The organism is Actinacidiphila sp. bgisy167 (assembly GCF_057707665.1).
Window position 1 is genome coordinate 1 of the sequence record NZ_JBYIQP010000045.1, and the last position, 51,178, is coordinate 51,178.

At 72.1% G+C, this 51,178-nt stretch carries 40 protein-coding genes and 1 riboswitch; of the genes, 18 read left to right on the plus strand and 22 right to left on the minus strand.

Features of this window, described 5'->3' with window-relative positions; genetic code table 11:
• Positions 1-32: 32 nt before the first annotated feature.
• Positions 33-1,805 carry an ABC transporter substrate-binding protein gene (locus tag AC3ET4_RS18215; protein ID WP_488175944.1) on the minus strand — a complete coding sequence of 591 codons (1,773 nt, stop codon included), beginning with the start codon at positions 1,803-1,805 and terminating at the stop codon, positions 33-35.
• A gap of 104 nt (positions 1,806-1,909) precedes the next feature.
• Positions 1,910-2,902, minus strand: coding sequence for an ABC transporter permease (locus AC3ET4_RS18220; protein WP_431950571.1), 993 nt, complete (start codon positions 2,900-2,902; stop codon positions 1,910-1,912).
• Between the two features lie 322 nt (positions 2,903-3,224).
• Here AC3ET4_RS18220 and AC3ET4_RS18225 point away from each other — a divergent pair, with 322 nt between their 5' ends.
• Positions 3,225-4,736, plus strand: coding sequence for a DUF885 family protein (locus AC3ET4_RS18225; protein WP_431950573.1), 1,512 nt, complete (start codon positions 3,225-3,227; stop codon positions 4,734-4,736).
• Positions 4,737-5,070: 334 nt separating this feature from the next.
• Here AC3ET4_RS18225 and AC3ET4_RS18230 read toward each other — a convergent pair whose 3' ends face one another.
• Together AC3ET4_RS18230 and AC3ET4_RS18235 are read right to left on the minus strand one after the other, a co-directional pair.
• Positions 5,071-5,871 carry an enhanced serine sensitivity protein SseB C-terminal domain-containing protein gene (locus AC3ET4_RS18230; RefSeq protein WP_431950575.1) on the minus strand — a complete coding sequence of 267 codons (801 nt, stop codon included), beginning with the start codon at positions 5,869-5,871 and terminating at the stop codon, positions 5,071-5,073.
• Positions 5,872-5,959: 88 nt separating this feature from the next.
• Positions 5,960-6,742, minus strand: coding sequence for an enhanced serine sensitivity protein SseB (locus tag AC3ET4_RS18235; protein ID WP_431950577.1), 783 nt, complete (start codon positions 6,740-6,742; stop codon positions 5,960-5,962).
• 181 nt (positions 6,743-6,923) lie between these two features.
• Between AC3ET4_RS18235 and AC3ET4_RS18240 the strand changes: the two genes are divergently transcribed.
• A complete protein-coding gene (locus AC3ET4_RS18240) occupies positions 6,924-7,679 on the plus strand; it encodes a hypothetical protein (protein WP_431950579.1) in 756 nt (251 codons plus the stop codon).
• Between the two features lie 46 nt (positions 7,680-7,725).
• On the opposite strand, the gene AC3ET4_RS18245 is transcribed toward AC3ET4_RS18240, so the two are convergent.
• The gene (locus AC3ET4_RS18245; RefSeq protein WP_431950581.1) at positions 7,726-8,403 is read right to left on the minus strand and encodes an AAA family ATPase; all 678 of its coding nucleotides are present in this window, start codon (positions 8,401-8,403) and stop codon (positions 7,726-7,728) included.
• Positions 8,404-8,574: 171 nt separating this feature from the next.
• Positions 8,575-8,675, plus strand: a riboswitch (glycine riboswitch).
• Between the two features lie 176 nt (positions 8,676-8,851).
• Here AC3ET4_RS18245 and gcvT point away from each other — a divergent pair.
• The 5 genes from gcvT to AC3ET4_RS18270 all read left to right on the plus strand — a co-directional run bounded on the left by gcvT (position 8,852) and on the right by AC3ET4_RS18270 (position 13,559).
• Complete coding sequence (gene gcvT / locus AC3ET4_RS18250) at positions 8,852-9,964, plus strand: glycine cleavage system aminomethyltransferase GcvT (RefSeq protein WP_431950583.1); 1,113 nt, start codon at positions 8,852-8,854, stop codon at positions 9,962-9,964.
• A gap of 84 nt (positions 9,965-10,048) precedes the next feature.
• Positions 10,049-10,429: a glycine cleavage system protein GcvH gene (gene gcvH / locus AC3ET4_RS18255; RefSeq protein ID WP_431950585.1), complete on the plus strand. Its 381-nt coding sequence runs from the start codon at positions 10,049-10,051 to the stop codon at positions 10,427-10,429.
• A gap of 61 nt (positions 10,430-10,490) precedes the next feature.
• Positions 10,491-11,762 carry a serine hydroxymethyltransferase gene (glyA, locus tag AC3ET4_RS18260; RefSeq protein ID WP_431950587.1) on the plus strand — a complete coding sequence of 424 codons (1,272 nt, stop codon included), beginning with the start codon at positions 10,491-10,493 and terminating at the stop codon, positions 11,760-11,762.
• A gap of 158 nt (positions 11,763-11,920) precedes the next feature.
• Positions 11,921-13,303 (plus strand): L-serine ammonia-lyase, encoded by a 1,383-nt coding sequence (locus AC3ET4_RS18265; RefSeq protein WP_431950589.1) that lies wholly within the window; start codon positions 11,921-11,923, stop codon positions 13,301-13,303.
• Positions 13,304-13,388: 85 nt separating this feature from the next.
• Entirely contained in the window at positions 13,389-13,559 is a 171-nt protein-coding gene (locus AC3ET4_RS18270; RefSeq protein ID WP_488175945.1) for a TetR family transcriptional regulator, read from the plus strand.
• Here the strand turns inward: AC3ET4_RS18270 and AC3ET4_RS18275 are convergent.
• Positions 13,553-13,918, minus strand: coding sequence for a hypothetical protein (locus tag AC3ET4_RS18275; protein ID WP_431950591.1), 366 nt, complete (start codon positions 13,916-13,918; stop codon positions 13,553-13,555). The two genes, AC3ET4_RS18270 and AC3ET4_RS18275, sit on opposite strands and share 7 nt — an antisense overlap.
• A 62-nt stretch (positions 13,919-13,980) precedes the next feature.
• On the opposite strand from AC3ET4_RS18275, the gene AC3ET4_RS18280 reads away from it, so the two are divergent.
• The 3 genes from AC3ET4_RS18280 (at position 13,981) to AC3ET4_RS18290 (ending at position 17,319) form a co-directional block, all read left to right on the plus strand.
• Positions 13,981-14,475: an SMI1/KNR4 family protein gene (locus tag AC3ET4_RS18280; protein WP_431950593.1), complete on the plus strand. Its 495-nt coding sequence runs from the start codon at positions 13,981-13,983 to the stop codon at positions 14,473-14,475.
• Between the two features lie 1,042 nt (positions 14,476-15,517).
• Complete coding sequence (locus AC3ET4_RS18285; protein WP_431950595.1) at positions 15,518-16,246, plus strand: hypothetical protein; 729 nt, start codon at positions 15,518-15,520, stop codon at positions 16,244-16,246.
• Complete coding sequence (locus tag AC3ET4_RS18290) at positions 16,243-17,319, plus strand: methyltransferase (protein ID WP_431950597.1); 1,077 nt, start codon at positions 16,243-16,245, stop codon at positions 17,317-17,319. The genes AC3ET4_RS18285 and AC3ET4_RS18290 overlap by 4 nt, the downstream gene beginning before the upstream one ends.
• An 11-nt stretch (positions 17,320-17,330) precedes the next feature.
• On the opposite strand, the gene AC3ET4_RS18295 is transcribed toward AC3ET4_RS18290, so the two are convergent.
• The 10 genes from AC3ET4_RS18295 to AC3ET4_RS18340 all read right to left on the minus strand — a co-directional run bounded on the left by AC3ET4_RS18295 (position 17,331) and on the right by AC3ET4_RS18340 (position 26,273).
• Positions 17,331-18,692, minus strand: coding sequence for an acetyl-CoA carboxylase biotin carboxylase subunit (locus AC3ET4_RS18295; protein WP_431950599.1), 1,362 nt, complete (start codon positions 18,690-18,692; stop codon positions 17,331-17,333).
• Positions 18,693-18,698: 6 nt separating this feature from the next.
• On the minus strand, positions 18,699-19,376 hold the full coding sequence (locus AC3ET4_RS18300; RefSeq protein WP_431950601.1) for an acetyl-CoA carboxylase biotin carboxyl carrier protein: 678 nt from the start codon (positions 19,374-19,376) through the stop codon (positions 18,699-18,701).
• Positions 19,373-21,103 carry an acetyl-CoA carboxylase, carboxyltransferase subunit beta gene (gene accD, locus AC3ET4_RS18305; protein ID WP_431950603.1) on the minus strand — a complete coding sequence of 577 codons (1,731 nt, stop codon included), beginning with the start codon at positions 21,101-21,103 and terminating at the stop codon, positions 19,373-19,375. Before accD ends, AC3ET4_RS18300 begins: the two co-directional genes overlap by 4 nt.
• Positions 21,096-21,425: a TcmI family type II polyketide cyclase gene (locus tag AC3ET4_RS18310; protein ID WP_431950605.1), complete on the minus strand. Its 330-nt coding sequence runs from the start codon at positions 21,423-21,425 to the stop codon at positions 21,096-21,098. Before AC3ET4_RS18310 ends, accD begins: the two co-directional genes overlap by 8 nt.
• Positions 21,422-21,883 (minus strand): SRPBCC family protein, encoded by a 462-nt coding sequence (locus tag AC3ET4_RS18315; protein ID WP_431950607.1) that lies wholly within the window; start codon positions 21,881-21,883, stop codon positions 21,422-21,424. The genes AC3ET4_RS18310 and AC3ET4_RS18315 overlap by 4 nt, the downstream gene beginning before the upstream one ends.
• 2 nt (positions 21,884-21,885) lie before the next feature.
• On the minus strand, positions 21,886-22,143 hold the full coding sequence (locus tag AC3ET4_RS18320) for an acyl carrier protein (RefSeq protein ID WP_431950609.1): 258 nt from the start codon (positions 22,141-22,143) through the stop codon (positions 21,886-21,888).
• 28 nt (positions 22,144-22,171) lie between these two features.
• Entirely contained in the window at positions 22,172-23,392 is a 1,221-nt protein-coding gene (locus AC3ET4_RS18325) for a ketosynthase chain-length factor (RefSeq protein WP_431950611.1), read from the minus strand.
• Positions 23,389-24,657 carry a beta-ketoacyl-[acyl-carrier-protein] synthase family protein gene (locus AC3ET4_RS18330; RefSeq protein ID WP_431950613.1) on the minus strand — a complete coding sequence of 423 codons (1,269 nt, stop codon included), beginning with the start codon at positions 24,655-24,657 and terminating at the stop codon, positions 23,389-23,391. Before AC3ET4_RS18330 ends, AC3ET4_RS18325 begins: the two co-directional genes overlap by 4 nt.
• Entirely contained in the window at positions 24,654-25,091 is a 438-nt protein-coding gene (locus AC3ET4_RS18335) for a cupin domain-containing protein (protein ID WP_431950615.1), read from the minus strand. The genes AC3ET4_RS18330 and AC3ET4_RS18335 overlap by 4 nt, the downstream gene beginning before the upstream one ends.
• An 81-nt stretch (positions 25,092-25,172) precedes the next feature.
• Positions 25,173-26,273: a SchA/CurD-like domain-containing protein gene (locus AC3ET4_RS18340; protein WP_431950617.1), complete on the minus strand. Its 1,101-nt coding sequence runs from the start codon at positions 26,271-26,273 to the stop codon at positions 25,173-25,175.
• 141 nt (positions 26,274-26,414) lie between these two features.
• Between AC3ET4_RS18340 and AC3ET4_RS18345 the strand changes: the two genes are divergently transcribed.
• Positions 26,415-28,052 carry an FAD-dependent oxidoreductase gene (locus tag AC3ET4_RS18345; protein ID WP_431950619.1) on the plus strand — a complete coding sequence of 546 codons (1,638 nt, stop codon included), beginning with the start codon at positions 26,415-26,417 and terminating at the stop codon, positions 28,050-28,052.
• A 144-nt stretch (positions 28,053-28,196) separates the two neighbouring features.
• On the opposite strand, the gene AC3ET4_RS18350 is transcribed toward AC3ET4_RS18345, so the two are convergent.
• The 5 genes from AC3ET4_RS18350 to AC3ET4_RS18370 all read right to left on the minus strand — a co-directional run bounded on the left by AC3ET4_RS18350 (position 28,197) and on the right by AC3ET4_RS18370 (position 33,578).
• Complete coding sequence (locus AC3ET4_RS18350) at positions 28,197-29,183, minus strand: scabin-related ADP-ribosyltransferase (protein ID WP_431950621.1); 987 nt, start codon at positions 29,181-29,183, stop codon at positions 28,197-28,199.
• 289 nt (positions 29,184-29,472) lie between these two features.
• Entirely contained in the window at positions 29,473-30,075 is a 603-nt protein-coding gene (locus AC3ET4_RS18355) for an ATP-binding protein (protein ID WP_431950623.1), read from the minus strand.
• A gap of 148 nt (positions 30,076-30,223) precedes the next feature.
• Positions 30,224-30,991 carry an enoyl-CoA hydratase/isomerase family protein gene (locus tag AC3ET4_RS18360; protein ID WP_431950625.1) on the minus strand — a complete coding sequence of 256 codons (768 nt, stop codon included), beginning with the start codon at positions 30,989-30,991 and terminating at the stop codon, positions 30,224-30,226.
• Positions 30,992-31,049: 58 nt separating this feature from the next.
• Positions 31,050-32,228: a L,D-transpeptidase gene (locus AC3ET4_RS18365; RefSeq protein WP_431950641.1), complete on the minus strand. Its 1,179-nt coding sequence runs from the start codon at positions 32,226-32,228 to the stop codon at positions 31,050-31,052.
• Between the two features lie 213 nt (positions 32,229-32,441).
• Entirely contained in the window at positions 32,442-33,578 is a 1,137-nt protein-coding gene (locus AC3ET4_RS18370) for a L,D-transpeptidase (RefSeq protein WP_431950643.1), read from the minus strand.
• A gap of 642 nt (positions 33,579-34,220) precedes the next feature.
• Between AC3ET4_RS18370 and glgX the strand changes: the two genes are divergently transcribed.
• The 5 genes from glgX (at position 34,221) to AC3ET4_RS18395 (ending at position 44,147) form a co-directional block, all read left to right on the plus strand.
• The gene (gene glgX / locus AC3ET4_RS18375; protein WP_431950645.1) at positions 34,221-36,359 is read left to right on the plus strand and encodes a glycogen debranching protein GlgX; all 2,139 of its coding nucleotides are present in this window, start codon (positions 34,221-34,223) and stop codon (positions 36,357-36,359) included.
• Positions 36,360-36,422: 63 nt separating this feature from the next.
• On the plus strand, positions 36,423-37,694 hold the full coding sequence (locus tag AC3ET4_RS18380) for an MFS transporter (protein WP_431950627.1): 1,272 nt from the start codon (positions 36,423-36,425) through the stop codon (positions 37,692-37,694).
• Between the two features lie 34 nt (positions 37,695-37,728).
• Positions 37,729-39,579 carry an ABC transporter ATP-binding protein gene (locus AC3ET4_RS18385; protein ID WP_431950629.1) on the plus strand — a complete coding sequence of 617 codons (1,851 nt, stop codon included), beginning with the start codon at positions 37,729-37,731 and terminating at the stop codon, positions 39,577-39,579.
• Complete coding sequence (locus tag AC3ET4_RS18390; RefSeq protein ID WP_431950631.1) at positions 39,576-41,462, plus strand: ABC transporter ATP-binding protein; 1,887 nt, start codon at positions 39,576-39,578, stop codon at positions 41,460-41,462. The genes AC3ET4_RS18385 and AC3ET4_RS18390 overlap by 4 nt, the downstream gene beginning before the upstream one ends.
• A gap of 309 nt (positions 41,463-41,771) precedes the next feature.
• Complete coding sequence (locus tag AC3ET4_RS18395) at positions 41,772-44,147, plus strand: M4 family metallopeptidase (protein WP_431950633.1); 2,376 nt, start codon at positions 41,772-41,774, stop codon at positions 44,145-44,147.
• Between the two features lie 83 nt (positions 44,148-44,230).
• Here the strand turns inward: AC3ET4_RS18395 and glgP are convergent, their stop codons facing one another.
• The gene (glgP, locus tag AC3ET4_RS18400; protein WP_431950647.1) at positions 44,231-46,867 is read right to left on the minus strand and encodes an alpha-glucan family phosphorylase; all 2,637 of its coding nucleotides are present in this window, start codon (positions 46,865-46,867) and stop codon (positions 44,231-44,233) included.
• 606 nt (positions 46,868-47,473) lie between these two features.
• Here glgP and AC3ET4_RS18405 point away from each other — a divergent pair.
• Together AC3ET4_RS18405 and treS are read left to right on the plus strand one after the other, a co-directional pair.
• Positions 47,474-49,471 (plus strand): alpha-1,4-glucan--maltose-1-phosphate maltosyltransferase, encoded by a 1,998-nt coding sequence (locus tag AC3ET4_RS18405; RefSeq protein WP_431950635.1) that lies wholly within the window; start codon positions 47,474-47,476, stop codon positions 49,469-49,471.
• Positions 49,468-51,178, plus strand: a 1,711-nt coding sequence (treS, locus tag AC3ET4_RS18410) for a maltose alpha-D-glucosyltransferase (protein ID WP_431950637.1), incomplete at its 3' end; no start/stop codon positions are given. The genes AC3ET4_RS18405 and treS, both read left to right, overlap by 4 nt.

Genomic DNA, 51,178 nt, shown 5'->3' on the forward strand with positions numbered 1-51,178 from the left:
GCGGGTGTGGCACTCGATCGATTCGAGGGTTGTTACTGCACGCCCAGCGAGGCGTAGTCGTAGCGGCCGTTGTACGCGTCGGCCGTGTAGACGTTGGTCAGGCGCGAGCTGCGCCAGATGATGTTCTTCTCGAAGGTGAAGGGCAGGTAGTACGCGCCCTCGGAGACCTTCTGGTTGATCTGCTTGTAGACCTCGGCCGCGGCGTTCGCGTCGGTCTGCTGCAGCGCCTGGTCGAACAGGCCGTCGATCGACTTGTCCTTGATCTCGGCGAAGTTGTTGTTGCCGCTCTCGAGGATGAACCGGCTGTCGACCAGCGGCTGCAGGAAGCCCTGGCCCGACGGGAAGTCGGCGCCCCAGCCCATGATGATGATGCCGTAGCCCTTGGACTTGACCGTCTTCGGGGCACCGATGATGCCGGAGGTCTGCGCACCGTCGAACTCGTCGAGCTCGGTGGTGATGCCGACCTTCTTCAGCGACTCCTGCAGCGACTCGGCCGTGGCGATCTCGATCGGCTTGTTGTTGCGGACCGCGATCGTGGTCTTGAAGCCGTTGGGCTGGCCGCAGGCCTTGAGTTCCTTCTTGGCCTCTTCGACGTTGCCCGTGGTGTCCTTCAGGACGTTGTACGGGTCGTACTTGCCGTCGGCGCCCTTGATGCCCAGCGGGAGCATGTTCGGGGCGATCGCGCCACCGGCCTGCGGGCCGCCGCGGGCGGTCTGCAGCGACTTGTGGTCGGCGGCGAGGATGACCGCCTTGCGGCAGTGGATGTTGTCCATCGGCTTGACCGTGGTCGGGAAGACCGCGTAGCGGATGAAGCCGGTGTCCGGGTTGTCGGCGTTGGCCTTGTTCTTGCCGAGCACCTCGGCGCGCGCGGCCTGGCCGACACCGGTGGCGTTGAGGTCCAGGTCGTAGTCGCCGTTGATCAGGCGCTTGTCCATGTCGTCGGCGTTGGTGGTCAGGGTGACCGTGATCTTGTCCGGCAGCGCCTTGCGGAGGTCGTCGGTGGACGCGCTCCAGTTGGTGTTGCGGACCAGGACCATCGACTTGTTCGGCGTGTACGACTGGAACTTGTACGGACCGCTGGAGAACGGCTTGAGGCCGTACTTCGCGCCGGTGTCCTTGTCGGCCTTGACCGGCGAGCCGGAGGGCATGGCCAGCATCTGCTCGAAGTCGCTGTTGGGCTTCGGCAGCTTGAAGATGATGGTCTTGTCGTCCGGCGTCTCGATGGCCTTCAGGCCGAGCTTGTCGGGCGACGTGTCCTTGTAGGGGCCCTTGTACTCACCCTTGGGGTCGAGCACCTGCTGCAGGTAGATCGGACCGCCGGAGATGACGTCCTGAGCCCAGATGCGCTCGATGCCGTACTTGACGTCCTTGGAGGTCAGCGGCGAGCCGTCCTCCCACTTCAGGCCGTCCTTCAGTGTGTACGTGTAGGTCTTGCCGTCGTCGCTGATCTTCGCGTTGGAGGTCGCGAGGTCCGGCTTCAGCGTGGTGCTGGCCAGACCCGGCTCCGGGCTGAAGGAGACCAGCTGGCGGGTGTAGTACCGGGCGAAGTCCCACATGAAGCCGTAGTAACCGCGCTGCGGGTCCCAAGAGTCGGCGTCCTGCGTCCCGATGAACTTGAGCGTGCCGCCCTTCTTGTCGGACGCGTTCGCCACCTTGTTGATGGCGGCGTTGAATCCGGGGGCCTTGGCGTTGCCTTCGGACTTGCCACCGCCGCCTCCGCCGCAAGCGGCGGTGGACAGCAGCGTGGCGACCACGACGGCCGTCCCTGCGGCCAGCCTGCGCCTCGATGAGCGTGGGGATGTCACTTTTCCGTAACCTCCGTGATTCGCGGTCCGCGGCCTTCGGCGGACCTGCGGTCCTTCTCGGTGAGAAGCCACCTGACGGGAATGGCAGGGGCGGTATGCGTGGGCTAGCGGGAGCCCTTCGGGTCCAGCGCATCCCGTACGCCGTCACCGAAGAGGTTGAAGGCGAGCACGGTGATGAAGATCGCGAGGCCCGGGATCAGCATGAAGATCGGGTCCGTCTCATAGAAGGACAGCGCCTTGAAGAGCATCTGCCCCCACGAGGAGGTGGGCGGCTTCACACCGACCCCGAGGAAGCTCAGGGCGGCCTCGGTGAGGATGTTCGTCGGGATCATCAGCGTCGCGTAGACGGTGATCGGGGCGACGAGGTTGGGCAGCAGTTCCCGGAAGAGGATGTAACTACGGCCGGCGCCGAGGCTGCGTGCCGCGTCGACATATTCGCGTTCCCTCAGGCTCAGGGTCTGGCCGCGGACGATGCGGCCGACGTACGGCCAGCCGAAGAAGCCGATCACCACCACCAGGACGCCCATGCGCACGCCGGTACCGCTGAAGCCCAGCAGCGAGTTCGGCATGACCGAGACCAAGGACATGATGAAGAGCAGCTGGGGGAAGGCCAGGAGGACGTCCATCACGCGGCCGATGGCAGCGTCGACCCAACCGCCGAAGTAGCCGGCCATGATGCCGAAGAAGGTACCGAGGACCACGGCGACGACCGCCGACAGGAAGGCCACCAGCAGGGAGATGCGCGTGCCGTAGACGATGCGGCTGAAGACGTCGCGGCCGTTGACCGGCTCCACGCCGAAGAGGTAATCCCCGCTGACGCCGCCCCACTTGCCGGTGGGGGTGCCGAAGAGGGGGTCGATCTTGTCCTCGTGGAAGTCGTTCGGCGGGTGTCCGAGGGCGCTGACGATGAGGGGGGCGAAGACCGCGACCAGGATGAGGAAGACGACGATCACGCCGCCTGCCAGCGCCACCTTGTCGCGCTTGAGGCGCATCCATGCGATACGCCCGGGTGAACGGCCCTCGATCGCCTTCGCGGGTGTGTCGGCGGCGAGGTCGGCGACGGTCGTCTCGGCGGTGTCGTGCAGCGGTGCTGTCATGTCTCCTCGTGCATCCCCCTGCCGGCGGTGGCCGACTTCGCCTGGCCGTCCGCCCGGGTCGACGGAGCGGACCACCATGTCGGGCGCAGCTCTTGTGGTGGTGCGGTGGCGCTGGGCTGTGGTTTCGTGGTTTTGACGAACGGTTGGACGACGCGCTGGCCGCCTTGGTGCGCGAGTCTTCATGGGGGCGCCGATCACGCGCCAGACCCCGCGGGGAAAGGATGCGCAACCGTGATGTGATGACTGTTCGTCCGCTATTACCGCAGTGTTACGCGCGTTGACACATCGCCGCGGCACATGGGGAGTCGCTACCGTCGATGCCATGAATGATCGGCTTCGCTCGGTGTGCGACCTGATGGTCCCCGTGGTCAGGGAGATGGCGGGACTCCACGAGTACGACGGCCAGGTGCAGGATCTGTCGCCCGACGGCGTCCGCCGGGGACTGTCCTCGCTCGCCCACGCCCGGCTGCGCGAACCGGCCCTCGCCGACCCCCATGACGAGCGGCACCTCTCGGTCTTCGAGGACACCCTCAAGGTCCAGTACGGCGAACTGGAACTGCACCGTCGCGACCCTTATCCGCATGTGTCCAATCTGGAACTCACTGCCTACGACCGCGAGTACGCGCCCAGGCAGGAGCTGGCCGAGGCCCGCAGACGCCACCTGCAGCAGTGGCCGGACGCCGTGGACGCGGCCATCGCGTCGCTCGACCGGGTGAGCGCGCCGGTCGCCGGGGCACTCCTCGGGGCGGTTCGCGGCCTGGCCGCCGACCTCGACCCGGACGCCGAGCCGGAGGCCGGCCCCGCACTCGCCGCGCACTCCCGGCTGGTCGACCACATCGCACGCGCCGCCGAGACGGGCGATCCCGACCCGCGACTGGGCGGGCAGGCGCTGTCCTTGCTGATGGGCAGTCAGGAAGGTTTGCGGGTCGACCTGTCGGCCCTGGCCGACGAGGCCGAGCGCGAGCGGGACCGGCTCACCGCACTCCTCACGGACTCCTGCGCACGGCTGGACCCGAAGGCCGGCGTGGCGGAGCTCATCCCGCGACTGCTGGCCGACCATCCGGAGGCGGACGAGGTCATCCCCGAGGCCGCCCGGCTCACCGACGAGGTCATCGACTTCACCCGCCGGCGGGGTCTCGTGCCCTGGCTGGACGGCGACTGTCTCGTCGGGCCGGCGCCGCCCTCGCGCCGCTGGTCCATGGCAATGATGAGCTGGGCCGCGCCGGAGGAGGCCGACTCCGCCTCCTGGTACCACGTCACCCCTCCGGAGCCGGACTGGCCGGAGGAGGAACGCGAGGAGTGGCTCTCGGTCTTCAGCCGCACGAGCCTGCCGGCGATCACCGTCCACGAGGTGGCGCCCGGTCATTTCGCCCACGGACGGGCATTGCGGCACGCACCGACGCAGGTGCAGCGTGTCCTGCACTCGTTGTCCTTCTGCGAGGGCTGGGCGCATTACGTCGAGGAGGTCTGCCTCGAGGAGGGCTTCCGTGCCCGCGACCCCCGCTTCGCGATCGGCGTGGCCCTGGAGGCGCTCGTACGCGTCACCCGGCTCGCGTGCGCCATCGGGCTGCACACGGGGGCCATGACGCTGGAGGAGGCCACGCAGCGCTTCATGCGCGACGCCCACCTCGCACGGGCCGGCGCGGCCTCCGAGGCGCGGCGCGGCACCTTCGACGCGGCGTACGGGCGTTACACCTGGGGCAAGCTGGAGATCATGCGGTTGCGGGAGCGGGCCCGGCGCGCCTGGGGGCCGGAGTTCTCACTGCAGCGGTTCCACGGTGCCCTGCTGGAGCTGGGCAGCCCGCCGCTGGGGCTTCTCGACGCGATCCTCTGAGGCGCCGCCCTCAATGCGCCGTGCAGGCGTTCGGGGGCGGTCGGGCGTGGCGGGCCGTCTCCCGCCCGCCCGTCGCCGTCGACGCTCGCGTGCACGCCGAGCGGGCGGAGCGCGCCGCCCGCAAGCCGCCGGCGGACAGGCGGCGCCCACAGGGGCGCCTCGCTCCACCCGCGGCACCGCACGGGCGGCGGCGGAAAGGCCCGCCGCGGTCAACGGACCGCGACCGCCGACGGCCCGGCGGCAGCCGCGAGGTCCACCACCGCACACGACCGCGACACCGTGCCGCCGCAGGGTGGCCGACGGCACCGCTGCCGCGGGCGTGCCGACGGATGCCTCAGTAGGACCGCGGGGGCCAGCCGTACGCGGCCCCGGGCGCACTCGGAGCACCCGGCGCACCGGGGACGCCCGGCGCGCCGTGGGCGTCGCGGGAGTAGAAGGGCTGCGCCGAGGCCCGCATCCACAGGCCGACCGGGTCGTACTCGTCGGTGAGCGCGACCGTGGCGACGGGCAGTCCCGGCGGCACCGCCCCGAGGGCGGACTGCATCATCAGCCGCACGGAGTCCGCCGCCTGCGGCCCGGCGTCGTAGAGGTCGACGCCGATCGCCAGATACGGCTCGCCCAGCACGGGCTGCACCCAGGCGCGCCGCAACGACCTGACGGCCGGGGTGCGATGGGCCTGCTGGGACAACAGGGCGTAGTAGTGGGGGATCTGGAGCGCGGGCTCGCCGATCCTCAGCGGTCCGGCCGGGGAGCGGTCGAGGCCGAGGCAGACGCGCCGCAGGTCGGGCCAGGGGATGCCGACGCCGCCGCCCGGGGCGTGCGGGTTGAGCCACAGCCCCCAGCGGTCGGGGAAGAGCGAGGCGGCGATCTCCCGACCGGACACCACCTCGTGGGCCCGGTCCCAGCCGCAGGCGCCGAGCTCCTGCGGCGAGGTCACGCAGGGCGCGTAGCCGTGGCCGCCGACCTCCATGTTGCCGTACTGCGCGTCCGCCCCGCCGGGCGTGCCCTGCCAGAGCAGCATCCACACCTGGCTGTCGGCGAGGGTGCGCAGCAGTTCCTCGTAGGCGTCGAACCTACCGGGCGTCACCTGCCGGAGCGCGTGCTCCAGTCCGCCCCCTCCCACGCCGGCGCTCACGTGCCCCGCCCTTCCGTGTCTGCCTTGCCGCGTCGTCTGCTTCTCGGTCGGCTTCGCCGCATGCCTCTGGTGTCGTGCCGGACCCAGGTTAAGCGCCCGAGCCGACATAGAAGGGTCGCACGCGCTCCAGCATCCAGTCGCCGACGGGGTCCTGCGCGACGTCCAGCAGCACCAGGTTGACCTGCCAGGGCAGCGGTACGGCGCCGAGCGCGCGTCCGAGGGCGCCCATGGCGGCGGCCCGGTCCTCCTCCTGCCAGCGGTCGAGTTCGACCCCCACGAAGAGCGTGGCGGGGTCGCCCTCGACGCTGGCCAGCGCGCGGCGGGCGGAGAGCACGACGGGGGTCACTGCGAACTCGCCCGCGGCGGCGGCCAGGAAGTCGACCGGCTCCTCGTCCGGCGAGGGCTCCCACAGCCGGACCCGGGCGCCGGTCGGGGTGCCGGGCTCGCGGTCGGTGCGGCACAGCTCCATCACCGCGGCGGGCGGCAGCGGAATGCCCACCGCGCCCCCCGGGTTCACGGCGATCCCGAGCTGCGGGGGCAGCCCGCGGGCGAACTCCCGGGCGGGTGCGACGGCGAAGCTCATACCGGAGCCGGCGGCCATGAACTGCGCTTCCGAGCTGAAGACAGGCACATAGACGCCACCGTCGAGTTCGAGGGTCGGCAGGTCGAGGTCCGCGCTGTCGGGGCCGCCGCCGTTCGGCAGCGGGATCCACACCTGGGAACGCCCGAGCACCTCCAGCACCCGGGCCGTGGCACCCGGATCGCCGAGTGCCGCGGAGAGCACTTCCTCGAGCTCGTTGGCGGGCCAGCCGCCGGCACCGTGGACCGGCGGGGCGAAGCCGTCCGGTATCCGCTGCCCCGGGATGTTCACTGCGTCTCGCCTCGCAAGTTCCTGTGGTGTGCGCTCGGTGGAAACCCTATCCGGCGGCAGGCCCCCAGACCTCCGCATCACACGCTTGTCACACCATGCGATGGTCCGGTTGCGAAGCGTCACATCGCCTCCGAAGGTAGGACGAGCAAGGAGAAAACCCTCAACCGGGAGATATCTCGACATGCGCATCACCAGGATCAACTCCACCCTCATAGCGGCAGCAGTGTGCGCCTCGCTGACGATGGGCTTCGCCGGCACCGCCGACGCCCACGCCCCGGTTCGCATCGCGGCTGCCGACATCTCCAAGGCGGCGGATTCCGCCGACGCGGCGGCCGCCACCCGAGCCGAGCTGATCGCGAAGCTGGGTGACACGCTGTCCTATGGCGCCCGGATCACCCAGGACGCCCAGGCTCAGTCCCCGGACGGGGGTAGTTTGCAGGAGCTGAGCTCCCGTCTGGCGGAGGCGAGCCGCCAGTTCGCCGGCCTCATCGACACGGCCGCCGCGCAGAGCGTGGGCCAGTCGCCCGACCAGTCCGGACTGGCGGCCGGCCGCGCCAAGGACGGCGCCGCGGAAGAGGGCGCCAAGGAAGGTGCCAAGGACGGCGCCAAGGCGGCGGCCGGCACCATCGACGAGATCAAGGCGCAGCTGGACAAGCTGATCACCGACGTGGCCGCCCTGGTCACCGCCGTGATCTCGGGGGATATCACGGCCGTGGCGGCGCAGATCGCCGTCGTGGTCGGGGACCTCCAGGCGATTCTGCTGCTGGTGCCGCAGCTGCTGACCGACATCCTCGTGCCGCTGCCGCTGCCGTTCGGCAACGACGCGGCGCTGTCGCCGCTGTCCCCCGCGGTTCCCGGTGCGCCCGAGCTGTCCCCCGCAACACCCCAGACGGTGTTCGAGGCGCCGCAGGCGCTCGCTGAGCCGCAGTTGCAGTAGCAGGACCCCTGCGGGGCGAGCCCCGCACGCGACGCGGCCCGGCCGCTCAGCCGTCGAAGTCGATGGCCTCGAGCTCCCGGGCCGCTGCGCGGTCCAGCAGCACCACCGAGGCGCACGCCCGGGGCAGCCGGCCCGCCGCCGCCTCGGCCAGCAGGCGGCGGGAGGCGTTGCGGTGCCGGGCCATGGCGTACGCCGACACCCCCCGGCCGCGCCGGCGCTGGCCGTCCAGCGCGGCGCCCACCGGGACGTCCAGCAGCACCAGGTGCATCCCCCGCCCCCGGCGCCGTGCCTCACGGGCGACCCAGGCGCGCACCCAGCGCTGGGTGCCGCAGTCGTGCAGGACGACGCTGTCGCCCGAGCGCAGCGCCCGCCGGAGCCCCGCGTAGTGCGCGATCCGCACCAGGGGGCGGTAGAGGGCGTAGGGCAGCAGCCTCGGGACCCGGGCCTGCCAGCGCTCCCTGACGTCCTGAGAGTCGATCAGACGGGCGCCGCCCGCCGCGCGCCGCATGAGGGTGGTCTTGCCGCCGCCCGGGAGGCCGGAGACCACCAGGACGTCCCCCGGCGGATAGCGCAGGGTGCGCACGGGCCGGCGCCCCCGCCGCAGATCGAGCAGCCGGCGCGGCCGCACGGCGCGGCCGCCGCGGCGCGCCTCCCCGGCCCGCGCCGGGACCGGCCGGGACGCGGCCGGACCCCCGGCCGTCGCATACGCACTCTGCCACCGCACAGCTCGCCTCCGGGTCAGATGTTCAAGAAACAGTAAATCCTGTGTCTTTGCTTACCCAGAGAAGCGGCGGCGTTACTGCGCGATCAGGACCGGACCCGGACATCCGGCACGCGATCGCGACAACGACCGGCGCCGTGCAATGATGGCGCCCTCAACCTCATAGCGGCCGTTCGAGGTCGCGCGGGAGAGTTTCCGCACCACCGCGGTGGTGCGGACGCCGAAGGAGCAAGTCCTCCCTTGAATCTCTCAGGCACAGATACCGCGCGTCCGAGGCAGATCTGAAAAGCGGGCGAACCTCCCGGCCACGGAGCGCCGCCCCACCCAAGGTGCAAACCAGGACTCCTCCCGTCGGAGGGTCCAGGTGAACCTCTCAGGTTCCGATGACAGATGGGGAGGACCTGACCCGTCATCGCCCTACCTGTCCCCTCTCGCCTTGGGAGTCCGCCCGATGAGTGAACCCCGCCGTACCGCACTGGACGCGCTGCACCGCGCCCTCGGCGCCACCATGACCGACTTCGCGGGCTGGGACATGCCCCTGCGGTACGCCAGCGAGCGCGACGAGCACACCGCCGTGCGGACCCGGGCCGGCCTCTTCGACCTGTCCCACATGGGCGAGATCACCGTCACCGGTCCCGCCGCCGGCGAAGCGCTGGACTACGCGCTGGTCGGCCACATCTCGGCGCTGGCCGTGGGTCGCGCCCGCTACACGATGATCTGCGCGCCCGACGGCGGTATCCTCGACGACCTGATCGTCTACCGCCTCGGCGACGAGGAGTACATGGTCGTCGCCAACGCCTCCAACGCCCAGGTCGTGCTCGACGCGGTGACCGAGCGTGCCGCCGGCTTCGACGCCGCGGTCCGCGACGACCGGGACGCCTACGCGCTGATCGCCGTCCAGGGCCCCCTCTCCCCCGCCATCGTGAAGTCGGTCACCGACGCCGACCTGGACGGGCTGAAGTACTACGCGGGGCTGCCCGGCACCGTCGCCGGCGTCCCCGCGCTGATCGCCCGCACGGGCTACACGGGCGAGGACGGGTTCGAGCTGTTCGTCGCACCGGCCGACGCCGAGAAGCTGTGGCAGGCGCTGACCGAGGCCGGAGCGGACGCGGGCCTCGTGCCGTGCGGCCTGTCCTGCCGCGACACGCTGCGCCTGGAGGCGGGCATGCCGCTGTACGGTCACGAACTGACCACCGCGCTCACCCCCTTCGACGCCGGGCTCGGCCGGGTCGTGAAGTTCGACAAGCCGGGTGACTTCGTGGGCCGCGAGGCGCTGGTCGCGGCCGCCGCCAAGGCCGAGGCGCAACCGCCGCGCAAGCTGGTCGGCCTGGTCGCCGAGGGCCGCCGGGTCCCCCGGGCGGGCTACGCCGTGGTGGCGGGCGGCGAGGTCGTCGGCGAGGTGACCTCCGGAGCCCCGTCCCCGACCCTGGGCAAGCCGATCGCCATGGCGTACGTGGACGCCGCGCACGCCGCGCCGGGCAGCCCCGGTGTGGGCGTGGACATCCGCGGTACCCATGAGCCGTACGAGGTGGTGGCCCTGCCGTTCTACAAGCGGCAGCGCTGACGCCCCGCCCGCTTCCGGCGCCCGCGTCTTACCTGTCAAGACAGCCATTCACCAGCACATACCGTCATCCAGGAGAATTGAGCCATGAGCAACCCCCAGCAGCTGCGGTACAGCAAGGAGCACGAGTGGGTCTCGGCCCCCGACGCGGACGGCGTGGCCTCGGTGGGCATCACCGAGCACGCGGCGAACGCCCTCGGCGACGTGGTCTACGTCCAGCTCCCGGCGGTCGGCGACACGGTCGCCGCGGGCGAGACCTGTGGTGAGCTGGAGTCGACCAAGTCGGTCAGCGATCTGTACGCCCCGGTCTCCGGTGAGGTCGCCGAGGTCAACGAGGACGTCGTGGGCGACCCCTCGCTGGTGAACACGGCGGCCTTCGAGGGCGGCTGGCTGTTCAAGGTGAAGGTCTCCGAGGAGCCGGGCGACCTGCTCTCCGCGGACGAGTACACCGCCTTCATCGGCGACTGACGCCCACGGCTGCCGACCGCTCCGCCCTGCCCACTCCGACTTCCGGACGGATGACATCCTGATGTCGCTTCTCAACAGCTCACTCCATGAGCTCGACCCCGACGTCGCCGCCGCCGTCGACGCCGAACTGAACCGCCAGCAGTCCACCCTCGAGATGATCGCCTCGGAGAACTTCGCTCCGGTCGCGGTGCTCCAGGCCCAGGGCTCGGTGCTGACCAACAAGTACGCCGAGGGGTACCCCGGCCGCCGCTACTACGGCGGTTGCGAGCACGTCGACGTCGTCGAGCAGCTCGCGATCGACCGCGTCAAGGCGCTCTTCGGCGCCGAGCACGCCAACGTCCAGCCGCACTCGGGCGCGCAGGCCAACGCCGCCGCGATGTTCGCGCTGCTCAGCCCCGGCGACACGATCCTGGGTCTGAACCTCGCCCACGGCGGGCACCTGACCCACGGCATGAAGATCAACTTCTCCGGCAAGCTCTACAACGTGGCCGCGTACCACGTGGACGCGGAGACCGGGCAGGTCGACATGGCCGAGGTCGAGCGCCTGGCCCGGGAGTCCCGCCCGAAGCTGATCATCGCCGGCTGGTCGGCCTACCCCCGGCAGCTGGACTTCGCGGCCTTCCGCCGGATCGCCGACGAGGTCGGCGCGTACCTGATGGTCGACATGGCGCACTTCGCCGGTCTGGTGGCGGCGGGGCTGCACCCCTCCCCTGTGCCGTACGCGGACGTCGTCACCACGACCACGCACAAGACCCTGGGCGGTCCGCGCGGCGGCGTGATCCTGAGCAAGGCGGAGCTCGCGAAGAAGATCAACTCGGCGGTCTTCCCTGGCCAGCAGGGCGGCCCGCTGGAGCACGTCATCGCCGCGAAGGCGGTCGCCTTCAAGGTCGCGGCGAGCGAGGAGTTCAAGGACCGCCAGGTCCGCACCCTGGAGGGCGCGAAGATCCTCGCCGAGCGGCTGACCCAGCCCGACGTCACCGCGGCGGGCGTCTCGGTGCTGTCCGGCGGCACCGACGTCCACCTGGTCCTGGTCGACCTGCGCGACAGCGAGCTCGACGGGCAGCAGGCCGAGGACCGGCTGCACGAGATCGGCATCACGGTCAACCGCAACGCCGTCCCGAACGACCCGCGCCCGCCGATGGTCACCTCCGGACTGCGCATCGGCACCCCGGCCCTGGCCACCCGCGGCTTCGGCGCGGAGGACTTCCGCGAGGTCGCCGACATCATCGCCGCGGCCCTGAAGCCGCACTTCGACGCGGAGACCGCCAAGGCGCTCGGCGCCCGCGTCACCGCCCTGGCCGACAAGCACCCGCTCTACCCCGGCCTGAAGTAGCGAGCGTCACCGGTGTGCGGGGCCCGTCCCACAAGGAGGGTCCCGCACACTGAGAACCGCGTGCGGCGCACCCACGCCACCCCACGTACCACTCCGGCGGCGACCCCGCCGCCCGCCCGCGCACAACAGGGTCCGCGAACCCGAGGAGTCATCGCACCGTGGCCATCTCCGTCTTCGACCTCTTCTCGATCGGCATAGGCCCGTCCAGCTCCCATACGGTGGGCCCGATGCGCGCCGCCCGGATGTTCGCCCAGCGGCTGAAGAACGACGGTCTGCTGGCCGGCATCGCCTCCGTGCGCGCCGAGCTCTACGGCTCCCTCGGCGCGACGGGCCACGGCCACGGCACCCCCAAGGCGGTGCTGCTGGGCCTGGAGGGGCACTCCCCCCGCACGGTCGACGTGGACACGGCCGACGAGCGCGTCGAACGGATCCGCACCGACCGCCGCATCAGCCTGCTCGGGGCCCACGAGATCCCGTTCTCGCCCGACAACGACCTGATCCTGCACCGCCGCCGCTCGCTGCCGTATCACGCCAACGGCATGACGCTCTTCGCGTACGACGAGACCGGCGCGCCCGTGCTGGAGAAGACCTACTACTCGGTCGGCGGCGGCTTCGTCGTCGACGAGGACGCGGTCGGCGAGGACCGCATCAAGCTGGACGACACCGTGCTGAAGTACCCCTTCCGCACGGGTGACGAGCTGCTGCGGCTCACCCGGGAGACCGGGCTGTCCATCTCCGGCCTGATGCTGGAGAACGAGAAGGCCTGGCGCACCGAGGCGGAGATCCGCGCGGGGCTGCTGGAGATCTGGCGGGTGATGCGGGACTGCGTGCAGGCCGGGCTGAACCGCGAGGGCATCCTCCCCGGCGGCCTCAAGGTCCGCCGCCGCGCCTCGGCCACCGCCCGTCAGCTGCGCGCCGAGGGCGACACGGCGGCGCACGCCATGGAGTGGGTCACCCTCTACGCCATGGCCGTCAACGAGGAGAACGCCGCCGGCGGCCGGGTCGTCACCGCCCCCACCAACGGCGCCGCCGGCATCATCCCGGCCGTGCTGCACTACTACGTGAACTTCGTGGCCGAGCGCTCGACGGAGGCGGAGAAGGAGGACGACGTCGTCCGCTTCCTGCTCGCGGCGGGTGCGATCGGCATGCTCTTCAAGGAGAACGCCTCCATCTCCGGCGCCGAGGTCGGCTGCCAGGGCGAGGTCGGCTCCGCCTGCTCCATGGCCGCGGGCGGCCTGGCCGAGGTCCTCGGCGGCGGCCCGGAGAAGGTCGAGAACGCCGCCGAGATCGGCATGGAGCACAACCTCGGTCTCACCTGCGACCCGGTCGGCGGGCTCGTCCAGATCCCCTGCATCGAGCGCAACGGCATGGCCGCGGTCAAGGCCGTCACCGCGGCGCGCATGGCGATGCGCGGGGACGGGCGGCACCACGTCTCCCTCGACAAGGTCATCAAGACCATGAAGGAGACCGGGGCCGACATGAAGGTCAAGTACAAGGAGACCGCGCGGGGCGGGCTCGCGGTGAACGTCATCGAGTGCTAGGGAAACAGGCCCTGACCTGCGAATTCCCATCTTTCGCAGCTGTCAGGGCCTTCCCTGTCTGCTCCCTCGGCACGGGTTCGACGCCGTGACCGTCACGGAGATCGCCTCCGGGGCGGGTGTGGCGCGGAGCACGTTCTTCCGCTACTTCCCGGACAAGGCGGACGTGTTCTTCCATGACGACGAAGCCGCACATCTCCTGCTCGCTAGAGCCGTGGCGGGAGCAGCCCGCACCAAGGCGCGCTCGGAGTTTCACTGACCGAAGCGCTGCGAGCCGCCCACTCCGCCTGCCTCGTACTCGCCGACTCCAAGGCCATCCAGGCCCTGCGTTTCCGTTTCCCGATGCGCCAGCAGCTCATCGCCCAGCCACCCCAGCTCCAGGCCTGCAGCCTCGTCAAGGAACGCGCACACACCGACGTCCTGGAAGCGGCACTGATCGAGCAGGGCACCGATCCCCTCATCGCCCGAGGGCACGTTGCGCGCTTCGGGTACCGAACGGCGGCGCCTCTCCGGGCCCTGCAAGGCGCCGCCGTCCATGAGCCGTGACTGCACGGCGCCCCCGACCGAGGCATGCCAGCGCTGTCTACACTGGAAGAAGTTACAATATTCCCCGTCCACGACGCGGAACCACGTTTGGCGTTGCGCCGCAAGACCATTGGAAGACGCATATGGCCGCTCCCGTGACCGTCCCGGAATGGCTAGAGTTCCTGACTGCTCCTGGCACCGACTGGCCTGGTACGCTGCCCGCGAACGAGGGCGCGGTCCGTGCCGTCGAGCAGCGGCTCGGCCTCTCGCTGCCCCCCAGCTACCGGAACTTTCTGCTGGTCAGCGATGGTTGGGAGGAGATGCCCACCAACGCGGGCACGTTGCGAACGGCCGACGCGATCGGCTGGTACCCCGAGACGGACCCGGAGATGTGGACCGCTTGGTTCGGGCCGGACATGGACTTCCCCGACCTGGAGTCCGCGCTCAGACGGTGCGTACTGATCACTACCGACTCCGTCCAGGGCGACGTCTGGGTACTCAGCGCGGACCACATCGGTGCGAACGGCGAGTGGCGGGCCTACGAGTGGTGGCCGGGTGATGACGGCTCCCTGTTGCCTCATGACAGCTTCGGCTCACTGTTGCTCAGCGCACGCGACGCATGGGTGCTCGAACGGGCGGCGGAAGCCTGATGCTGACCGACACCGGCGTCATGTCCGGGGCTGCGGTCTTGCCGGCCGACGCCGCTTCGCCGGCCGACGCTTGTCGGAATCCGTCTTCCACCGATTCCGGCTGGTCGAGGGGCGTGTCGTCCCTCGCCTCCGTGAAACGGTAGCCGTCGCCGAGTGCCTGTCGGACTGGCGCTCTTGAACCCGCACGCGCTCACAGCGGAGTGATGTCGGCCACCGCGGAGGCCGGCCGGCCGCACGATCGCCCGCCGCCACCCCGCCCGGATCGCGATGGGCGCAACCCCCCACGCCGAAGGCTCCGGCAGTCGACGACCCTCCCGAAAGCCCTACCACCCGCGGGGCGCCCTCACCTGGCCGCGGCCCGTCGGCGTCCCGGCCTTCGGCTCGCCCGCGTGGATCACCGGGGTTCCCGGCTCCCGAGGCCGCCGACACCGTCGCCGAGTCCGCGACGGCAGCACCCGAGTGGACGATCCGCGAGCCGGGGAAGGCTGACTGCCGAAGGGCGCGGAGACCGTCGTCCTGCGGGCGTCCGGCAGCGGCTTCGGCCACCCGGCCCTCATGGCCCTCCGGTCGCTGCGACCGTAGCGTCCTCGGCGGGACGGGCGTCACCGCCGAGGAGGCCACCGCCGTCGACGGCTCGGCCCCGGCGGCTCGGCTCCCTCCAAGCCTCCCTGCCGTCAGGGGGGTTGCCGGCCATCGCCCCACGTGGACGCCGGGTGACGCGGGCTGCCGCACCGGTGACTCGCCCTGGAGGAGAGCGGCTTGGGGCCCGCGCCCTCGGCCACGGCATGCGCGCCGGTCGCGGCACGTCCCCGCCGCCCCGGTCCGCCGGCGCCACCGCGCGGCGGACCGGAGGCGGAGGAGCCACGGGCGCGGACGGCGCCGAGTGACGGCGGGCACCTCTCCTGACGGCCTACCAGGCGCCCGCTCGGCCGCCGCGCGCCACCTCTGATGCCCCGGCAGAGTGGCGATGCGACGGAACCGCTCATACCGTCAGATTCCAGGTGACCCGGGACGTCACCCCGGAAGGCAGGTACGGGCAGTCATGACACTTCGTCGGCCCCAGGCGACCGCGGTGGCCGCGGTCGCCGGTGTGCTGAGGGGCGCGGACACCGTCCTCGCCCCGGGGACCCGGGCCGGCCGCAACGTCCGTACGCCGGCCGGGAACGGACTGCGCGTCACCGCGGCGGGGCAGAGCCGGCTGGGCGGCGTCCGGCTGCGGTCGCTCCCGGCCTCCGGCGTCCGCGAGGACGGCGTGGACGCCTTTCGGACGGACGACCCCGAGGGCGGTGCCGCCGCCGAACACAACAGCCGCCAGGGCATCGGCGTCCGGCATGCGGTGCGGTACCCGGGCGTCGTGGGCAACCGCTTCACCGCCGACAGCGGCGGCGTCCTCGTCGTCGGGGAGGAAGAAGTCCCGCGCGCCGGAGGCCGGACCGTCTCCGACGACATCGTGGCGGCGAAACCCACGTGCTGCCCTTCCACCGCCCGGCTCCCCTTCACGCAGGGCGCGGGGACCGTGCTGACGGGCGCAGAACGGACCCTGGTGGTCCGCAACCGGGTCGTGGACCACCACGGCACCTCACCGATGTCCGGCGGGATCGTGCTCTTCCGCAGCGTGGAGGGCGCCCACGACGCCGGCAACACCGTCCGGGGCGACACGACCCCGGGCGACAGCCCGGCCGATCCGGCCGACCGTGACCAGGGCACCGCCGATGTCCTCCGTGGCAACACGTGCCGCGTCTTTGAACCGAAGGGGTTGTGCGAGGAATGACCGTGACAGAGACCACCAGCGAGGACGGCACCGCGAAGACGGCGGCCGCCGAGACCGCCACGCCGCCGGCGATGCGTCTGCGCGAGCTCGTCTTCGGCGCCGCGTGCGCCGCCGCCGTACGGGCCGCCGCCAGGCTGGGCGTGCCGGACGCGCTCGGCAAGGAGCCCGCGACCGCCGAGGAACTCGCGGCCATGGTCGGCGCCGCGCCGCGCCAGCTGCGCCGGCTGCTGCTCGCCCTGACCTCCTATGGGGTCTTCGAGGAGCAGGCCGACGGCCGCTTCGTTCACACCGAGATGTCGCGGATGCTCCGCAAGGACAGCCCGAACACCCTGCACTACATCGCGCTGTGGTGCACCGAGCCGTGGACGTGGGAGGTCTGGCCGCGGCTGGACGACGCGGTGCGCGGCGGTCGCAACGTCTTCCCTGAGGTCTTCGGCAAGGAGTTCTTCGAGTACCTCCACGACGACGCCCGCGACAGCGCCCGGATCTTCGACCGCGCCATGACCGCCTCCAGCCGGCAGTCGGCGCAGGACATCGCGGCGCTGCTGGACCTGACCGGCGTCGGCTCGGTCGCCGACATCGGGGGCGGCCAGGGGCACGTGCTGGCCGCGCTGCTGGAGAAGCACCCCGAGCTGCAGGGCACGCTGCTGGACCTGCCGAAGGTCGTCGCCGGCGCGGACCCGCGGCTGCGCGAGGGCGGTCCGCTGGCAGCGCGCGCCCGGCTGGTGCCCGGGGACTGCCGGGTGGACGTCCCGGTGGCCGCCGACATGTACATCATCAAGAACATCCTGGAGTGGGACGACGACAGCACGCGGCGCACGCTGCGCAACGTCGTCGCGGCGGGCGGCGCCGGGGCGAAGGTCGTCGTCATCGAGAACCTCGTCGACGACACCCCGTCCATGCGCTTCACCACCGCCATGGACCTGCTCCTGCTGCTGAACGTCGGCGGTCAGAAGCACACCCGGGACAGCATGGTGAAGCTGATGACGGAGGCGGGGCTGCAGATCGGCGAGGTGACCCCGGTCAACGCCTATCTGCACGCCCTGCACAGCACGGTCGGCCCGGCGCGCTGACCACCGGACGGCTAGCCGTTCTCGCCGGTACCGGTGATCTCCGCCACCAGGCCGGTGGTGTGCCGGCCCGCCCGGAACTCCGGGCGGGCCAGCACCTTGCGCAGGAAGCCGGCCGTGGTGCACACGCCCTCGCCGTGCACCCGCATCTCCTCCAGGACGCGGTCCATGCGGGCCAGCGCCCGTTCCCGGTCCGGTGCCCAGACGACCGCCTTGGCGAGCAGGGAGTCGTAGTCGGGACCGATCCGCCAGCCGGGGAAGGCGTGGGTGTCCACCCTGACGAAGGGCCCGCCGGGCACCTCGAATGCGGTCAGCAGGCCCGGGGTCGGCGCGAAACCGCGGTCGGGGTCCTCGGCGTTGACCCGGCACTCCACGGCGACCCCGCGGTGCACGACGTCCTCCTGGCGCAGGGTCAGCGGATGGCCGGCGGCCGCCAGGATCTGCTCACGGACCAGGTCGATCCCCGTCACCATCTCGGTGACCGGGTGCTCCACCTGGAGCCGGCAGTTGACCTCCAGCAGGTGGAAGTCCCGCTCCGGGGTGAGCACGAACTCGAAGGTGCCGACGCCCGTGTAGCCGACCGCCCGGGCGCCGCGCACGGCCGCCGCGCACATCGCCGAGCGCAGCCGCGCCGGCAGGTCCGGGGCGGGGGCCTCCTCGACCAGCTTCTGGTGGTGCCGCTGCACCGAGCAGTCGCGCTCGCCGAGGTGGACGACCGTGCCGTACCGGTCGCAGAGCACCTGCACCTCCACGTGGCGGGCGTGCTCGATGTACCGCTCCAGGTAGAGCCGGTCGTCGCCGAAGACGGAGCGGGCGTGCGCCGCGGTGCCGCGGTAGGTCTCGAGCAGCCGGTCGGGGGCGGTGACCACGGCCATGCCGCGCCCCCCGCCTCCGGCGACGGCCTTGAGGATCACCGGGTAACCGGTCTGCTGCGCCGCCTCCTTCGCGTCGGCGAGCCCCGTCAGCGGGCCCGTGCTGCCGGGCAGCACGGGCAGTCCGGCCTCGGCCATCAGCGTGCGGCAGGACGCCTTGTCGCCCAGCAGGGAGAGCACCTGCGGGGAGGGGCCGATGAAGGTGAGGCCGCCTGCCTCGCAGATCTCGGCGAAGTCGGGATCCTCGGACAGGAAGCCGTAACCGGGGTGGACGGCCTGCGCTCCGGTGCGGCGGGCCGCCTCGACGACGGCCGGGATGTTGAGGTAGCTCGCGCGCGCCGGGGGCGGTCCGATGTGCACGGCCTCGTCGGCGAAGCGGACGACGGCCGAGTCGCGGTCGGCCGTGGAGTACACCGCGACCGTGCGGATGCCCAGTTCACGGCAGGCGCGTGCGATCCGCAGCGCGATCTCGCCGCGGTTGGCGATCAGGACGGTGGAGAACACGGGCCCTCACTCCTCCACCGCTCGAGGCTGCAGTGCGATCAGCGGCTGCTGGAACTCCACAGGCTGCCCGTCCGGGACCACGATCTCCACGACGCGGCCGGCCACGTCCGCCTCGACGATGTTCATCATCTTCATGACCTCCAGGACGCCCACGCTCTGGCCGGGGCGGACCAGGTCGCCGACCCGGACGCACGGGCGCTCGCCGGGTTCCAGGGCGTGGTAGAAGGTGCCCACGGTGGGGGCGCAGACGTAGTGGTGCGACTCGGAAGTCTGCGCTCCGTGCGCCTCGTGCGCCTGAGCCGCGCCGGCGGCGCCCTGGCTTCCACCGGGGGCGGGCGGCGGGGCGGCAGCCGCCGGAGCGGTCTCCGGTGCGGCGGGAGCGGGCGCGGCCGGAGCGGTCTCCGGTGCGGCGGGAGCGGGCGCGGCCGGAGCGGGCGCGGCCGGAGCGGGCGCGGGTCCGTCCGAAGAGGCCGGCGGCTGCGGCCACTCGATCTCGACCGCCGTCTGGCCGTGGCGCAGCCTGATCCGCCGCGGCGGGGCGGGCATCGAGCGGGCCAGCTCCGCCGCGCTGCGGCAGACCGCCTCCAGCGCAGGGGGCGCGGTCTGCGCGCCCGGGGACGTTCCGTTGAGGGCCTTGCCCGCGCCCGGAGGGCGGGCCGTCCTGTCGTCGCCGTGGAGTGTCATGGTGCTGCCTCCTCCTCCAGTCGGCCGAAACGGTGGAACCGGTCGCGGCGCTCGGCCAGCAGCCGGTCGGGGGCCCGGGGACGCAGTTCGTCCAGGGCGGCCGAGACCGCGCCGCCGACGAGGGCGGCCGCGAGGGCGTGGTCCTTGTGGGCGCCGTCGGGCGGCTCGGGGATCACGCCGTCGACGATGCCCAGCCGGAGCAGATCACGGGCGTGCAGCCGCAGGGCGGCCGCGGCGGCGGGGGCCGCGGCGGGGTCCTTCCACAGGATCGCGGCGCAGCCCTCGGGGCTGATGACGGAGTAGACGCCGCTCTCGGTGACCAGGACCCGGTCGGCGACGGCGAGGGCCAGGGCCCCGCCGCTGCCGCCCTCGCCGGTGATCACGGCGACGACCGGTACGGGCAGCCGCGCCATCAGGCGCAGGCTCTCGGCGATGGCCAGAGCCTGGCCGCCGCACTCCGCCTCCGGGCCCGGGTCGGCGCCCGGGGTGTCGATGAGGGTCACCACCGGCATGCCCAGCTTGGCGGCGGTCCGCATCAGGCGCGCCGCCTTCCGGTGACCGGCCGGTGTGGCCATGCCGTGGCGGCGCCGCCGGCGCTCCTCCGCCTCGGGGCCGCCCTTGTGATGGCCGATCAGCATGATGGGCCGGCCGTCGAGCAGCCCCGGCCCGCCGATCACGGCCGGGCAGTCGGCGGCCAGCCGGTCGCCGTGCAACTCCTGGAAGTCCCGCAGCAGATGGGCCGCGTAGTCGGCGGCCGTGGGGCGCATCGGGTGCCGGGCCAGGCGTACCGCATCCCAGGGGTCCCGCTCCGGCAGTTCGTCCGCCGTGCGGACGACGCGGACGGCGGGTCCGCGCGGCACGGTCGCCGGCCGGGGCCGCTCGGCGGCGGGCGCGTCCTCCCCGCGGGCGGCGTCCGCCCCGGAGCGCAGCCGCAGCAGCCGGGCCAGCGTCGGGCGGAGTTCGGCGCGGGGGACGACGTCGTCGACGAGTCCGTGCGCGAGGAGGAACTCCGCGGTCTGGAAGCCCTCGGGAAGCCGGCGGCCGGTGGTCTGCTCGATGACGCGCGGCCCGGCGAAGCCCATCCGGGCGCCGGGCTCGGCCAGGATGACGTCGGCGAGGGTCGCGTAGGACGCGGCGACGCCGCCGTACGTGGGATCGGTGACCAGGGACACTACGAGGACGCCGGCCTCGTCGAGTTCGGCGAGCGCCTGGGCGGTCCTGGCCATCTGCATCAGGGACAGGGCGCCCTCCTGCATGCGGGCGCCGCCGGAGGCGGTGACCAGCAGCAGCGGGACGCGCTGCCGCAGGCTGCAGCGGGCGGCCCGGGTGATCTGCGAACCGACCCCCAGACCGAGGCTGCCGCCGAGGAAGCGGAAGTCCATCGCGGCGGCCACCACCGGCTGCCCCCCGACGGCGCCCCGCACGCAGACGACGGCCTCGTCCATCCCCGTCCGCGCCCGTGCCTCGCTCAGCCGCTCGGCGTACGGGCGGGTGTCGGTGAAGCCCAGCGGATCGTGCTGCGCCGGCCGCTCGCCGCGCTCGGCGGCGAGCGGCCGGCAGGAGCCCGGGTCCAGCAGCTGGTCGAGCCGCTGCCGGGCGGTGAGCCGGCCGTGCGCGCCGCACTCCGGGCAGACGCGCAGCGTACGGGCGTAGCGCTTGCCGTAGACGAGCGCCGCACAGCGCTCGCAGCGCACCCAGTCCGGCTCGGCGGTGGCCTGCTCAGCCACTGCGCTCCCAGCGGTAGAACTCCCGGGCCATGGCGTCCTTGGGCTCACGCCAGGTCTCGGGGTCGTACGCGGAGATGAAGGACGACAGCTGCTCGCTGATGTCCCGGAACGCCGGGTGGTCCTTGTACCGGGCGACCTCGGGGCCGGGCGGCCGGTCGGCCTCGACCAGGTGCAGATAGACGTCGCGGAACTGGAACAGGCTGCGCCCGGTGACCCCGATCAGACCGGGCAGCTCGCCCTTGTCCGACTCGGCGAAGACCTGCGCCACCTGCTCCTGCGAACCGGGCTTCATCCTGGCCACGATCAGGCTGCGGTAGCTCATGCCGAGCCCCCGCGGTGGCGCTGCACGATCCGCTCGCGGATCAGCTCCAGCTGGATCTTGGAGTTGTCGTTGATCCGGGCCGTCATCGCCTCGTCGTCGAGGGGGGCGCCGGGCTTCATGGCGAAGTCCTGGGTCCAGCGCATCCGGGTGCCGCCGGGGACCTCCTCGTACGCCCAGCGGATGTCCATGTACTGGAAGGGGCCGGTCTCCACCCGGTGCGCGCGCACGGTGCGGGTGGCCCGGTCGGCGACCCGCTCGGAGACCCAGCTCCAGACCTGGCCGTGCTCGTCGGGGTGCATGGTGAGCCGGAAGACGACCCGGTCGCCCTCCCGCTCCACGATGTCCACGGAGGCGTACTCGCTGAACAGGTCCGGCCAGCCCTCCACGTCGTTCGTGATGTCCCAGACGACGTCCATGGGGGCGGGGATGATGATCTCGTTCTCGGTGTGGCCGGGCATGGTCAGACTCCTGCCTTGAGTGAGCTGTTGACGACGTCCATGAAGGCGCCGGGGGTCTTGCACGAGTCGGCGTCGCCGGCGATCGGGATGCCCCGGTCGTTCTCCAGGGCGCCGACGATGCCGAGCAGGCCGAGCGAGTCCAGGCCGTACTCGGCGAAGGGCGTCTCCGGGTGCCCGGTCAGGAGGGCCACGTCGACGGTGATGCCGGCACTGGACTTCATCAGGGCGGCGAGTTCGCCGTAGGTCAGTTCCTTGCTCATGGAAGAGCTCTCCTTCACTGCGCCTGCGCTACGCCCGGACGACCAGGGCCGAGTTGGAACCCATCAGGCCGCGGCTGAGCACCAGAGCGGTCCGCAGTTCCGCCGGCCGGGGCCGGCCGGTGACCAGGTCGAGGTCGTGGCAGATGTCGGTGATGTTGGGGGTCGGGGGCACGACTCCGTGCCGCAGGGCGAACACGGCGGCGGCCACGTCGAGCACCGGGGCGCCGCAGTAGGCGCGGCCGGTGCCGGTCTTGGGAGCGGTCACGGGGATCTGGGCGGCGCGTCTGCCGAACACGTCGGCCAGTGCCTGCGCCTCGGCGCGGTCCGCCTCCGGGGTGCCGAGCGCGTCCGCGAAGACGACATCGATGTCCCCGGGGGCGCACGCGGCTTCCGCGAGAGCGTCACGGATCGCGCGGGCCAGTCCCTGGCGGGACTCCGCCCAGCGCGAGGCGCCGGTGAAGGTGGCGCCGTGCCCCGCGATGACCGCCTGCGCGGCGGCCCCGCGGCCGGCGGCGTGCTCGGGGTCCTCGACCACGAGCATCGCGCCCCCCTCGGCGGGGGCGAAACCGCAGGCGTCCCGGGTGAAGGGCTGATAGGCGCGGTCGGGGTCCTCCTCGAGGCTGAGTTCTTCGTATCCGAGCTGGCAGACGGCCGAGTACGGCGCCAGCGGCGCCTCGGCGGCGCCGACGACGACGGCCCGGGTGCCGGTGCCGCGGGTGATGTTGCGGCAGGCGTGGGCGACGGCGTCGAGACCGCCGGCCTCGTCGCTGGCGACCACGCCGCAAGGGCCCTTGAAGCCGCCGCGGATGGAGATCTGGCCGGTGCTGGCGGCGTAGAACCACGCGATGGACTGGTACGGACCGACGAAGCGCGGCCCCTTGCCCCACAGTTGCTGGAGCTCGCGCTGGCCGAACTCGCCGCCGCCGGAACAGGCCGCGGTCACCACGCCGATGTCGAAGGGGGCCTCCTCGTCGAAGCGCAGTCCGGAGTCGGCGAGTGCCTGGTCGGCTGCCGCCATCGCGAAGTGGGTGAACCGGTCGGTCTGCACCGTGTAGCGGTCCTCGACGACCGCCGACACCTCAAAGCCGCGGACCTCTCCCGCGACGCGAAGCGGCAGGTCCCGGCAGCCCTCGCGGCTGACCGCGTCGAGGACGGAGACGCCTTCCCTGGTCGCCTTCCAGAAGGCGTCGGCTCCGATGCCGTTCGGTGCGACGACGCCGATGCCGGTGACCACCGCTTGCGTGTTCATCGCTGGCTCCCCTCCGGTCGGTTGAGGACCACCGCGGACTGGAAGCCGCCGAAACCGCTGCCGACGGACAGCACGGTGCGCAGCTTCAGCTCACGGGCGGTGCGAGGGACGTAGTCCAGGTCGCACTCCGGGTCCGGGGTCTCGTAGTTGGCGGTCGGCGGCACCACGCCGTGAGCGAGGGCCAGGGTGCAGGCGGCCAGTTCGATGGCGCCGATCGCCCCGAGGGAGTGGCCGACCATGGATTTGATGGAGCTCATGGGCGTGGAGTAGGCATGGGCGCCCAGGGAGCGCTTGACCGCGGCGGTCTCGTGGCGGTCGTTCTGCTTGGTCCCCGAGCCGTGCGCGTTGACGTAGTCGACGTCCGCCCGGTCGAGCCTGGCGTGGTCCAGTGCCCGGTCGATGGCCTCGGACATCTCCAGGCCGTCGGTGGTGAGGCCGGTCATGTGGTAGGCGTTGCCGTATGTGGCGTAGCCGCCGACCTCGCAGTAGATCCGGGCCCCGCGAGCCCTGGCGTGCTCCAGTTCCTCCAGGATGAGCACGGCGCCGCCCTCGCCCATGACGAAGCCGTCGCGGTGGGCGTCGAAGGGCCGGGAGGCATGGGCCGGGTCGTCGTTGTTGGGGCTGGTCGCCTTGATGGCGTCGAAACAGGCCACCGTGATGGGTGAGATCGGGGAGTCCGAGGCGCCGGCGATGACGATGTCGGCGCGTCCCTCCTCGATGGTGTGGAACGCGTATCCCACGGCGTCGAGGCCGGAGGTGCAGCCCGTGGAGACGGTCTGCACGGGGCCGCGGGCGCCGTGCCGCTCGGCTATCTCCGAGGCGAGGGCGCTGGGCGCGAACGCCCGGTGCAAATGCGCCCCCGCCTGGCGGTGGTCGACGTCCCAGCGGGCGCCGCGTTCGCTGACGCGTATGTAGTCGTGTTCCAGCCGGGTGGTGCCTCCGACGGCGGTGCCCAGGGAGACCCCGACGCGCCAGGGGTCCTCCTCGCCCAGTTCCAGTCCGGCGTCGCGGATCGCCTCGGCGGCCGCGACGAGCGCGAACTGGACGTACCGGTCGGCGCGTTCCACGTCCTGCGGGCCCAGCCCGCAGGACGCCGCGTCGAAGTCGACCTCTGCGGCGATGCGGGACCGGAAGCCCGTCGGGTCGAAGAGCGTGATCCCGCGGGTCGCCGTCCGGCCGGCGGTGAGCAGTTCCCAGAAAGCGGGGACCCCGACACCGCCGGGGGCGACGACACCGGCCCCGGTGACCGCCACCCGGCGGGTCATGACGCCGCGTCCTCGGTCTGCTCGGTGACCTCGGTGTCCACGTGGCCCAACTCCGGTCGGGGAGCGAGCGGACCGAGGTGGAAGACGAGCCGGGCCTCGGTGCGGCCCACGTTGCGGAACCGGTGGCGGACGTACGGCGGGATCATCAGGCCCTGCTCGGGGCGGAGCACATGGGGCTCGCCGTCCAGGTCCACCTCCAGGTCGCCGCACACCACGTAGACGAACTCCTCGGAATAGGGGTGGTAGTGCTCGCCGATCCGGTCACCGGGGTCGACGAGAGCCACGCCCATGAAGCCGCTGGTGGCGCCGCACGCGGTCGGGGTGAGCATCGCCCGCAGGTCGCCGCCGCGGCGGCGGTTGGGCGGGGTGTCCGCCAGATTCACGATGGTCGGCGTGAACGGGGCGTTCCGTTCGTTGGTCAGAAGATCATCCATGCTTGCCTCCTCCGGCGGGGGCCGGTCCGGGGCGCACCCCGGACCGGCCGGTACCTGCCGGCTGCCAATGGCTCGGACGGGTCAGGACGTGGCCGCGCTGCGGTCGGTGAGCAGGCGCATGTCGCACTCGGCGAGGAACCGCTTCAGGCCCTGCTCGTCCCCGAGGTCCCAGCCGGGGCCGAGGTCGAGCAGCCTGGCGAGGACGCCGGTCTTGTGCTTGCCCGCGACGCCCACGGCGACCAGCGGGGCCTCCTCGACCGGGACCCGCAGGTCCACCAGGCGCACCACGATGTCCTCGCGGAGGTAGACGGTGCTGCGCGCGAGCGGCCCCTTGGGGGCGTCCACGGCCTCCTCGTCCTGCTGGGCGAGCATCTTGGCGACGGCCGGGCCGGAGCCCGCCTTGGCCGGGTAGATCAGGGCGTGCCGGCGCAGGTTCTCCGGACGGTCGGCGCCCTTGGCGACGTGGTGCACGGCCGGGAGCGCGGCGCGGGCGAAGAACTCCCGTGCCGAGCCCGGGTCGTTGAGATCCCGGTCCACCTCCAGGTAGGGGTTGATGGCTTCCTCGACAGCCCGCACCTCGGGCTGGCGGGCGACGTGGCGCAGTGCCCTGGCCAGGTCGCCCTCCACCTCCACGGCGCGCACGACGCGGTTGCCGTGCATGAACAGCGAGGTGCGGCGCAGCCGCGTGTTCTCGTCCACCACGGCCTGCGGCGAGGTGTAGCCGGACAGGATGTCCGCCACCTTCTGTTCGCTGCCGGGCTTCACGGTGAAGGTGATGGCGTGGCGGATGATCCCGTCCCCGACCCGCGGCACGGGCTGCATGCGGCCGGACTCGTAGGAGGTACGGGTCTCCCGCAGCACCCCGAAGCGGAGCGAGCGGGTGTCCTTCACGCAGCCGTGCATCGGCTGCACCATCTCCAGGTGGGTCGGGCTGTCCACCCAGGCGAGGAAGTGCAGCGCACTCTCCCACTCACTGGTGATCAGCCATTGCGAGGGATTTTCGATCGACTGGCACAGCTGGTCGCTGACGTGTCCGGGCACGGCGGCGACGTGGCGGCACATCTGGTCATACGCATCAAGAAACCGCTGCTCGGCGCCGTCCTCGACATCAAGCATGAGGACGACGCGCAGGCGATTGCCATCGAGCGCGGACTGCGAGACCTTTTCGGCCTGGGCCGGCATATTCCACCTCTTCCGAGAGCGAGCAACCCCCCAAGGTCCGTCGTCAAACGATCGTGCTGTGGTGGCCCAACCGGTGCGAGATATGTGATCCAATTGGGTGACGGGCGAAAATACACCCCGCAATCGGGCATTTAGGGAGCTATGACTCCACAGGCCGAAGACCGGGTTCCGGTCCTCATCGTGGGGGGCTCCCTCGTCGGGCTCTCCAGCTCAGTCTTCCTGGGCCGGCTCGGCGTCCGGCACGTCCTCGTCGAGAAGCACCCGGGTACCTCCATCCACCCCCGTGGCCGCGGCAACAACCTGCGGACCATGGAACTGTTCCGTACGGCCGGGGCGGAGCCGCTGATCCGGCGGGCCGCCTCCGTACTCGCCGACAACCACGGCATCCTGCAGGCCGAATCGCTCACCTCGGACAACGCGGAGTGGCTGTTCCGGGAGATCGACCCGGGCGGCCGACTGTCCGGCATCAGCCCCAGCGGCTGGTGCCTGTGCAGCCAGAACGACCTGGAGCCGGTGCTCGTGGACTACGCCCGCGAACTCGGCGGCGATCTGCGCTTCAGCACCGAACTGACCTCGTTCACCCAGGACGGCGACGGAGTGACCTGCGAACTGACGGACCGCGAGACAGGTGAGCGCCGCACCGTCAGGGCCGACTACCTGCTCGCGGCCGACGGTCCGCGCAGCCCGGTGCGCCGCGCCCTGGGCATCGGGCACACCGGCCAGGGCGACCTGTTCGCCAACATCAGCGCGACCTTCCGCGCCAAGCGGCTGGCCGACGCGGTGGGCGACCGCCGCTTCATCGCGTGCTACCTGACCAACCCGGACGCCGACGGCGTGCTGCTGCCCGTCGACAACCAGGAGAACTGGGTCTTCCACGCGCCCTGGCACCCCGAACGGGACGAGGCGCCGGAGGACTTCACCGACCAGCGGCTGGCCGCCCACATCCGCACCGCGGTGGGCGTGCCGGACCTGGAGATCGAGATCACCGGCCGGGCTCCCTGGCGCGCCGCGGAGCGGGTCGCGGACTCCTACGGGCGCGGGCGGGTGCTGCTGGCCGGCGACGCGTGCCACGAGATGTCCCCCACCGGCGCCTTCGGCTCCAACACGGGCATCCAGGACGCCCACAACCTGGCGTGGAAGCTGGCCGCGGTGGTCGGCGGCTGGGCCGGGCCGGAGCTGCTGGAGACATACGAGGCGGAGCGCCGCCCGGTCGCCGTGGCCACCAGCGAACGGGCTTCCGCGCGTTCCGCCGAGCACGCCCACCCCGGCTACGCCCCGCCGGCCGGCGGCGGACCCCAGAAGGGCGTGCTGGTGGTCGCTCTGGGCTACCGCTACCCGCAGGGCGCGTTCCTCGGCGCGGATCCGGGGCGCCCGGTCGTCCCCGAGGACTTCCGCCCGGTCGCCGAGCCCGGTGGCCGCTCCCCGCATGTGTGGGTGACCACCCGGGAGGGCGAGCGCCGCTCGACGCTGGACCTGTACGAGCGCTCCATGGTGCTGCTCACCGGTGACGGGCCGAAGGGAACGGCCTGGCACGACGCGGCCCGCGCGGTCGCGGAGCGCCTCGGAGTCCCTCTGGAGGCCTACCGGCTCGGTGAGTCCACCCAGGCGGACCTGGTGCCCGAGGCGGGCACGGACTGGACGGCGGTGCACGGCATGACGCCGAGTGGAGCGATCCTGGTCCGCCCGGACGGTTTCGTCGCGTGGCGGAGCCGTGACGCCGTGGCGGACCCCGCGGCGACACTGACGGAGGTGCTCACCTCGGTGCTGCGGCTCGGCTGAGCGCCGGACCCCTGCCCTCGCTCCCCGGGGCGAGGGCAGGGGTCTGTCCACACGCGGGCCGATCCGCTGCCGCGAGGTGCCGCGCGTACGGACGGCGGCCACCACCGCTCGCCAGAGCGCTGGTGGCCGCCGTGTGCGGTGCCGTCAACCCACCGGCCCGCCCGCGCCCTCCTCGAAGGTGCGGGACCCGCCCGGCTGGACGGCGGGCGGTACGGCCGGACGACCGGCCGGCGCCGTACCCGGCCCGGGCGCCACAGGCGCGGCCGGGGGTCGGGCGGCCGACGGGGCGGACGGCTGAGCGCCGGACGGTTGAACGGCGGACGGCTGAGCGCCGGACGGCGCGGCTGGGCCGCCGGCCGGGGACGTGCCCGGCCGGGCCGCCGGAGGCGCTGCGGACGGCCTGGCTGCGGACGGTGCCGACGGCTGGGCGGCGGAGGGCGCCGACGGCTTGGCGGGGGGCTGGGCAGGGGGTTGCGCGGCGCCGGGTTCCTTCACCCCCGTCCAGTCGGGGGCCGGCCAGCCGCGCCACGGCGAGTACGCGGGGTTGAGCACGCACCGCGCCGTGACCTCGGCCCCGGTGGCCTTGTCCACCGGGCATGCCTTCACGATGAACTGCCGGGCCACTCCCCCCGGGAAGACCACGCTGGTGCGGGCCGACCTCAGCTCCCGGGTGCCGAGGGTCTCGTCGAGCTCGATACCCCCGGGGGCGTCGATGTAGTAGAGGTAGGTGGTCGTCCGCTGTTTGAGGGACTCGCGGTCATAGGTGGTGGCCACGAACGGCGAGGGCTGCTCCCGCCGGGCGTAGGCCTGCAGGTCGTACTCGCCGCCACTGACGTCCGCGGGACGCAGCCCGTCCTTGAAGACCTGCTCCGGCGGGCGGTCGTCGCCCCGGAAGAGGGCGTTGCAATTGGAGCGCCAGCTCGGCTCGCCGGGCCTGATCCGGTCGAGGTCGACGCTGGTGTCCGCGGCTGCGTAGAGCCGGTCGGGGACGACGGGGCACCATTCGGGAACGGCCGGGTCGCGTGGAAGACCCGGGGCGACGGCCGCGGCGGCCGCGCAGACGGGGAGTGCGAGCACCCCCAGCGGAAGGGCGGCGGCACAGAGCCGGCGCAGCGTGCGCAGTGTGATCATATGCCCACAATTACCCCGGCATCGTCCAGTCGCCGGAATGCTCACCCTTGTCGGCGTGTCCCGCCACAGAAGCAGAAGAGGCCCCCGAGCGACGTTGTGCGACGCTGCTGGGGCCTCTCGATCCGCCGCGGAACCAGGGGTGTGATCCACGACGCCTTCGGACGACCGAACCCGGGTCTTGGAGGTCGTTACATTGGCAAGCATACGAGGAAACACTGCCGAAACCTCGCGATGTGCGAGTGACATGGGACACTGACCTTGCAAACACAGGTTTTCGTTCATTCTCCGTTCAACGGTCCATGACCCGCATTTCGAACCAGGTCGTCTTGCCCTGCGGCAGCAGGTCCACCCCCCAGCGGTCGGCGAGCGTGTCGATCAGGAAGAGCCCGCGCCCGCTCTCGTCCAGTTCGCGCACCGGCATCAGGCAGGGCAGGGCCCGGGAGGGGTCGCGCAGCTCCACCCGGATCCAGCCGCGGCGGCGCGGCATGTGCAGACCGAAGGTACGGGCGCCCGTGTGCCGCACGGCGTTGCCCACGAGTTCGGAGACGAGTAACTCGACGACGTCGTCCAACTGGGGCAGCCCCCACAGCCGCAGCACGGCGCGGGCGAGGCGGCGGGCATCGGCCGCCGACTCCGGGCGCGAGACGAGCCGCACCTCCGCCATGGCGGGGTTGCCCAACAGCTCGATGCACGACGCCGCCCGATCGTCGACCGCCGCGGACGGCCGCCCCACCGCAGGGACGGTCACCCGCTGCGGCTGCTCAGATGCTCCCTGCTGCCCCGCCATGTCCACATGATGGCCGTACCCGACAGCGCTTCGGGGCGGAACGAGGGAATCGGCGCCGCAGGACATGCCACCCCGGGACGCCCCGTCGGCATATGCCAGGGGCATGACTGGAGCCGCCGCGACCCCTTTCACCTGCGCGAAGAGGGCTCCGGCGAGGAACGGTCGAGGCATCCGCCGCGGGTCGCCCCGAGCCTCGCCCGAGACGGGCTCGAGGCGACCCGGCGATACCGGCCGTCACCCAACCGGGTCGGGCTCAGCGGAACTTCGCCTTGCCGGGGCCCTCCTCGACGAAGCTGCGCATGCCCGTCGTGCGGTCCTCGGTGGCGAACAGCCCCGCGAACAGGCTCCGTTCGATGGTGAGGCCGGTGTCCAGATCGGTCTCCAGGCCGGCGTCCACGGCCTCCTTGGCGGCGCGCAGCGCCAGCGCCGGACCGCGGGCCAGCCGCTCGGCCCAGGCGCGGGCCTCGGCGTACACCTGCCCGGCCGGGACCACCTTGTCCACCAGGCCGATGGTGAGCGCCTCGTCCGCCGTGACCATGCGGCCGGTGAAGATGAGGTCCTTCGCCTTGGCGGGGCCCACCAGCCGCGACAGCCGCTGCGTGCCGCCCGCGCCGGGGATCAGGCCGAGCAGGATCTCGGGCTGGCCGAGCCTGGCGTCCTCCGCGGCGATCCGGATGTCGGCGCAGAGCGCGAGTTCGCAGCCGCCGCCGAGGGCGTAACCCGTCACGGCGGCCACCACCGGCTTGGGGATCCGGGCGACCGCCGTGAAGGAGACCTGCAGCGCGCGGGCCCGCACGGCCATGGCCTCGTAGTCCATGGCCTGCATCTCCTTGATGTCCGCGCCCGCCGCGAACACCTTCTCGCCGCCCCAGAGCACGACGGCCCGTACGTCCTCGCGCCAGGACGCCTCCTCCGCCACCTCGCGGAGCCGGTCCTGGGTCGCGACGTCCAGGGCGTTCATCGGGGGGCGGTCCAGGCGGATGGTGCCGACACCCTCGTCGACCTCGAGATTAACTGTCATGGCCGACGAGGGTATCCGTGAACGTCCGTTCACGCTGCGACATGCCTCACGGGGCGCGTCAGGAAGCGGGGGTCCACTGACTCCACGGCAGGTTCCAGCCGTTGAGCCCGTTCCACCACTGCACGGTCTTGTCGTGGGAGTTCCTGACCTCCACGACGTCGCCGATCATCGAGTTGTCGTAGAACCACGAGGACGGGGTGGCACCGCCGCCGCCGCGCACGTCCCGCAGGCCCACGCAGCCGTGGCTGACGTTCGCGCTGCCGAAGGTGCCCGAGGACGCCCAGTAGTTGCCGTGGATGAAGGTGCCCGAGGTGGTCAGCCGCTGGGCGTGCGGCACGTCCTTGATGTCGTACTCACCGCCGAAGCCCACGGTGTCGCCGTTCATGCGGGTCACCGGGTACCGCTCGGTGATGACCATCTTGCCGTTGTAGGTCGTCGTGCCGGGCCCGCCCGCGGTGATCGGTATGGTCCGCAGCAGCTTGCCGTCGCGGTAGACCTTCATCGTGTGCTTCGCGGCGTCCACGATGCTGACCTGGCTGCGGCCGATGGTGTAGTGCACGTCCTTGGACTGGGTGCCGTAGACGCCGTCCGCGCCCTCGACGCCATTCAGCCGCAGGGACAGAGTGATCTTCGTGCCCTTGGCCCAGTACTTCTCGGGGCGGAAGTCCACTCGCTGGTTGCCGTACCAGTGGCCGACGACGGGGACCGACGGGGTCGCGGTCACCTTGATCGCGTCCTGCACCGCCTTCTTGTCGGTGATCGCCCGGTTGAACTTCAGCGAGACCGGCATGCCCACGCCGACCGTCTGCCCGTCCTCGGGGGTGAAGAAGCCGATGAAGGTGTCCTTGGGGGTGACCGTGGTGAAGCTCGCGTGCTTCGCCGACTCACGGCCCGCGCTGTCCTCGGCTATCACGTCCACCGAGTACTCGGTGGACGTGCCCAGCGTCTCCGTCGGCTCCCAACTGGCGCCGTCGGCGGATATCTTGCCCTCGACCGGGTCGCCCTTGCCGCTCTTGACCACGACGGAGGTCAGCCGGCCCTTGCCGGCCGTGACCTTGAGGTCCCCCGTGGTGGCCACCTCGTCCGCGCCGTCCTCGGGCGCGATGGTGACGACGGCCTGCGACTCGGTCGTGTCGCTCTTGCCGCCCTGCGAGGCCGTGGCTCCGGGCCTGGCCTTGCCCTCGTCCTTGCTGTCGCCGCTGGCACTGCCCCCGCACGCGCTGACGAGGAGCAGCATCGCCCCCACCGCGAGGCCCAAGGTGGTCCGCCCTGCGCCCCGCGCGCCCTGTATCGCCTTCACCTGTCGTCTCCCCAAACCGGCCCGTGGCGCCGCAGCCCCGCGGCCCACGTGTGAGTCCCCCTCACCTTCGTTCAGAGAACCACACGCGCCCGGTGTTGTGGTCCCGGTATTGTCACCGTTCCGTCCCAGTCGCGGAGCCCGGTGCCGGTCTCAGGCCCCGTCCGCCCACTGCTCCCAGGTCATGTTCCAGCCCCCCAGCCCGTTGTCCGGGGAGACGACACGGTCATGGGAGTTGACGACGGTGACGAGGTCGCCGACGAGCGAGTGCGCGAAGAACCAGCCCGCCGGCGTGGCCGTGCCGCCGCCCTTCACGTCGAAGAGGCCGACGCAGCCGTGACTGGTGTTGGCCGCGCCGAAGGTGCCGGGTGCGGCCCAGTAACTGCCGTGCACGAAGGTGCCGGAGCGGGTGAGCCGCATGGCGTGCGGGACGTCGGGGATGTCGTACTCGCCGCCGAAGCCCACGGTGTCCCCGTTCATCCGGGTCAGGCGGAGCTTCTCCGTGATGACCATCGCCCCGTTGTACGTCGGGTTGGACGGAGCGCCCGCCGAGATCGGCAGGACGCGGAGGACCTGCCCGCCGCGGCGCACGGTGAGGGTGTGCGTGGCGGCGTCCACGGTGCTGGTCTGGTCCCGGCCGATGTCGAAGGTGACGTCCTTGGACTGCACCCCGTACACCCCGGGGGCGGTCTCGACGTCGCGCAACCGCAGGGAGAGCGTCACCTTCGTGCCGGGGCGCCAGCGTTCGCGGGGACGGAAGTCGAGGCGGCGGTCGCCGAACCAGTGCGGGGCGATCTCCACCGGGGGCGAGGAGTGGACGCGGACGGCGCGCTCGACGGCCTCGCGGTCGGCGACCGGCCGGTTGAAGTCCAGAGAGACGATCATGGCCGTGCCGACCGTCTGGCCGTCCTCGGGGGTGAAGTAGCCGATGAGGGTGTTCTTGGGGACGAGAGTGGTGAACACCGCGTGCTTGGCGGCGCGCCGGCCCCCCGGGTCCTCGGCGACGGCGTCCACCGTGTACTTCTCCGAGAGCGCCAGCCTCGACCGGGCGTGCCAGCGGGAGCGGTCCGTGGTGAACACCCCCTCGACCACGTCCCCGTCGCCGTCCTCGACGTGCACGGAGGTGAGCCTGCCCCCCTCCGTCTCGACCGTGAGCGGGTCGTGCGCCTCCACGTCGCGGGTTCCGTCCGCCGGGGTGACGGTGATCCTGGCCTGGGACACCTTCGGGGTGTCGTCGCGCACCGCACCGCTGTCCGCGGGCCCGAGTCCCAGCCCGCACGCCGTCAGCATCCCCGCCAGCCACATGGCGGTGGCAAGCCCCGCCCCCGCGCGCAGAGCGCGCCGCACCGCAGTCGTCACGCTCGGTCAACGACCGGGGGCCCCCGGGGTAACCGCTCCGCCGCTCCGCCGCTCCGATCGATCAGGCGTTTGGCGTCCTCCCGCCCGAAAGGACCCTCCGCAAGGACGGGGATTCCTGGCTCACGTCGGCTGGGGGCCCGCGGTCCACCGGCTCCTGCACGATCAGCACCAGCCGGGTGAGACCGGCTCGGACCGGCATCGCACGGGCGCACTTCCTGTCCCTGGGGAATACGACTTCGCACGCGGCGCAGGACTGCTCCCCGGCCTCAAGGCCGGGGCATCCCGGAGGAACGAGGTGACGCCGCCGGGTGAACGGGAAAGTAAAGCGGGAGGGCGTGAACGCGCACGCGGGGGGACACCGCGCCGCGCACGGGCCCCGGCCGCCGCCGGCCGGGATCCGGCGTCCCCCGAGCCGCAGGAGGCGAGCACGTGTCGGAGACACGCGAGGACGAATCGGTCGACCGGGCCGCGACGCCGCGCCCAGGCGGCCACCGGACCGCCCCCGTGGCCGTGCCGCTGCCGCGCCCGGCGACCGCGCCGGCCGCGCCCGGGCCGGCCGGTTTTGGGGGTGCCATGGTGTGGCCGGGCAGTCCCCAGCCGCTGGGGGCGCGCTTCCACACCGGCCCCGACGGGCGCCCGGGCACCAACTTCGCCCTGTGGGCGGGCGGCGCCGAGTCGGTGGAGCTGTGCCTGTTCGACGACGAGGGGGCCGAGACCAGGGTCCCGCTGACCGAGCTGACCCATGAGATCTGGCACGGCTTCGTGCCCGGGGTGCTGCCCGGCCACCGCTACGGCTACCGGGTCGGCGGCCGCTGGGACCCGTGGACCGGCGCCCGCTGGAACCCGGCCAAGCTGCTGCTCGACCCGTACGCGCGGGCGGTCGACGGCGACTTCACCCTGCCTCCCGAGGTGTACGGCCATGTGCGCGACTGGCCGGAGCAGGCGGTCGCCGACACCGTCCGAGACAACCGCGACTCCGCCCCGCACGTGCCCAAGGGCGTCGTGGTGGACGACGACGACCCGTGGACGGACGACCGCCGGCCCAAGACGCCCTGGGCGGACTCCGTCCTCTACGAGCTGCACGTCCGCGGCTTCACCATGCGCCACCCCGGTATCCCGCCCGAACTGCGCGGCACCTACGCCGGACTGGCCCACCCGGCGGCGATCGAGTACCTCACCGGCCTCGGCGTCACCGCCGTCGAGCTGCTGCCGGTGCACCAGTTCGCCCACGAGGATCACCTGCTGCGCCGGGGCCTGCGCAACTACTGGGGCTACAACTCGATCGGCTACTTCGCCCCGCACGCCGGCTACGCCGCCAGCGGCACCCGCGGGCAGCAGGTGGGCGAGTTCAAGCGGATGGTGCGCGCCCTGCACGACGCGGGGCTGGAGGTGATCCTCGACGTCGTCTACAACCACACTGCCGAGGGCAGCGAGTTCGGGCCCACGCTCTCCTTGCGCGGCATCGACAACCACGGCTACTACCGGCTGCAGGGGGACGCGCGCCGCTACGCCGACTACACCGGCTGCGGCAACACCCTCCACGTCGTCCAGCCCCAGGTGCTCCGGCTGATCACCGACTCCCTGCGCTACTGGGTGACCGAGATGGGCGTCGACGGCTTCCGCTTCGACCTCGCCGCGGCGCTCGCCCGGTCGATGCACGACGTGGACATGCTCTCCCCGTTCCTCGCCGTCATCGCCCAGGACCCGGTGCTGCGCCGGGTCAAGCTCATCGCCGAGCCCTGGGACGTCGGCTCCGGCGGCTACCAGGTGGGCGCCTTCCCGCCGCTGTGGACGGAATGGAACGACCGCTACCGCGACACCGTCCGGGACTTCTGGCGCGGCGCCCGGCACGACGTGCGCGACCTGGGCTACCGGCTGTCCGGCTCCAGCGACCTGTACGCCTGGGGCGGGCGCCGGCCGTACGCCTCGGTCAACTTCATCACCGCCCACGACGGCTTCACCCTGCGCGACCTGGTGACCTACCAGCACAAGCACAACGAGGCCAACGGCGAGGACAACCGCGACGGCACCAACGACAACCGGTCCTGGAACTGCGGCCACGAGGGAGAGACCGACGACCCGGCCGTGGGCGAACTGCGCCGGCGCCAACTGCGCAACATGCTCTCGACGCTGCTGCTGTCGACCGGGGTTCCGATGCTGGTGGCCGGCGACGAGGCGGGCCGCACCCAGGGCGGCAACAACAACGCGTACTGCCAGGACAACGAGATCAGCTGGCTGGACTGGTCGCTGCCGCAGGACCCGGCCTGGGCCTCGCTGCGCGCGCTGACCGCCCGGCTGATCGCGCTGCGCAAGGCGCACCCCGTGCTGCGCCGGCGGGCCTTCTTCTCCGGCCGGCCGCAGTCCGCCGGCGGGCTGCGGGACCTGGCCTGGTTCACCGCGCAGGGCCGGGAGATGACCGAGGCCGACTGGCACGGCCCCACGGCCACGCTCGGGATGTACCTGTCGGGCGCGGACATCCCGCACCGCGACGCACGCGGCCGTCCGGTGACCGACGACAGTTTCCTGGTGGTCCTCCACGCCTCGCACCGCCCGGCCCGCTTCACCCTGCCCGGCGGGCCGTGGGCCCGGGAGTACGAGCTGCTGCTCGACACCTCGCGCGAGGACCAGGCCGAACCGCCGGGCAGCCGGCACCCCGCCGGCCGGGCGCTGACCGTGCCGGGCAGGACGGTGCTGCTGCTGCGCGCCGTCTGACAGGCGAGACGCCGCGGCAGGGGTGTGGACTCGGCCGATTGGTCCAGTCCACACTGGTCGGCCGTGACCTCCGCACCCTCGCCCCCGCCGCCGTGCGCCCCGGGGCCCGGCACGCCCCTCTCCCCCCAGGGCCGCCTGTGGTCAAGGGGGTTCAGCCTGTACTTCACCGCCCGCAGCGTCGCCATGCTGGGCGACTCGATGCTGCCCGTCGCGCTGTCGGCGGGACTGCTGCAGCACGGCTACGGCGCCGGGGACATCGGCTACGCCATGGCGTCCTTCACCGCCTGCTTCGCCGGTCTGGTCGTCTTCGGCGGGGTCTTCGCCGACCGGTTCAGCGCCCGCGGCCTGATGATCGGCGCGGACCTGGTCCGGGTGGGCACGCAGTCACTGGCCGCCTGGCTGTTCTTCTCCGGGCAGGTCGTGCTCTGGCAGATCTGCCTGATCGGCGCGGTCAACGGCGTGGCGGGCGCCATGTTCCAGCCGGGCGTGGCCAGCACGGTGCCCCAGGTGGCCCGGGACGTCCAGGAGGCGAACGGGGTGGTGCGCACCGCCGAGTCGCTGATGGCGCTGGCCGGCCCGGCGCTCGCCGGCGTGCTCGTGGCCTTCACCTCCGCGGGCGGGGTGTTCGCCGCACACGCCGGCACGTACGCGGTGAGCGCCGGGTGCCTGCTGCTGCTCCGGCTGCCGAGGCGCGCGGCGCCGGAGCCCGGGGGCGCCGCCGCGCGCGGCAGCTTCCGGGCCGACCTGGTGGAGGGATGGCGGGAGTTCAGGGCCCGCACCTGGATGTGGTCGGTGATCGTCATCTGGATGGGCTTCATGATCCTCGTGATGGGCCCGGTGACCCCGCTGGCGGCCGGGGAGATCCTGCCCGCGCACGGCCCGAAGGCGTACGGGCTGGTGTCCTCCGCGCTGGGGGCCGGCACCGCGCTCGGCGGGCTGCTGGCGATACGGGTGCGGCCGGCCCGGCCGCTGCGGGGCGGCGCGGTGGCGCTGTTCGGGTTCGCGCTCTACCCGGCGGCGGTCGGCGCCGGGCTGCCGGTGCCGGCGGTGGCGGCGGCGGTGCTGGTCGCGGGGACGTCCTGGGCGTTCTGGAGTGTGATGTGGGCCACCAGCGTGCAGACCCAGGTGCCCGGCGCGATCCTCAACCGGATCCACGCGTACGAGGTCGCCGGCTCGGTCGCCATGCTGCCCGTCGGCCAGGCCCTGGCAGGGCCGGCGGCGGGCTTCTTGGGGGCGCGGCCGGTGCTCCTCGCCGGGGGCGTGGTGACCCTGCTGGTGTGCGCGGCGCTGCTGGCGGTGCCCGCCGTGCGCGGCCTCGGCCGGAAATCGGGATGAGCTTTGTCGGTGGTGGCACGTACTCTCAGGAACGATGCCTGAGTCGACCATCCAACCCGAGCCCGAACGTTCCCGATCCGCGGTGCGCTCACTGCTGCGCCTGTGGCCGTACGTGAAGCCGATCAGCCACCGGCTGTTCGGCTCCGCCGGCGTGGCCGTGGTCGCGTCCTGCCTGGCGCTGCTGATCCCCCTGGTCCTGGAGTGGATCGTGGACGGCCCGGTCGCCGACCACGACCCGTCCGGGGTGTGGCTCGGCGGCGGGCTGGTGCTGCTGCTCGGCCTCCTGGAGGCCGGGCTGTTCGGCGTACGGCGCTGGCTGGTGGCGCGCCCCATGGCCGGGCTCGAGGCGACGATGCGGGCCGACCTGTACCGGCGGCTGCAGCGCCTGCCGGTCGCCTTCCACGACCGCTGGGGATCGGGGCAGCTGCTCTCCCGGGCCACGAACGACCTGCAGATCCTGCGGATGTTCCTGACCTTCCCGATGGTCTTCCTGGCCGTCAACACCGCCACCATCGTCGCGGGTTTCGCGATCCTGTTCTCGCAGCGCTGGTCGCTCGGGTTGATCCTGCTGGGCCCCGTCGTGCCGCTGGTGATCCTGTGCTCGTACTTCGAGGCGCGCTACCAGATCGCCTCCCGGAACGCGCAGGACCAGGTCGGCGACCTGACCACGCTGGTCGAGGAGTCGGTGCTCGGCATCCGCATCATCAAGGCATTCGGCCGGCACCGCAACCAGGCCGAGGCCTTCCGCCGGCAGTCGCGCGAACTGCGCGGCACCGAACTGCGCAAGGCCCGGCTGCTGGCCGACCTGTGGATGGTCATCACCGGCCTGCCGGACGTCGCCCTGGGCGCCGCCCTCGTCCTGGGCGTGGTGCAGGTCGCCGACGGCGACCTGTCGGCCGGCACCCTGGTCGCCTTCCTGTCCACGGCGCTCGCGCTGCGCTGGCCGGTGGAGTCGCTGGGCTGGCTGCTGTCCTTCAGCAACGAGGCGGCCACCGCCGCCGACCGCGTCTTCGAGGTCCTCGACACCGAGATCCCGCCGGAGACCGGCACGGAGACGCACAGCGCCACGGGGGCCGTTCCCGGTGGGCCGGAGCGGCCCGCCGACGGCATCCGGTTCAGCGGAGTGCGCTTCCGCTACCCCGACGCCCCCGAGGGCACCCCCGACCTGCTCACCGGGATCGACCTGCACATCCGCAGCGGCGAGACGGTGGCGCTGGTCGGCGCGACGGGCAGCGGCAAGACGAGCCTGACGGCGCTCATCCCGCGTCTGTACGAGCCCACCGGCGGCCGCGTCCTGCTGGACGGCATCGACGCCGCGCTGCTCACCCGCTCCACCCTGCGCTCCCTGGTCGCGACGGCCTTCGAGGAACCGACCCTGTTCTCCGCCAGCGTGCGGGAGAACGTGCTGATGGGCGCGCCCGACGCCGGGGAGGCGGATCTGCTGCGGGCGCTGGAGATCGCCCAGTGCGACTTCGTCCACAAGCTGCCGCTGGGTGTGGACACCCAGGTCGGCGAGCAGGGCCTGAGCCTGTCGGGCGGTCAGCGGCAGCGGCTCGCGCTGGCACGGGCGGTCGTCGGCCGCCCCCGCTTCCTGGTGCTGGACGACCCCTTGTCCGCCCTCGACGTGCACACCGAGGCCCTCGTCGAGGCGGCCCTGCGGCAGGTGCTGGCCACCACCACGGCGCTGGTGGTCGCCCACCGCCCCTCCACGGTGATGCTCGCCGACCGGGTGGCGCTGCTGTCGGAGGGCCGGATCGCCGCGGTCGGCACCCACCAGGAGCTCCTGTCCTCCTCCGCGGCCTACCGCCGCCTGATGTCCGGTCAGGACGGGAGCACGCCCGCCGCGCCGGACCGCCAGCAATTCGAAGGGAGCAGCACCCGATGACGTCCGTCACTCAGGCGCAGCCCGCCGCGCAGTCGGCCGACGAGGAACCGGCGGGTCTCCGGGGCACCGGAAAGGCGCAGGAGGCCCCTGCGGACGACGCCTTCGACCGGGACCGGCTCCCGGCGCCCGAGGGGGCGTCACGCGCCCTGCTGCGGGAGCTGATCGGGCCGCACCGGCGGCGCGTGTGGCTGGCGGCCGTGATCCTGCTGCTGCAGCAGGCGGCCGTGCAGGCGGGCCCGCTGATCGTGGCGGTGGCGATCGACCGGGCCATCCCGGCGCTGCGCCGCGACGACAACGGCCCGCTGATCGCGGTGGCGGTCGGCTACATCGGCTGCGCCGTCGCCGGCGGTCTGCTGCAGCGTTCGTTCATCCGGCAGGCCGGACGAGTCTGCCAGGACGTGCTGGTCGAGCTGCGCGGCCGGATCTTCCGCCACGCCCAGGCCCTCGGCCTGGACTTCCACGAGCGCTACACCTCGGGCCGGATCATCGCCCGCGCCACCTCCGACGTGGAGTCGATCCGGGAGCTGCTGACCGAGGGCCTCCAGGAGCTGCTGAACGTGGGGCTGTCGGTCCTCTACATCTCGGCGGTCCTGCTGTGGCTGGACTGGGGGCTCGGTCTGTTCGCTCTGGCCACCGCGGTGCCGCTGGTGGTGACCGTGCGGATCTTCCGGCGCCGGTCGGCCAAGGTCTACACGCGCCGCTCCGCCGCGATCGCGGCCGTCATCGTGCGCTTCACCGAGACGATGAACGGCATCCGGCCCGTGCAGGCCTTCCGCCGCGAGAAGGCGAACGACGAGGCGTTCGACGAGCTCAACACCGCCCACCGGCAGGCCAACGGCGACGCGATCCTGGAGATGGGCCGCTTCACCGTCTCCTCCTGGCTGATCGCCAACACCTCGGTGGCGCTGGTGGTGCTGTGGGGCGCGTACCGCGTGGCCTCCGGCTCCCTGGCGCTCGGTGTGCTCGCCGCCTTCGTGCTCTACCTGCGGCGGCTGTACGCGCCGATCGACCCCCTCGGGATGTTCCTCAACTCCTACCAGTCGGCGGCCGCGTCGCTGGAGAAGATCGCCGGGCTGCTGGCCCAGCGGCCGTCGGTGCCCGAGCCGGAGACGCCGCGGGCGCTGCCGGCCCGGGAGGCGGCCATCCCCGGCCGCGAGGTCGTCTTCGAGCAGGTCCGGTTCGCCTACCGCACCGGCGGGGAGGTGCTGCCCCGCTTCGACCTGCGGTTGCCCGCAGGGCAGACGGTCGCGGTCGTGGGCGCCACCGGCGCGGGCAAGTCGACGCTGGCCAAGCTGCTGGCCCGGTTCTACGACCCGACCGAGGGCCGGGTCACCCTCGACGGGGTGGACCTGCGCGATCTGTCCCTGCCCGAGCTGCGACGCGGGGTGGTCATGGTGACCCAGGAGGCCTTCCTCTTCTCCGGCACCGTCGCCGAGAACATCGCCATCGGGCGCCCCGAGGCCACCCGCGAGGAGATCGAGCAGGCCGCCAGGGCGATCGGCGCCCATGACTTCATCGCCGCGCTGCCCGAGGGCTACGACACCGACGTCCGCAAGCGCGGCGGCCGCATCTCGGCGGGCCAGCGCCAGTTGGTGGCCTTCGCCCGCGCGCTGCTCGCCGACCCCGCGGTGCTCATCCTGGACGAGGCGACCTCCTCGCTGGACGTACCGGGCGAACGGGCGGTGCAGCAGGCCATGCGCGAGGTGCTGCGCGGCCGCACGGCGGTGATCATCGCGCACCGTCTGTCGACGGTGGAGATCGCGGACCGGGTGCTGGTGATGGACCAGGGCCGCGTCGTGGAGGACGGCACCCCGGCCGCACTCGTCTCGGGCGCGGGCCGCTTCGCGGATCTGCACCAGGCCTGGCGAGACAGCCTCGTCTGACCCGTGCCGAAGGCCGGTGACGGAGGGTCCGTCACCGGCCTTCGGCATGCGGTGTCCCGCGCGGAGCGAAGATCCCCAAGAGAGCAGATCCGGCCATTTGTTGGCACGCGCATGACACTGCTCCGGAAGTGATGGCAATCTTCCCGGGTCGGTCGCAGCACCGGTGGACGCACCCCACCCACCCTGCGCCCGGCGCTCGTCCGCACACCCACCCGTATCCCACCCGCACGCCCAGTTCCACCCGGGCAGCACACCCCGTCTGCCCGGCTGTCCCGGCCGCTGCACGCGGCCGACGCAGTAGGAGTTTGCGTGAGACGAACCCCCCACACGGCGGTCGCGGCCACCAGCCTGGTCGCCACCGTCGCGTTCCTCGCCGTCGGTATACCGGTGACCACCGCCGCGGCGGACCCCGCCCCCCACACCAGCACCCTCCGCGCCGGTGCGCTCGAGGCCCCGCTGACCCCGGCCCAGCGCACCGCGCTCATCAGGAGCGCCGACGGCGAGACGGACGCCACGGCCGGGCGACTCGGCCTGGGCGCCAAGGAGAAGCTCGTCGTCAAGGACGTGGTCAAGGACGCCGACGGCACGCTGCACACCCGCTACGAGCGGACGTACGCCGGGCTCCCGGTGCTCGGGGGCGACCTCGTGGTGCACAGCCCGGCGAAGGACACCGGCACGCTGAGCACCACGTTCAACACCGACAAGCAGATCACGGTGCCCTCGACGACGCCGAAGGTGTCCGGAACCGCCGCCACCGCCTCCGCCCTGAGGAGCGCCAAGGCCCTCGACGTCGCGGCCCCCGCCGCCAAGGACGCCCGCAAGGTCGTCTGGGCGGGCCGGGGCGAGCCGAAGCTCGCCTGGGAGACGGTGGTGGGCGGTGTGCAGGACGACGGCACCCCGAGCCGGCTGCATGTGATCACCGACGCCGCCACCGGCGACGAGCTGTCCCGCTACGACGACGTCAAGACCGGCACCGGGAACACCCAGTACAGCGGCCGGGTGTCGCTCAGCACCACGCTGTCCGGCTCGACGTACCAGCTGACCGACAACACGCGCGGCGGCCACAAGACGTACAACCTCAACCACGCCACCGGCGGCACGGGCACGCTCTTCACCGACGCCGACGACATCTGGGGCGACGGCACGGGGGCGGGCGTCCAGACCGCGGCGGCCGACGCGGCCTACGGCGCCCAGGAGACCTGGGACTTCTACAAGGACACCTTCGGCCGCAACGGCATCAGGAACGACGGTGTCGGCGCGTCCTCGCGGGTCCACTTCGGCACCAACTACGACAACGCCGGCTGGGACGACAGCTGCTTCTGCATGCTCTACGGCGACGGCGTCGGCGGCAACCGCCCGCTGACCGCCCTCGACGTCGCGGGCCACGAGATGAGCCACGGCGTCACCTCCGCCACCGCCAACCTCATCTACGCCGGGGAGTCCGGCGGGCTGAACGAGGCCACCTCCGACATCTTCGCCGCCGGCGTCGAGTTCTACTCCGACACCAGCGCCGACCCCGGTGACTACCTCGTCGGCGAGAAGATCGACATCAACGGCAACGGCACTCCGCTGCGTTACATGGACGAGCCCTCCAAGGACGGCCTGTCGGCCGACTACTGGTACTCCGGCCTCGGCAACATCAACGTCCACTACTCCTCGGGCCCGGCGAACCACATGTTCTACCTGCTCGCCGAGGGCAGCGGCAGCAAGGTGGTCAACGGGGTCTCCTACGACAGTCCCACCGTCGACGGCCTTCCGGTCACCGGCATCGGCCGCGCCGCCGCGCTGCAGATCTGGTACAAGGCACTGACCACGTACATGACGAGCAACACCGACTACGCGGGCGCCCGCACCGCCGCGCTGAACGCCGCCTCGTCGCTCTACGGCGCCTCCTCCGCCCAGTACGCGGGCGTGCAGAACGCCTTCGCGGCCATCGGCGTCGGCAGCCGGGCCCCCGTCGAGGGCGTCACGGTCACCAACCCGGGCAACCGGTCCAGCGTCACCGGCACCGCCGTCAGCCTGCAGATCCAGGCCAGCAGCACCAACAGCGGCGCCCTGAGCTACGCGGCGACCGGCCTGCCGGCAGGGCTGACGATCAACTCCTCCACAGGGCTGATCTCCGGCACCCCGACCGCCGCCGGGACCTACAGCACCACGGTCACGGTCACCGACAGCGCCGCCAAGACCGGCACCGCCTCCTTCACCTGGACGGTCAACGCCCCCGGCAGCTGCGCTACGACGCAACTGCTCGGCAACCCCGGCTTCGAGTCGGGCAGTGCCTCCTGGACCGCGTCCACCGGCGTCATCACCAACGACCGCGCCCAGGCCGCCCACGGCGGTTCGTACAAGGCGTGGCTCAACGGCTACGCCACCACCCACACCGACACGCTCTCCCAGTCGGTGAGCGTCCCGGCCGGCTGCAGGGCCACCTTCAGCTTCTGGCTGCACATCGACTCCGCGGAGACGACCACCAGCACCCAGTACGACAAGCTGACGGTCACCGCCGGATCGACCACCCTGGCCACCTACTCCAACCTCAACAAGGCATCGGGCTACACCCAGAAGTCCTTCAGCCTGGACGCCTTCGCCGGCTCCACCGTGACCCTGAAGTTCACCGGCGCCGAGGACTCCTCGCTGCAGACGAGCTTCGTGATCGACGACACCGCGGTGACCACCGGCAACTGATCCGCACCGGCTGATCGCGAACACCGGGCCCCGGCCGTCACCCTCGACGACCGGGGCCCAACCGTGTTTGCTCTGACGTCCGCTCAGCGCAGCACGCCGGCCGTCATCCCCGCCACTTCCGGCGGCACGGCGATGAGCCCGAGCTCCGCGACAGAGGCGAGCAGCCGGTGCGTCGGCAGGACACGCACGGTGTAACCGAAAGGACCCGTCCGGTCGAGAGCGAGCGGTCCCTCGAAGAGCCAGCGGCCCTCCACATCCGGCCGCCCACCCGGCTTGAGGGACACCACCGCCGGGTCGGCGATCCGATCGGAGTCGTCGACCCGCCCGGACACCACCTGGACGTCCACATCCCCGGGCTCCAGGCCACCCAGGGTCACCTGGACCCGCAGGGTCAGCGTCGTCCCGAGCTCCGGTGTGCCGCCGACCGCCGCCGTGGTCTCCACATGGTCGACGGCGACCTGCGGCCACCGCTCGCGCACCCGGCGCTTCCACGCGGCGAGTCCGGCGGCCTCCGCGCCGCCCACGAGGCGGTGGGCGCGCGCGGCGGGCGCATAGAGACGGGTCACGTACTCGCGGACCATGCGCCCGGCGAGCACCTTCGGGCCCAGGGTGCTCAGGGTGTGCCGGACCATCTCGATCCAGCGGACCGGCAGACCGTGCGCGCCGCGGTCGTAGAACCGGGGCGCGACCTGGTTCTCGATCAGGTCGTAGAGGGCGGCGGCCTCGATGTCGTCGCGGCGGTCGGGGTCGCCGGCCGCGCCGAAGCCGTCGGCGGTGGGGATCGCCCACCCGTTGTTGCCGTCGAACCACTCGTCCCACCAGCCGTCCAGGACGGACAGGTTGAGGCAGCCGTTCAGCGCGGCCTTCATGCCCGAGGTGCCGCACGCCTCCAGCGGCCGCAGCGGGTTGTTCAGCCAGACGTCGCACCCGGGGTAGAGGTGCTGGGCCATGGCCATGTCGTAGTCCGGCAGGAAGACGATGCGGTGCCGCACCCGGGGGTCGTCGGCGAAGCGCACCAGCTCCTGCACCAGCCGCTTGCCGCTGTCGTCGGCCGGGTGCGCCTTGCCCGCGACCACGATCTGGATCGGCCGGGACGGGTGCAGCAGCAGCTCCATCAGCCGGTCCTGGTCGCGCAGCATCAAGGTGAGCCGCTTGTACGACGGGACCCGGCGGGCGAAGCCCATGGTCAGCACGTCCGGGTCGAGGACGTCGTCGACCCAGCCCAGTTCGGCCGAGCCGGCGCCGCGGTGCCGCCACGAGGCGCGCACCCTGCGGCGCACCTCCCGCACGAGGTGTTCGCGCAGCTCCCGGCGCAGCTCCCAGATCGCGGCGTCGGGGATGCGGAAGACGCTCTCCCAGGTGTCGTCGAGCCCGGTGGTCATGGCGTCCTCGACGTTGCGGACGCCGGCCTGCCGGGCGCCGAGCCGCAAGACCTGCGGCGCCACCCAGGTGGGGGCGTGCACGCCGTTGGTGATGGAGGTGATCGGCACCTCCTCCGGGTCGAAGCCCGGCCACAGCCCGGCGAACATCTCGCGGCTGACGCGGCCGTGCAGGGTCGACACGCCGTTGGCGCGCTGGGCGAGGCGCAGCCCCATCACGGCCATGTTGAAGACGTTGGGGTCGCCGCCGGGGTAGGTCTCCATCCCCAGCTCCAGCACGCGCTGGACGTCCACGCCGCGCAGCTCGCCGTCGTCGCCGAGGTGCCGGGCCACCAGCTCGCGGTCGAAGCGGTCGATGCCCGCCGGCACGGGGGTGTGGGTGGTGAAGACGGTGCCGGCCCGCACGGCCTCCAGGGCCGAGTCGAAGTCCAGTCCTTCCCCGTCGGCGGCGAGTTCGCGGATGCGCTCCAGCCCGAGGAAGCCCGCGTGGCCCTCGTTGGTGTGGAAGACCTCGGGCTCCGGGTGCCCGGTCAGCGCGCAGTAGGTGCGCACGGCCCGGACGCCGCCGATCCCGAGCAGCATCTCCTGCAGCAGCCGGTGCTCGCTGCCGCCGCCGTAGAGGCGGTCGGTGACGTCCCGTTCGCCCGGGTGGTTCTCCTCGACGTCGGAGTCCAGGAGCAGCAGCGGGACCCGGCCGACCCTGGCCAGCCAGACGTGGGCGCGCAGGCTGCGCCCGCCGGGCAGGTCCAGGACGATCAGGACGGGGCCGCCGTGCTCGTCGCGCAGCAGCGACAGCGGCAGCTCGTTCGGGTCGAGCACCGGGTAGTGCTCCTGCTGCCAGCCGTCCCGGGACAGGGACTGGCGGAAGTAGCCGTGCCGGTAGAGCAGGCCGACCCCGATCAGCGGCACGCCCAGGTCGCTGGCGGCCTTGAGGTGGTCGCCGGCCAGGATGCCGAGTCCTCCCGAGTACTGCGGCAGCGCGGCGGTGATGCCGAACTCGGGCGAGAAGTAGGCGATGGCGGAGGGGAGTTCCCCGGCCTCGGCGGCGCCCTGGTACCAGCGCGGGTTGCCGAGGTAGTCGTGGAGGTCCTCGACGGCGGCGTCGAGCCGGCGGAGGAACCTGCGGTCCTTGGCGAGGGCGTTCAGCCGGTCCTTGGAGACGGCGCCGAGCAGCCGCACGGGGTCGCCGGCCGCCGCTCTGAAGCCCTCCGGGTCGACGGACTGGAAGAGCTCGCGGGTCTCGTTGTGCCAGGACCAGCGCAGATTCTGCGCGAGCTCCCCCAGGGGACGTAGTGGTTCGGGCAGGACGGTTCGCACGGTGAATCGACGAATAGCCTTCACATCACTCACTTTCGGTGCATATGCCTGACCTTGAGTGAAGCGCATCTCCGACGGTAGCGGCATCTTTCGGTGCGGTGGTGACAACCGGGTACCCGATGTCCCGAAGCCGGGCGTGCCGCGCGGCTCCCGCGCCTGGCGCACCGGACGTCACGGGCGTTCCCGACTCCTCGCGCACGCGTCCGCGCGCGCCTCGTCAGCGTGTCGGACGACGGCTACGACCGACGCGGCAGGGCAGGTCGGACGACGCGCACCGCGAGGGCTACATCGGGCGTCCACGACCGGGGCACGGGCGGGTCCCGGTGCGCCGGACGGTCGCGTCCGCCGTCCGGGCCGAAGGTGGCCGGTTCTGTGCGTCCGGACGCCGCCGGGACCGCCCCGCACGCAACTTACGCGTCAGTACCCCTTCCCGTGGAGCTTTCGACCGTCATCCAATGGGCAGGCTCCCTCCGGCGCGACGCGGCGCCGAACCCCCGTACCACAACTGATATCCGCCCACCCGAGTGAACGCGGACAGGAGCGGTCATGCCCACAGGCAGGCATCCGAAGGAGCAGATAGAAAGAGCGGAAGGTACCCGCCCGGCCACCCGTACCCACAGGTGAGGCGCAATGATCGGTCGTATCCCCGTCCTGGACGTCCGCCCGCTCGTCGACTGCGGCCGCCGCCCCGCCAAGGCCGTGGTCGGCGAGACCTTCCAGATCACCGCCACCGTCTTCCGCGAGGGCCATGACGCGGTGGCGGCGAACGTGGTCCTGCGCAACCCGTCGGGACGTTCCGGTCCGCGGATCCCCATGCGCGAACTCGCCCCCGGCACCGACCGGTGGGGCGCCGAGGTGACGCCCACCGCGGAGGGCCGCTGGACGTACACGGTGGAGGCCTGGAGCGATCCGGTGGCCACCTGGCGGCACCACGCGGGCATCAAGATCCCCGCGGGCATCGACACCGAACTGGTCCTCGCCGAGGGGGCCGCACTGCACGAGCGCGCCGCGGCCGGGGTGCCGAAGAAGGACGGCCGGGCCGTCGTGCTGGCCGCCGCCGACGCCCTGCGCGACACCTCCCGCACCCCCGCGGAGCGGCACGCCGCCGCGCTCGCGCCCGAGGTGGTGGAGGTACTCGGCCGGCACCCGCTGCGCGACCTGGTGAGCGCCTCCCGCCCGGCGCCCCTCCAGGTGGAGCGGCAGCGCGCGCTGTTCGGGTCCTGGTACGAGATGTTCCCCAGGTCCGAGGGAGCGGTGGTGGACCCCACGGGCCGCCGCCCACCGTCATCGGGCACCTTCCGCACGGCCGCCGAGCGGCTTCCGGCGATCGCCGCGATGGGCTTCGACGTGGTCTACCTGCCGCCCATCCACCCGATCGGCTCAGCGTTCCGCAAGGGGCCGGACAACGCGCTGGAAGCCGGCCCGCACGACGTGGGCTCGCCCTGGGCGATCGGCTCCGCGGAGGGGGGCCACGACGCCGTCCACCCGGATCTCGGCACGATCGAGGACTTCGACTTCTTCGTGGAGCGGGCCCGCGAGCTGCGGCTGGAGATCGCCCTGGACTTCGCGCTGCAGTGCTCCCCGGACCACCCGTGGGTCGGCAAGCACCCCGAGTGGTTCACCACCCGGGCGGACGGCACGATCGCGTACGCCGAGAACCCGCCGAAGAAGTACCAGGACATCTACCCGATCGCCTTCGACGCCGACTTCGGCGGCATCGTGCAGGAGACCGAGCGGGTGCTGCGGCACTGGATGGACCACGGGGTGCGGATCTTCCGCGTCGACAACCCGCACACCAAACCGGTGGTGTTCTGGGAGAAGGTCATCGCCGACATCAACCGCACCGACCCCGACGTCATCTTCCTGGCGGAGGCGTTCACCCGTCCGGCGATGATGCGCACACTGGCCCAGATCGGCTTCCAGCAGTCGTACACGTACTTCACCTGGCGCAACGGCAAGCACGAACTGACCGAGTACCTGACGGAGCTGTCGGGCGAGGCCGCGAGCTACATGCGGCCCAACTTCTTCGTCAACACCCCGGACATCCTTCACGCCTACCTGCAGCACGGCGGCCGTCCGGCGTTCGAGGTGCGCGCGGTCCTGGCGGCGACGCTCTCGCCCACCTGGGGGGTGTACGCCGGGTACGAGCTCTGCGAGAACGCGCCGGTGCGCGAGGGAAGCGAAGAGTACCTACACTCGGAGAAGTACGAGCTGAGGCCCCGTGACTGGGCGGCAGCCGAGGCCGAAGGCCGTTCGCTGGCTCCGCTGCTCACCACGCTGAACCGGCTGCGACGCCGCCACCCCGCGCTCCAGCAGCTGCGCGACCTGCGCTTCCACCCCGTGGACAACGACGCGGTGCTGGCGTACTCCAAGCGCTCGGGCGACGGCGGGGACGTCGTACTGGTGGTCGTCAACCTGGACCCGCACCACACCCAGGAGGCGACCGTCTCGTTGAACATGCCGGACCTCGGCCTCGCATGGCACGAGTCCATCCCGGTGCGCGACGAGCTCACCGGCGAGACCTACCACTGGGGCAGGGACAACTATGTGCGCCTCGAACCGGGCCGCGCGCCCGCGCACATCCTCACCCTGCGACCTACTCCATCGACAGGAGGGTCACCCACTTGATCGTCAACGAACCCGTACCTGACACGTTCGAAGACACCCCGGCCAAGGACCGGGACCCCGACTGGTTCAAGCGGGCCGTCTTCTACGAGGTGCTCGTACGGTCCTTCCAGGACAGCAACGGCGACGGCATCGGCGACCTCAAGGGACTCACCGCCAAACTTGACTATCTGCAGTGGCTCGGCGTCGACTGCCTGTGGCTGCCGCCGTTCTTCGCCTCGCCGCTGCGCGACGGCGGCTACGACGTCTCGGACTACACGGCCGTACTGCCGGAATTCGGGGACCTGGCCGACTTCGTGGAGTTCGTGGACGCCGCCCACCAGCGCGGGATGCGCGTGATCATCGACTTCGTCGTCAACCACACCAGCGACCAGCACGAGTGGTTCCAGCAGTCCCGCACCGACCCGGACGGCCCCTACGGCGACTACTACGTCTGGGCGGACGACGACAAGCAGTACCAGGACGCCCGCATCATCTTCGTCGACACCGAGAGCTCCAACTGGACCTTCGACCCGGTGCGCAAGCAGTACTACTGGCACCGCTTCTTCTCGCACCAGCCGGATCTCAACTACGAGAACCCCAAGGTGCAGGAGGAGATCCTGGCCGCCCTGCGCTTCTGGCTGGACCTCGGCATCGACGGCTTCCGGCTGGACGCGGTGCCGTACCTGTACCAGGAGGAGGGCACCAACTGCGAGAACCTGCCGCGCACCCACGACTTCCTGAAGCGGGTCCGCCAGGAGATCGACGCCCACTACCCCGACACGGTGCTGCTCGCCGAGGCCAACCAGTGGCCCGAGGACGTCGTCGACTACTTCGGCGACTACGCCAAGGGCGGCGACGAGTGCCACATGGCCTTCCACTTCCCGGTCATGCCGCGCATCTTCATGGCGGTGCGCCGGGAGTCCCGCTACCCGGTCTCGGAGATCCTCGCCAAGACCCCGGCCATCCCGCGCAACTGCCAGTGGGGCATCTTCCTGCGCAACCACGACGAGTTGACGCTCGAGATGGTGACGGACGAAGAGCGCGACTACATGTACGCGGAGTACGCCAAGGACCCGCGCATGCGGGCCAACATCGGCATCCGGCGCCGGCTCTCCCCGCTGCTGGACAACGACCGCAACCAGATCGAGCTCTTCACCGCGTTGCTGCTCTCCCTGCCGGGCTCGCCGATCCTCTACTACGGCGACGAGATCGGCATGGGCGACAACATCTGGCTCGGGGACCGCGACGCGGTGCGCACCCCGATGCAGTGGACTCCCGACCGCAACGCGGGCTTCTCCTCCTGCGACCCGGGACGGCTCTATCTGCCCACCATCATGGACCCGGTCTACGGCTACCAAGTCACCAATGTCGAGGCACAGATGAGCTCCCCGAGCTCGCTGCTGCACTGGACCCGCCGGATGGTCGAGATCCGCAAGCAGAACCCGGCCTTCGGCCTGGGGTCGTACACCGAACTGCCCTCCACGAACCCGGCGGTCCTGGCCTTCCTGCGCGAGGCCCCCTCGACCGAGGGCAGGGGCGACGACCTCGTCCTGTGCGTGAACAACTTCTCGCGCTTCGCCCAGCCCACCGAGCTCGACCTGCGGCCCTTCACCGGCCGGCACCCCGTGGAGCTGATCGGCGGAGTGCGCTTCCCGGCCATCGGCGAATGGCCCTACCTGCTCACCCTCGCCGGTCACGGCTTCTACTGGTTCCGGCTGCGCCGCGACG

Coding starts and splice junctions, on each gene's coding strand:
- AC3ET4_RS18320 (WP_431950609.1), bottom strand. CDS start 22,143: ATGAGCAAGGAACTGACCTACGGCGAACTCGCCGCCCTGATGAAGTCC.
- AC3ET4_RS18355 (WP_431950623.1), bottom strand. CDS start 30,075: ATGCCCCTGGCATATGCCGACGGGGCGTCCCGGGGTGGCATGTCCTGC.
- AC3ET4_RS18310 (WP_431950605.1), bottom strand. CDS start 21,425: ATGAGCTACCGCAGCCTGATCGTGGCCAGGATGAAGCCCGGTTCGCAG.
- AC3ET4_RS18360 (WP_431950625.1), bottom strand. CDS start 30,991: ATGACAGTTAATCTCGAGGTCGACGAGGGTGTCGGCACCATCCGCCTG.
- glyA (WP_431950587.1), top strand. CDS start 10,491: ATGTCGCTTCTCAACAGCTCACTCCATGAGCTCGACCCCGACGTCGCC.
- AC3ET4_RS18315 (WP_431950607.1), bottom strand. CDS start 21,883: ATGCCCGGCCACACCGAGAACGAGATCATCATCCCCGCCCCCATGGAC.
- AC3ET4_RS18330 (WP_431950613.1), bottom strand. CDS start 24,657: ATGACCCGCCGGGTGGCGGTCACCGGGGCCGGTGTCGTCGCCCCCGGC.
- gcvT (WP_431950583.1), top strand. CDS start 8,852: ATGAGTGAACCCCGCCGTACCGCACTGGACGCGCTGCACCGCGCCCTC.
- AC3ET4_RS18365 (WP_431950641.1), bottom strand. CDS start 32,228: ATGCTGCTCCTCGTCAGCGCGTGCGGGGGCAGTGCCAGCGGCGACAGC.
- AC3ET4_RS18325 (WP_431950611.1), bottom strand. CDS start 23,392: ATGAACACGCAAGCGGTGGTCACCGGCATCGGCGTCGTCGCACCGAAC.
- AC3ET4_RS18340 (WP_431950617.1), bottom strand. CDS start 26,273: ATGCCGGCCCAGGCCGAAAAGGTCTCGCAGTCCGCGCTCGATGGCAAT.
- AC3ET4_RS18225 (WP_431950573.1), top strand. CDS start 3,225: ATGAATGATCGGCTTCGCTCGGTGTGCGACCTGATGGTCCCCGTGGTC.
- AC3ET4_RS18350 (WP_431950621.1), bottom strand. CDS start 29,183: ATGATCACACTGCGCACGCTGCGCCGGCTCTGTGCCGCCGCCCTTCCG.
- AC3ET4_RS18290 (WP_431950597.1), top strand. CDS start 16,243: ATGACCGTGACAGAGACCACCAGCGAGGACGGCACCGCGAAGACGGCG.
- AC3ET4_RS18405 (WP_431950635.1), top strand. CDS start 47,474: ATGATCGGTCGTATCCCCGTCCTGGACGTCCGCCCGCTCGTCGACTGC.
- AC3ET4_RS18345 (WP_431950619.1), top strand. CDS start 26,415: ATGACTCCACAGGCCGAAGACCGGGTTCCGGTCCTCATCGTGGGGGGC.
- AC3ET4_RS18220 (WP_431950571.1), bottom strand. CDS start 2,902: ATGACAGCACCGCTGCACGACACCGCCGAGACGACCGTCGCCGACCTC.
- glgX (WP_431950645.1), top strand. CDS start 34,221: ATGGTGTGGCCGGGCAGTCCCCAGCCGCTGGGGGCGCGCTTCCACACC.
- AC3ET4_RS18385 (WP_431950629.1), top strand. CDS start 37,729: ATGCCTGAGTCGACCATCCAACCCGAGCCCGAACGTTCCCGATCCGCG.
- AC3ET4_RS18390 (WP_431950631.1), top strand. CDS start 39,576: ATGACGTCCGTCACTCAGGCGCAGCCCGCCGCGCAGTCGGCCGACGAG.
- AC3ET4_RS18300 (WP_431950601.1), bottom strand. CDS start 19,376: ATGACACTCCACGGCGACGACAGGACGGCCCGCCCTCCGGGCGCGGGC.
- AC3ET4_RS18285 (WP_431950595.1), top strand. CDS start 15,518: ATGACACTTCGTCGGCCCCAGGCGACCGCGGTGGCCGCGGTCGCCGGT.
- gcvH (WP_431950585.1), top strand. CDS start 10,049: ATGAGCAACCCCCAGCAGCTGCGGTACAGCAAGGAGCACGAGTGGGTC.
- AC3ET4_RS18370 (WP_431950643.1), bottom strand. CDS start 33,578: ATGCTGACGGCGTGCGGGCTGGGACTCGGGCCCGCGGACAGCGGTGCG.
- AC3ET4_RS18335 (WP_431950615.1), bottom strand. CDS start 25,091: ATGGATGATCTTCTGACCAACGAACGGAACGCCCCGTTCACGCCGACC.
- AC3ET4_RS18240 (WP_431950579.1), top strand. CDS start 6,924: ATGCGCATCACCAGGATCAACTCCACCCTCATAGCGGCAGCAGTGTGC.